This is a genomic window from Mucilaginibacter sp. AK015 (genome assembly GCF_014200785.1).
Taxonomy (GTDB): Bacteria; Bacteroidota; Bacteroidia; order Sphingobacteriales; family Sphingobacteriaceae; genus Mucilaginibacter.
The window spans coordinates 921,501-979,171 of record NZ_JACHCV010000001.1 but is presented as its reverse complement, the minus strand read 5'-3'; the positions used below and the strand labels follow the sequence as shown (position 1 = coordinate 979,171).

At 45.0% G+C, this 57,671-nt stretch carries 36 protein-coding genes and 1 tRNA gene (2 of these 37 cut by a window edge); 23 read left to right on the top strand and 14 right to left on the bottom strand.

The window, feature by feature from the left end; genetic code table 11:
• The 6 genes from HDC91_RS04205 to HDC91_RS04180 all read right to left on the bottom strand — a co-directional run.
• On the bottom strand, positions 1–409 hold the start of the coding sequence (locus tag HDC91_RS04205) for an MFS transporter (RefSeq protein ID WP_162432052.1). It extends 1,085 nt beyond the left edge of the window; only the first 409 of its 1,494 coding nucleotides appear in the window; it begins with the start codon at positions 407–409; its stop codon lies off the left edge, out of view.
• Positions 410–521: 112 nt separating this feature from the next.
• Positions 522–1,442: a hypothetical protein gene (locus tag HDC91_RS04200; RefSeq protein ID WP_183548704.1), complete on the bottom strand. Its 921-nt coding sequence runs from the start codon at positions 1,440–1,442 to the stop codon at positions 522–524.
• Positions 1,443–1,516: 74 nt separating this feature from the next.
• Positions 1,517–2,695: an acetyl-CoA C-acyltransferase gene (locus HDC91_RS04195; RefSeq protein ID WP_183548702.1), complete on the bottom strand. Its 1,179-nt coding sequence runs from the start codon at positions 2,693–2,695 to the stop codon at positions 1,517–1,519.
• 99 nt (positions 2,696–2,794) lie between these two features.
• On the bottom strand, positions 2,795–2,959 hold the full coding sequence (locus HDC91_RS04190; RefSeq protein WP_183548700.1) for an Arc family DNA binding domain-containing protein: 165 nt from the start codon (positions 2,957–2,959) through the stop codon (positions 2,795–2,797).
• 2 nt (positions 2,960–2,961) lie between these two features.
• A complete protein-coding gene (locus HDC91_RS04185) occupies positions 2,962–3,492 on the bottom strand; it encodes a hypothetical protein (RefSeq protein ID WP_183548698.1) in 531 nt (176 codons plus the stop codon).
• A gap of 4 nt (positions 3,493–3,496) precedes the next feature.
• Positions 3,497–4,354, bottom strand: a complete 858-nt coding sequence (locus HDC91_RS04180) for an SPFH domain-containing protein (RefSeq protein ID WP_162432057.1) — start codon at positions 4,352–4,354, stop codon at positions 3,497–3,499.
• A gap of 117 nt (positions 4,355–4,471) precedes the next feature.
• Here HDC91_RS04180 and HDC91_RS04175 point away from each other — a divergent pair, with 117 nt between their 5' ends.
• Together HDC91_RS04175 and HDC91_RS04170 are read left to right on the top strand one after the other, a co-directional pair.
• The gene (locus HDC91_RS04175; RefSeq protein WP_162432058.1) at positions 4,472–6,538 is read left to right on the top strand and encodes an HD family phosphohydrolase; all 2,067 of its coding nucleotides are present in this window, start codon (positions 4,472–4,474) and stop codon (positions 6,536–6,538) included.
• Between the two features lie 82 nt (positions 6,539–6,620).
• Positions 6,621–6,707: transfer RNA gene (locus HDC91_RS04170), tRNA-Ser, on the top strand.
• A gap of 350 nt (positions 6,708–7,057) precedes the next feature.
• On the opposite strand, the gene HDC91_RS20140 is transcribed toward HDC91_RS04170, so the two are convergent.
• Both HDC91_RS20140 and HDC91_RS04160 read right to left on the bottom strand, forming a co-directional pair.
• Positions 7,058–8,662 carry a M1 family metallopeptidase gene (locus HDC91_RS20140; RefSeq protein WP_183548696.1) on the bottom strand — a complete coding sequence of 535 codons (1,605 nt, stop codon included), beginning with the start codon at positions 8,660–8,662 and terminating at the stop codon, positions 7,058–7,060.
• Between the two features lie 595 nt (positions 8,663–9,257).
• Positions 9,258–10,055: an SDR family oxidoreductase gene (locus tag HDC91_RS04160; protein WP_183548694.1), complete on the bottom strand. Its 798-nt coding sequence runs from the start codon at positions 10,053–10,055 to the stop codon at positions 9,258–9,260.
• A gap of 130 nt (positions 10,056–10,185) precedes the next feature.
• Here HDC91_RS04160 and HDC91_RS04155 point away from each other — a divergent pair, with 130 nt between their 5' ends.
• Positions 10,186–10,554 (top strand): helix-turn-helix domain-containing protein, encoded by a 369-nt coding sequence (locus tag HDC91_RS04155; protein ID WP_183548692.1) that lies wholly within the window; start codon positions 10,186–10,188, stop codon positions 10,552–10,554.
• Positions 10,555–10,593: 39 nt separating this feature from the next.
• Here the strand turns inward: HDC91_RS04155 and HDC91_RS04150 are convergent, their stop codons facing one another.
• The 3 genes from HDC91_RS04150 to HDC91_RS04140 all read right to left on the bottom strand — a co-directional run bounded on the left by HDC91_RS04150 (position 10,594) and on the right by HDC91_RS04140 (position 20,437).
• Positions 10,594–10,977, bottom strand: coding sequence for an ester cyclase (locus HDC91_RS04150; protein WP_183548690.1), 384 nt, complete (start codon positions 10,975–10,977; stop codon positions 10,594–10,596).
• A gap of 190 nt (positions 10,978–11,167) precedes the next feature.
• Positions 11,168–18,520: a hypothetical protein gene (locus HDC91_RS04145; RefSeq protein ID WP_183548688.1), complete on the bottom strand. Its 7,353-nt coding sequence runs from the start codon at positions 18,518–18,520 to the stop codon at positions 11,168–11,170.
• A gap of 12 nt (positions 18,521–18,532) precedes the next feature.
• On the bottom strand, positions 18,533–20,437 hold the full coding sequence (locus HDC91_RS04140; protein ID WP_183548686.1) for a hypothetical protein: 1,905 nt from the start codon (positions 20,435–20,437) through the stop codon (positions 18,533–18,535).
• Positions 20,438–20,829: 392 nt separating this feature from the next.
• Here HDC91_RS04140 and HDC91_RS04135 point away from each other — a divergent pair, with 392 nt between their 5' ends.
• Positions 20,830–21,081, top strand: a complete 252-nt coding sequence (locus HDC91_RS04135) for a helix-turn-helix domain-containing protein (protein ID WP_183548684.1) — start codon at positions 20,830–20,832, stop codon at positions 21,079–21,081.
• A 213-nt stretch (positions 21,082–21,294) separates the two neighbouring features.
• Here the strand turns inward: HDC91_RS04135 and HDC91_RS04130 are convergent, their stop codons facing one another.
• The 3 genes from HDC91_RS04130 to HDC91_RS04120 all read right to left on the bottom strand — a co-directional run bounded on the left by HDC91_RS04130 (position 21,295) and on the right by HDC91_RS04120 (position 24,180).
• The gene (locus HDC91_RS04130) at positions 21,295–22,407 is read right to left on the bottom strand and encodes an FAD-dependent monooxygenase (RefSeq protein WP_183548683.1); all 1,113 of its coding nucleotides are present in this window, start codon (positions 22,405–22,407) and stop codon (positions 21,295–21,297) included.
• Between the two features lie 24 nt (positions 22,408–22,431).
• Positions 22,432–23,244, bottom strand: coding sequence for an AraC family transcriptional regulator (locus HDC91_RS04125; protein ID WP_183548682.1), 813 nt, complete (start codon positions 23,242–23,244; stop codon positions 22,432–22,434).
• Positions 23,245–23,340: 96 nt separating this feature from the next.
• Entirely contained in the window at positions 23,341–24,180 is an 840-nt protein-coding gene (locus tag HDC91_RS04120) for a universal stress protein (RefSeq protein ID WP_183548681.1), read from the bottom strand.
• 196 nt (positions 24,181–24,376) lie between these two features.
• Between HDC91_RS04120 and HDC91_RS19825 the strand changes: the two genes are divergently transcribed.
• From HDC91_RS19825 to HDC91_RS04030, 19 genes are all read left to right on the top strand, one after another.
• Positions 24,377–24,766, top strand: a complete 390-nt coding sequence (locus HDC91_RS19825) for a divalent metal cation transporter (protein WP_221262101.1) — start codon at positions 24,377–24,379, stop codon at positions 24,764–24,766.
• 8 nt (positions 24,767–24,774) lie between these two features.
• On the top strand, positions 24,775–25,644 hold the full coding sequence (locus HDC91_RS04115; protein ID WP_221262100.1) for a divalent metal cation transporter: 870 nt from the start codon (positions 24,775–24,777) through the stop codon (positions 25,642–25,644).
• 397 nt (positions 25,645–26,041) lie between these two features.
• A complete protein-coding gene (locus HDC91_RS04110; RefSeq protein ID WP_255476656.1) occupies positions 26,042–26,863 on the top strand; it encodes an ImuA family protein in 822 nt (273 codons plus the stop codon).
• 18 nt (positions 26,864–26,881) lie between these two features.
• Positions 26,882–28,363 (top strand): DNA polymerase Y family protein, encoded by a 1,482-nt coding sequence (locus HDC91_RS04105; protein ID WP_255476655.1) that lies wholly within the window; start codon positions 26,882–26,884, stop codon positions 28,361–28,363.
• A 13-nt stretch (positions 28,364–28,376) separates the two neighbouring features.
• On the top strand, positions 28,377–31,571 hold the full coding sequence (locus tag HDC91_RS04100) for an error-prone DNA polymerase (protein ID WP_183548680.1): 3,195 nt from the start codon (positions 28,377–28,379) through the stop codon (positions 31,569–31,571).
• Between the two features lie 342 nt (positions 31,572–31,913).
• On the top strand, positions 31,914–32,939 hold the full coding sequence (locus HDC91_RS04095; RefSeq protein ID WP_183548679.1) for a LacI family DNA-binding transcriptional regulator: 1,026 nt from the start codon (positions 31,914–31,916) through the stop codon (positions 32,937–32,939).
• Positions 32,940–33,382: 443 nt separating this feature from the next.
• Entirely contained in the window at positions 33,383–36,355 is a 2,973-nt protein-coding gene (locus tag HDC91_RS04090; RefSeq protein ID WP_183548678.1) for a TonB-dependent receptor, read from the top strand.
• An 11-nt stretch (positions 36,356–36,366) separates the two neighbouring features.
• Positions 36,367–37,956, top strand: coding sequence for a RagB/SusD family nutrient uptake outer membrane protein (locus HDC91_RS04085; RefSeq protein WP_221262099.1), 1,590 nt, complete (start codon positions 36,367–36,369; stop codon positions 37,954–37,956).
• 16 nt (positions 37,957–37,972) lie between these two features.
• A complete protein-coding gene (locus HDC91_RS04080) occupies positions 37,973–38,983 on the top strand; it encodes a SusE domain-containing protein (protein WP_183548677.1) in 1,011 nt (336 codons plus the stop codon).
• 211 nt (positions 38,984–39,194) lie between these two features.
• Positions 39,195–41,036 carry a glycoside hydrolase family 13 protein gene (locus HDC91_RS04075; RefSeq protein ID WP_183548675.1) on the top strand — a complete coding sequence of 614 codons (1,842 nt, stop codon included), beginning with the start codon at positions 39,195–39,197 and terminating at the stop codon, positions 41,034–41,036.
• A gap of 32 nt (positions 41,037–41,068) precedes the next feature.
• On the top strand, positions 41,069–41,749 hold the full coding sequence (gene pgmB, locus HDC91_RS04070) for a beta-phosphoglucomutase (RefSeq protein WP_183548673.1): 681 nt from the start codon (positions 41,069–41,071) through the stop codon (positions 41,747–41,749).
• A 100-nt stretch (positions 41,750–41,849) separates the two neighbouring features.
• On the top strand, positions 41,850–44,168 hold the full coding sequence (locus HDC91_RS04065; RefSeq protein WP_183548671.1) for a glycoside hydrolase family 65 protein: 2,319 nt from the start codon (positions 41,850–41,852) through the stop codon (positions 44,166–44,168).
• Positions 44,165–46,024, top strand: coding sequence for an alpha-amylase family protein (locus HDC91_RS04060; protein WP_255476654.1), 1,860 nt, complete (start codon positions 44,165–44,167; stop codon positions 46,022–46,024). Before HDC91_RS04065 ends, HDC91_RS04060 begins: the two co-directional genes overlap by 4 nt.
• 33 nt (positions 46,025–46,057) lie before the next feature.
• Positions 46,058–47,428, top strand: coding sequence for an MFS transporter (locus tag HDC91_RS04055; RefSeq protein WP_183548669.1), 1,371 nt, complete (start codon positions 46,058–46,060; stop codon positions 47,426–47,428).
• A gap of 53 nt (positions 47,429–47,481) precedes the next feature.
• Positions 47,482–49,371 (top strand): alpha-amylase family glycosyl hydrolase, encoded by a 1,890-nt coding sequence (locus tag HDC91_RS04050; RefSeq protein ID WP_183548667.1) that lies wholly within the window; start codon positions 47,482–47,484, stop codon positions 49,369–49,371.
• A 629-nt stretch (positions 49,372–50,000) separates the two neighbouring features.
• Positions 50,001–53,288: a TonB-dependent receptor gene (locus HDC91_RS04045; RefSeq protein ID WP_255476653.1), complete on the top strand. Its 3,288-nt coding sequence runs from the start codon at positions 50,001–50,003 to the stop codon at positions 53,286–53,288.
• A gap of 18 nt (positions 53,289–53,306) precedes the next feature.
• Positions 53,307–55,223: a RagB/SusD family nutrient uptake outer membrane protein gene (locus HDC91_RS04040; protein WP_183548665.1), complete on the top strand. Its 1,917-nt coding sequence runs from the start codon at positions 53,307–53,309 to the stop codon at positions 55,221–55,223.
• 33 nt (positions 55,224–55,256) lie between these two features.
• The gene (locus HDC91_RS04035; protein ID WP_183548663.1) at positions 55,257–56,480 is read left to right on the top strand and encodes a DUF4959 domain-containing protein; all 1,224 of its coding nucleotides are present in this window, start codon (positions 55,257–55,259) and stop codon (positions 56,478–56,480) included.
• Between the two features lie 14 nt (positions 56,481–56,494).
• Positions 56,495–57,671, top strand: the 5' portion of a protein-coding gene (locus tag HDC91_RS04030) for a DUF4998 domain-containing protein (protein ID WP_183548661.1). Its footprint extends 38 nt past the window's final position; 1,177 of the gene's 1,215 nt are visible here — the first part of the coding sequence; the start codon lies at positions 56,495–56,497; its stop codon lies off the right edge, out of view.

Genomic DNA, 57,671 nt, shown 5'->3' with positions numbered 1-57,671 from the left:
TCCCCCCCGCACCAATTGCAACCACCAGTAAACCTAACTCGAAACCGGTGAGGCCACCATCAAAGGTTGCCAGCATTAAGTGCCCGATGCAGTAAATTATAGATACATAAAGGATAAGCTTGTACTTGCCGGTAAACCAATCGGCTATCATGCCGCCTACAAATGGCAGCGCGTAAGCTACCATCACAAACAGGTGGTGCAGCTTATTGGCATGGGCGTTGGCCTGATCGGTTAAAGCCGGGTTATCTGCCGGGTTAAAAAATTGGTTTACCAAAAAAAGTGTAAGTACCGATCGCATCCCGTAAAAGCTAAAGCGCTCTGCGGCTTCGTTGCCGATAATATAGGGTACGGCTTTTGGAAATCTTGATTTTGTTTTTGCCGGAGCGGCTGCCTGTAGGTTTTCTGCCATACTTTTGAACTATTTTTGCCTAAAATACTATTATTAAATTAATCCGAAATTTTATACCGAAATTATTACAGCGTAACCTGCAATGTTTTGATTACGCTTAAATACTAAAGCTTTAATTTTTTTTGTTTAACGGAACAGAGGCCCGGTCTTTAACGGCCTGTGCTTTAGGGTCGACATATTGAGCGTCCCGTTCTTCGGGTATGTTGCGCATATCAAGGTTATCTGCAAATACCCACCTGCCATTTTTTAATTTATAGCCATCATAAGTAAGATCGGGGCCAAAGGTATCGGGCCGGTCTTTTAATTTATCATCAGGCGGGGCAAGGTGGTCAAATACGATGAGTTGCTGGTCGGGCACATAGCGCAATAGCATTGATGCCTGCCGGGTGTATTCAAATATTACGCGTTTGCGGTTTTTATTACCACCATCAAATACAGGCATGCCAAAAAGCGGCTTGTCATCCCTGTCAAACGATAGTATCTCGATTACCTTTTTTGTCGATTTTACCGTGTTGCCTTTCCATCCCAATAAAACATAATATGGTTTTGCTGCGGCTACCTTAATAATTTTGTAATACTGCGCGCCATACCACTTGCGGTTATCCGTAACGGAGTCTTCGGGGTTTTTTAACAGGGGCGAGTAATCTTCAAGCGGATACATCAGCAGGTTTCCGCCGGTGTTCATTTGCACGGTACCATAAAAACGGTAACTCCCGTCCTGGTTCATGATATGCCAGCTAATTATCCGGAACCGGTTATCGGGCGCATTAATAATGCTAATGCTCTTAAGCGAATCAAAGGGATAGTTAAACGAGTGGGGTACCTTTAAAGCGCCAACCAGCATGCGAATAAACTTGTAGTTTGCATTTTTACGCTCTATATCATCCGGGTCGTTCACAAATTTTTTGCCCAGTGCTTCAAGACTGTCCTGGTAAACGCTTAAATTCTTCAGGCTGGTGCTTTCATCGGAGTGCTGCGCGAAGGAGGTGCTGACGGTTAATAACACGAAGGCGGCTACTAAAAAACCTTTCATCAATATTTTACGATAAAAATACATTGCAGATAATAACGTATTACCCGCTGCTAAATTATTAAACTATATTGATGTTATAACAAGTTTTCGATAACCATTGCGCTTGCGCCGCCCCCACCGTTACATATCCCTGCAGCACCTATGCGGCCTTTGTTTTGCTGTAAAACATGTATCAGCGTTACCATAATGCGCGCGCCCGAGGCGCCAAGCGGGTGGCCAATGGCGACAGCTCCGCCGTTAACATTTACTTTAGCAGCATTAAGTTTTAATAATTTATTATTAGCTAACGCTACAACGGAAAAGGCCTCGTTTATCTCAAAAAAATCTACCTCATCGGCAGATAAACCTGCCTTATGTAATGCAAGCGGAAGGGCTTTGGCCGGGGCCGTGGTAAAATATTCAGGCGCCTGCTGCGCATCAGCAAAGGATACTATCCTGGCAAGCGGCTTAATGCCCATTGCTTCGGCTTTTTCTTTGCTCATTAATATTAGGGCTGCCGCACCGTCGTTTAAAGTTGATGCATTGGCAGCTGTAACTGTACCATCTTTTTTAAATACCGGCTTAAGCGTGGGTATTTTTTCAAATTTTACTGTTTTTGGTTCCTCATCGTCGGCAAACACGGTAACATCGCCTTTTTTATCTTTCAGTTCAACAGGGGTTATCTCTGTTTTAAACTTGCCATCGGCCTGTGCTTGCTGCGCCCGTTTGTACGATTCTACAGCGAAAGCATCCTGCTCTTCGCGCGTTACATTGCAGTCAACAGCGCAAAGCTCAGCTGCCGAACCCATGTGATAATCGTTATATACATCCCAAAGGCCATCTTTTACCAGGCCATCAATGATCTGCCCGTTACCAAGGCGGTAGCCGTTACGGGCCTTGTCAAGGTAATAAGGTACGTTGCTCATGCTTTCCATACCACCCGCCAATACAATTTCGTTATCGCCATTGGCGATGCTTTGCGCTGCAAGCATAATAGCTTTCATGCCCGATGCGCATACCTTATTTATAGTAGTAGCGGGCATGTGTGGCAGGCCTGCAAATATTGCCGCCTGGGTTGCGGGTGCCTGTCCCAGGTTAGCCGACAGTACATTACCCATGTACACTTCCTGAATATCTGATGGCTGCAGGCCGGCCTTTTCAACGGCCGATTTGATAACCACAGCGCCTAACTGAGTAGCTGATAATGATGCTAAACTGCCGCCAAAACTGCCGATAGGGGTACGTGTGGCCGATACGATATATACTTCTTTCATAAGAAAAGTGCTGTCTTTTATATAATGGTCAGCAAATTTATAGTTTACTTTTAATAGTAACGACAGATTTGAAAAATATTATGCATGCATAGTATTTGTCTAATTCTTTTTCTTACGCGGCAACCTTTTGCGCGCTTTAAGGGCTTCCTGCAACAGGAACTCTATCTGCCCGTTAGTGCTGCGAAACTCGTCTGCGCCCCACATTTCAATTTCTTTGAGCACATCCGGGTTTATCCTTAATATAAAAGCTTTTTTTTCGGCCATGCTTAATGTGCTGCCGCCGCGTGTTGCTGGCGTATCAGTAAAATATTTATCCCAATTAATGCCAGTAGGGGTACTTGGGGCATATTGTTTATCTGCTCCGTTTTGTCAAAGCTGACCTCAAAAGGTTTTTTTATCCCAAAGGCTGTATGTTCAATTTGTAAAATATCGCCGTATAGCGCATGTGTTAGCGTAAAACTCCGGGAGAAAACTTTTTTAAACATGTAAACTGCCTCAAAGCCGTTATCCATTTTTATAGCGATATCCCTTTTCCATGTTTCGGGTACCAGGTTGCCAATGGTTTCATCCTCGCCCTTATTCAAAAGCAGGGTGCGGTTAAACATGCCCTTACGTTTAATGGTCCAGGTCCCTTCAGCGGTTTCTATAACGGCATAGCGTTTAAAATTCGCCTTGTAGCTGAGCTTACCATAAACAAACTGGCCGTCGGTAAGTTCGTAATACGGGAAGAACCATTTATGACGGGTGATAAACAACTCGTTGGTTTTAACCAGCGCAAAATCTCTGAAATCGGTCATCGTATTAATGATATAAAGTGCCCGTATTTACTATCGGGTTAACCGCTTTATCACCACAAAGTACAACCAGCAGGTTGCTCACCATAGCTGCTTTGCGTTCTTCATCCAGCTCGATAATGTTTTTTTCCTCCATTTTTTGCAGGGCCATTTCAACCATGCCCACCGCGCCTTCAACAATAAGCCTGCGGGCAGATATAATAGCCGATGCCTGCTGGCGCTGCAACATGGCATGGGCAATTTCAGGCGCGTAGGCCAGGTGCGATATCCGGGCTTCCAATACCTCGATACCCGCGCGTTCAAGGCGCTCGTTTAGTTCCTGTACCAGCAGTATGCCTACCTGCTCAGATCCGCCACGCAGGGTAATGCTTGCGTTCTCGTCCTCGATGTGATCATAAGGGAATGAGTTGGCCAAATGCCTCACTGCGGCCTCGCTCTGTATATTTACATATTGCAGGTAATTTTCAACCGCGAAAACGGCTTTGGCGGTGTCCTGTATCTGCCATACAATTACAGCGGCAATTTCAATAGGATTGCCTACGCTGTCGTTTACCTTTAATTGCTGGCCATTCAGGTTAAATGCCTTTAGTGATACCTTCTTTTTAACGGTGAAGGGGTTTACCCAAAAGAAGCCGTCTTTTTTTACTGTTCCCTGGTATTTTCCAAAAAGGGTAAGCACTTTAGATTCGTTTGGATTTACAATAGCAAGGCCGGGTAAAATAAAAACGAAGTTTATTACACATATAATAGCGCCTATTACATGTTGCTGCCAATAGAAAGAAACGGCTGCTGCGGCAATAAGCACAAGTACTAAAACAAAGGCCAAATAGCCCGAAGGTGCTGTGGTAACTTTTTCGGTTTGCATGATCGTGATTATGATTTTAAATTGATATCATAAAGATATCAACTTTGATGTGATAAAAGCAAGAAAAATAACATATAACCGAAACTTATATTATTTTTGATTGGATAAACACAGCTAATGGCAAAACTTTCATCGTCCAGGCAAAAGGCATTATTGCGCAAATACGCGCTAAATGTTAAGTTTTTTATGATGCTTGCGAGCGTGATCGTAATTGTATACGCGCTGCCTAAGCAAGCCAAGTTTGGGTACGAATTTGAAAAAGGCAGGATATGGAATCAAAAGGATCTGGTATCGCCTTACAACTTTGCCATCCTAAAAACCGATGCCGAGATAGAGGCCGACCAAAAGGCCGCTTTGGCTGCCGTTACCCCTATATATCAGAAAAATGATGACATGGAACGGCAGCAGCAGGATGGTTTTAAAACTGATCTGGAAGTAAAGTGGCATGCCGCGGGCATAAATGATAAACAGAAGAACGCTTACCTGCAAACCGGATACAACGTTTTAAAAACATGTTATGACAAGGGTATTCTGAAACTGAACCCTAAATATCAGCAAAATGGAAAAAACTACGCGATCACGATATTGAGCGCGAACGTTGCAACTGAAAAAAATACTGCCGACCTGCTTACCCGCGAAAGGGCTATTGCCTATTGTGACGCCGAAATCAGTAAAGTACCCGGCCTGGATAAAGCCTTTCTGCTCGACCTGGTGCAAGATCGGCTACAGAACAACCTGTCATTTGATGCTAACCTGACAGCCCGGTTAGAGAAAGAGGTTACCGAAAACCTTTCTATTACCCGCGGCATGGTACAAAAGGGAGACGTTATTATCAGCAAAGGCTCGGTTATAAACGACGAGGCCTACCAAAAGCTGGCATCGTATAAAAAGGCTTTTGAGGATAACGCCCGTACCAATGGTAACCATGGCATGGTATTGTTAGGGCAGTTTTTACTGGTTGGCATCACCATAACGCTGTTAATGGTTTTTCTGTACCTGTTCAGGCGCGATATTTATGATGATAACCGTTTGGTAAGCCTGATATTGCTGGTTATAACCGCTATGCTGGCAGGCCTTTCGCTGGCCATAAAACTTGGGCTGCCCAACTTTTATTATATACCCTATTGTATCGTCCCTATCATTATTCGCATACTGTTTGATACCCGTTTAGCGCTAAACATACACTTGCTGGTTGTATTAATAGCCGGTTTTTTTGTACCTAACAGCTTTGAGTTTGCCTATTTTGAAATTACCGCCGGTATGGTATCTATCTATAGCATCAAGAACCTTATCCGCCGCGAGCAGTTCCTGATATCGGCATTGATCATCACCTTTAGCTACTTTGTATCGTTTCTGGGCATATCGCTGATCAGGGAGGGTACGCTTAATACAATTGACTGGGTCGATTTTATTCCTTTTGCTGTAAGTGTACTGCTCACGTTACTGGCATACCCGCTGATTTACCTTTTCGAAAAGATGTTCGCTATAACATCGGACATTACCCTTATTGAACTCACTAACACCAACGCTCCCTTACTGCGTGAAATGGCTTTTAGTGCCCCGGGTACCTTTCAGCACTCGTTACAGGTGGCTAACCTGGCCGAAAACGCCATATACTCGATAGGTGGTAATGCCTTATTGGTTAGGGCGGGGGCGCTGTACCACGATATTGGTAAAATGCAAAACCCGTTGTTTTTTATTGAAAACCAATTATCGGGTTTTAATCCACATGATAAATTACCTTATGAAGAGAGCGCACAGATCATCATCAGCCATGTAAGTAAGGGCATTGAGATGGCGCGCAAAGCAAACCTGCCCGAAATAGTTATCGACTTTATACGTACCCACCACGGCAATACCCGTGTAGATTATTTTTATCAGTCGTTCCTTAAAAATTTCCCCGAAAAATTCATTAACGAGAACATTTTCCGGTATCCGGGGCCTATCCCATTCTCGAAAGAAGCCGGTGTTTTAATGCTTGCCGACTCGGTTGAGGCAGCTTCGCGCTCGTTAAAAGAGCCGGACGAGGAATCTATCGGCATCTTGGTTGACCGTATTGTAAAATACAAACTCGATCAAAACCAGTTGAGTGACAGTAATATAACGCTGAAAGATCTGGAAACAATTAAACAGATATTTAAGCGGATGCTGGCGAGTATTTATCATGTGCGGATTGATTATTAAAAATCTGATTTATTTTTTTGACAGCTTAAGCGAATTACTATATTTGCAATCCCTGAAAAAAGGGAAAAACCGCAATAAATACGGTGAGGTGCCTGAGAGGCCGAAAGGATCAGTTTGCTAAACTGACGTACGGGAAACTGTACCGAGGGTTCGAATCCCTCCCTCACCGCTGAAAAGATAATCAAACCATGCAAAAGCCGCTGAATCGTATGATTTAGCGGCTTTTTTTTGCCGCTGCAGCAAAATATGTCAAAAAACGCAATATTTTCTACGCGATCCGTGTAGTCTTTGTTTTTTTGGAAAAGTGGTCTATCGCGTTGAAACAGCTAACGAACCGGACAGTTTTGTGGCCAATAAAGACTAATGACCCCGGTAACTAAAATATCTTTTAAAACTCAGGAAATTCGTCGTAAGGAATTTGGCTGAGCAACTTAAGATGTTTTCTTTTAACGGATCAGTGCGAATTTCCTCGATTATATCGGGTAATGTATGGTAAATATGCGGTGGGTAAGTTCCTGATCAATTATTACTTAACCAAACGTTGTCGGCAGGATTTACGTCTGCGTCATAAGCATTTCCAAGAACAATTCTTTTTATACTCTTTTTTGAGTGTAAATAGATCATGACTTTATCGTTATCTTTCCATACATTGACGGTTCGCAACAGATCTTTTGTTGTTGAATCTGACATGATGACCCGTACGTGAATCGGCATCGGCACGGTGCCTTTGTTAATTATACTGATTTGATAGGTCGAACCCTTGTGCGAAACCTTTTCGATCGAAAGATCTGGCACTGCTTTTTCGAAATACCACTTTTTCCAATACCAGTTGAGATCAGCGCCCGTACCATGGTTCATGCAGTTGAAAAAATCGTATGGCGTCGGATGCTTACCAGCCCAGGTTTTAATAAAGAATTGCAACGCATCGATAAATTTCTTTTCGCCCAGTGCCTCCTTCAGATAGTACAGTGCCAGTGCGGGTTTTAAATCTTTATCACCATAACGCGCTTTGCCATACAATTGAGGTGTTGGCGTCATTAAAGGCATGTCTTCCGCCAAGCCTGCGTAATCATTTACACTACTGATGTCATAGTCCATTTTAACCTGCGGTGCAATCAACGGATGGAACATAAATTCCGTCATTGTTGCCCAGCCCTCATCCATGAATGAATATTTTGTTTCATTTGTTCCGACGTAGAAAGGAAATATGGAATGGAAAACTTCGTGCGCTGTAAACTCCACAACATCCCTTTCATCCTTAAATGGCAGGTCGTTTACCATCATCGGATATTCCATAGCATCCAGACCATCCACAATGCTGATATGAGGATAAGGAAACGGAATTCGAGGTAAATGATAACTGATCTGTTCCACCGTTTTTCGCGCGTAGTCAGCAACATGGTCATACGTATTGTGGTTAGGATCATATACGGCATCTATACGGGTGCGACGGTGTGTATTACGATCTACTTCAATACTTGAAGCCTTCCACACATACTTGTCGCTTACCGCAAAAGCAAGATCAGTCACGTTATCTGCTTCAAAATTCCATGTATTGGCCTCCTTGTGTCTGGTAACATTTTTATTTTGTATTTCATCCCGATTGATAACATCGATAACGCTATCGCTTTTTTCGGCTTCTTCAATTTTTTTTAAAATGGCCGGCTGATATAATTCTTTGCCGTTCGTAAGCGTTCCGGTGGACCAAACAGAATAGTTATCCGGAACAGTTATACTTGCTTTAAAATTCCCGTAATCATTGTAAAATTCTTCTTTACCTAAATAGGCATATTCATTCCAGCCATCTATATCATCATAAACCGCAACACGAGGATAGAAGTAAGCTATAAAATAGGAGCCTTCAGCGATTTGACCTGTACGTAAGAATGAACCCTTATTGAGCGTGTAATGATACGCTATATCAATGCTAACCCTGTGATGCGGTGCTAAGCGTACTTTTTTGACGTGCATGTTTGTACCGCTGATGCTATATTCTTTATCTGATTTTGCCTGATGGTCAATTTCGATAGCGGTGATGTTTATACCGTCGCCGACGTCTTCGGAAGATACAAAGACATTTCGCATAGCGTTGCTCTTATACAGGTTGGCGTATAGCTTTAACACCAGCCTGTTTAAGGTATCAGGGCTATTATTGTAATATTGAATACTTACTTTTCCATTAATTTCCCTCGTGTCGGATTAAAACTTACGTCTAGCTTGTAATCGGCCCGGTTTTGCCAATAGTCTTTACCTGGTAGTCCCGTCTCACTACGCGTATTTGCAGCGAGTGCCTTGGCATAATTGCGATCAACCGGTAACTTTTGAGCGAATGATAGTAAACTATGAGCGACGAATGAGAACGTAATCAGAAAACGTAATTTGATCATCTTCAAAAATAATTTAATTTTCAATGCAGGCGTGTGTCATAACTTTAACGGGTTCTTACTTGATCGGCCTATAGCACATTCCATTCACTTGTCAAAGGCTTATAAATAAAAGCATCCACAGAAATCATGACAGGTTGAAGGGATATGGATCGCTATTTGGTTTCAAAATAAGCAACTATCTTTTTGATAAAAGACTCCTGGGCATATGGAGACGGGTCAATGACGATCGAATTTCCTCTTGATCCGTTTCCTACCTGATGCAATTTCCGGAGAACGGAAAAGTTATCCTAAATTTTGCACCTATAAGTTCAGAGGTGTCTATGGTTTAGGCCTTATTTCACAACCGGAAAATTACCGCCGTCAATAAAATAATTCGCCCCGCTGATATAAGAGGCTTTTGGCGACGCCAGGAAGTAGATCAGTTCTGCCGTTTCTTCCGGTTCAGCCATTCTGCCCAGCGGTATCCCTCCAACGCGGTCAAAGAGCCTCTGGGTCATCTCATCAAACGTAATGCCCTCTTTGGCTGCCAACTGGCCGAGAAAATCAGACATCGCTTCCGTTTTATTAAGGCCGGGGGAAACGGTGAGTACACGCACACCATGCGGACCCGTTTCATCAGCCAGCGATTTACTGTAGGCATTCAGCGCCGCTTTGGCCGCACTGTAGGCCATGGTCGACTCCCAGATCGGGAACTGCCCGCTTGTAGAAGAGATGTGGATGATCACACCGCTCTTCTTTTCCAGCATTTTGGGCAATAAGGCCCGGTCTAACCGTACCGAAGATAGCAGGTTGATCTCCAGCGCCTGGTACCAGTGCTCATCAGCAAGCGTACTGAAGCCGCCGCCGGGAAAGGTGTTAGCACCGATATTATTGATCAGGATATCAACACCGCCAAACCGGTCATTGATCTCCGCCGCTACTTTTTCTACATCTTCACGCTTAGCCAGATCAGCGGCAATAAAATGATACGGCTTATTATGCTCATCCGGCTCATTCCTTGCTGTAATAATAACCGTTGCACCAGCCTGCAATAATCTTGCGGTTACCGCTTTGCCAATGCCTTTTGTGCCGCCTGTTACCAGCGCTATTTTTCCTTCAAGGTCTTTGATCTGTTGCTTCTGCATTTCCATATTTTATACAATTACTTTTGTTTCAAAAAGAAACTAAAGTAAATTAACTATATTTGATGATACACCGCTATTAGTGGTTACAAGCAAGTAACTAAAGCAAAATAGCAGTAACCTATTGGTAACTAACAAAATGAGAAAAATGCTGCAAAATCCCGAAAACTGCGCTGTGGTACGAACGGTGGGTTATATCGGCAACAAATGGAAACCCATTATACTGGTGCGTTTGCTGAACGGAGGGAAGGTACGGTTTGGCAAGCTTTGTGTGCAAATGGCTGATATTTCACGCAAAATACTCAGTCAGCAATTGAAGGAGTTGGAAGAGGATGGACTGATCATCCGTCATAGCTATATGGAAAAACCGCCGCGTGTAGAATACGAGTTAAGCGAACTGGGCAAAACGCTTATTCCCGTGCTGAAAGCCATGTATGACTGGGGAAATCAGATCGCACCGCCGGAACTGCAGGGAACCTGGGATCCGACGCCCCCAGTAACAAAATAATATGGAGGCAGTGAGGGTCGGCAGCAAAAGAGATGTACGCTAATAAAGTTGCTGCTCGATCGTTGCCTTATCAATCACTGACCAAACCCGGGATATTTTATGATTACGGAATTCATAAAACACATTTTCTGAAAAGCGGATCTTACGGCCATTTACAGGCAGACCCATAAACGTCCCTACAGGTGTACAGTTAAACATTAATCTGCAAGCGAGATAAGAGGAATCGCTTACAACCAGCTCGGCCTCGAAATAAAGATCAGGAATGTCCTGATAATTCTGTTTCAGCATGGACAGGTATCCGGTCAGACCTATTTCCTGATCATTGTAACACACCTCTTCAGCAACAAAAAATTGCAGCTCATTCCACGCTTGCCTGTTCAAGCACTCCAGGTAATCGCGATAAATGTCAGGAAGGGTATTCATTATATATAATAACAATACGTTTCACTGGTTATTCTACCCCATTATGTATTACTAAAAAAGGGTACTATCACGGCGATGGTGAGGGCAATATATAATAATGCTAATCCCGAACTCACCCGGTACGTTTGTGAAAGTTCCTGAAAAAGCTAGGGCGGTAGGTCGTCATAAGTCAAAGAATTGGCGTGTACTGTCATTTTATCGATAAAGGCGGCGGATTGTCAAGGGTATCTTTCATGTTTTTTGACACTTCGGCCGGGAGCAGGGCAAAGCCTCCTATCATGCTGGCCAGATCTACGTCGCTGCTATCCTGCATGGCATTTCCGCCGGCGATCATTCTTTTTAAACAAGCTGCAATTTCCCAAATGGACTGATATTGTTCATTGAGGATTTTCATCAACTGCTGGCTCAGGTAAGCGTTTAAAGCGCGCTGCAAATGCTGCCATAATGAGCTGTCGGCACCCAGATCACTGATACCGGCCCAGCTGACCTGAACGTCACCTAAAGAAATTTTTCCGATTCCCGGGATATTTGCACAGCCTTTGCCCCTGAATACCACACGCATGATCATATTATTTGCGTTTACCGCGTCAGTCGAAAGGGTTGTTAAAGGCAGCTCATGCTTTGCAAGTTCATCACTCTTTTTGTAAGTGTTGATGAGCTTCATATCAATATGGCTTTGCAAAAGGTCGGCTTTAATGATGGGTATGGCCGCGTTGTTGAAAAGGTTGATAAATTTGACCAGTTCAGCTTCATAATGGTCAATTTTCGCAACAATGCTGTCGAAATTTCCTTTGCGCCATTGGTAGCCGGCTTCTTTCCTGGTGTCAAGGTCTACCTTCTTGATCTGTATCCATTGATCTGAGTTTTGCCTGTTACCTATCCATTTATAACAATGCTTGCCGTAATAATTTTCATGTATGTCATCAATCTCGCTATAATCAATATTTTGTAAAACATCAGCCATATAATCATAGGTATTGTCCTTATCCATCATCATGATGTATTTGCTGTTCCCGCTCCAGTCAATGCCGATATATTCTGCCCGGCTGTCGAGGGTGTCAAACCACCTTAACATAGATGCCCAGTTGCTTTCGAAATCGCGTACCTTGTAACTGGCATCGCTCAATTCCAGCCTTGCATCTTTGATCATTTGCTGGTGATTGTTATGGTTGGTGATAAACGGCTGTATATCAGCTATATTTTTTGGCAGCTTATCCTTCCATTTTATAAGCAAGCTTCGCTGCCATGTTTGAAGTTCGTTGTTCAGCATATTATCTATCTCTGCGACCGTTTGCGCGGATTCCGCAAATAAGTGGTTCAGGCCTTCGAGGGCGGTTTTCGATAGCGCATTGATCTCTGCGATGCGTTTGTCGACGGCTTCGATAGCCTTTTCTATTTCGCGCAGGTCGGGCGACACTGGGCTTGGCGTACATTCAACCGAAAATTCAAAATCACTCAGTTCAAATTGTACAAAAAAGCTTGGCGCAGCAATATCAATATGAAAAAAATTATAAAATACGGTCTTTATCGCAAGCCCCAGGTCGACGCCGAAATTTAAGGCTCCTGTCAATTTAAACAGATTGGTATTATATATCATATTAAACACCGCATCAGACTCAAATACGCCTGTATGAACAGAGGTGCGAAGTGCGGCAGAAAAAGAACCCGTAGCGTTGGCATATTGCATGGTTACGGCTGCTTGTGCCAGGCCAAAAGCGTTTACCTTTGCTTCGGTCATCAGGTATTGCATGCCAATATGATCGAAGCCCATAGCAAACACGGGCCCTGCCTGTTCATCGCTAACGCCGGAGATCAGCAACATGCCATTAAATACGCTGATGGGTTTTTGGCTGTAGGATAGAAATTTGACGGAATCGGCGGCGCTTTGGAGCGAAAACTTAAGCGTGTTTTCATCACCAAAAAGCTTGTTGATAACCAGCTCAAACTTTTTATTATTTTTATCGCTTAGTACGTCTATCGTGCCGGTAGTGGTGATGCCTGCAAGGTCAAAAGACAGTTCGCCGCCCAATTGAAAGTATTCATCCCGGATGCTGATGGCGCCCTTTATCCTGAGTATATCCAGTATTGTAAAATCCGCAGCGATACTCAATGTGTCGTCCTGGTATAGCAAAGCCGCTGAAAGGAATTTTCTGCCGAGAAAAAGGAAGTCTATTTCGCCTTGTAATTGCAGCTTCAGCGGATCGATATGCGTATGCTGTTCGTAAACTAAGCCGAAGATATTTAACACCTTCAGCTCAAAATTCACCGACGCGTCAAAGGACGAATTTTGGGTAAGCAGCGATCTGAACAAAAAGGTGCCGCTAAAAACTTCACCGGCTGATACCATTGCGGCGGCGCTGAAAGAAGAATCTGAGCTATTATTCAGGTCAAGATTCACCTGTGCATCTACATGTATAGCGAAAAATTTAAAGCGCGCGATGCCGTTAAGTTTAACAACATCGTTGTTAAACACACCTTCTATCTTACCGTAAAAGCCAATAGGGGATGTAGCAGTATCAAAGGCGCTGGCTTCTAAATACAGCATGCCCTTTGCAGCAATAAAAGTTCCCTGGAAAATATTAAAGCCAAACAGTTTCAGGTATGTGTTACCGCTCACCTGGAAATTAGTAGCTGTAATGGCTTGCTTCCCATCCAGGTGAAGCAAAAGGATGTCGTTAGGCGCGGCCACATGGATAAGCATAGACGATGCAAGGCCATCGGGCAGCCAACACAAAGCAGCGCTCAGCCTGGCCTCGGCAATTGAGCCCACCTTAAGCTTACCCTGCATAAAAAATAGCACCGCGTTGTCTGGTGCGGTAACAGCTTTGCTATCAGGCGCGGCGCCTGGCTGAAATGTTAACAGACTCAACAGGGGAACCAGTTCTTCAAGCGCGGCGTCGGGCAGCTGGTGATCTTGGTATAGCCTGGTTACTTCCTTTGGTGTGGCCATCAGCCACGCAACAGAGGCTTCCAGGTTCTCTAAAGGGAACACTGTAATATTGTTATAACGCAATGCCAGCGGCAGCGCCTGTACCAGATAAGCAGGGGTCTTTTCCTTGATAAGATGATTGATGCCGTTAAGTAAAATCCCGGCAAGGTTCATCAGGTCCAGCAAGCGATAGTTGTTTGTCCAGCCGAGTAAAAGGCCCTTTTCATCCTCGCCCCTGGCAACATACTTGGGCAGGCGCATATAGAAAGGCCCGGCATCAAATACGAGGTTAAAGCCCGGTTCACCGCCGTCTTTCTGTATGCTGAGGGGATACGTAACATCAAGGTCTTTGCCTTCCGAAAAAAGCTTTTTCAGGTCGCTCGCTATTTTCAGCACCTTCATCACGTTAACCTTTGGCTGCGGGAACGAAATTGAGGTGTGTATATCCAAACCTTCTATTCCCTTGAATTTAAACAATATGTTTTCATAAAACAGCGGGACAGGGATAGGGATGCCCGTTTCGTAAACGATCAGTATCAGCAATTCGTTTACAGCAAAGGTGTGTTGTAGTTCATCGCGGGGCGGTAGTTTCGCCGCGACCACTTCCGATTGGTAAAGGGTGGTCGATAGCAACAATTCGGCGTAGTCAAAAGTGTCCAGCTCTGCGCTGCACTCAAATTTTAGTAAAGAACCGCCCATCGCCGTGCCCAGCGAAATATGGCTTAAGCGCAGCCCAACAAAGGCCAACGGCGTTGGTACCAGGAATTGCAGCGGAGCATCTTTTGTGGTAAGCGAGAAACCGATACCGCCATCGGCAGTTATATCTACCGATGCTTCAAGCGCGCGTGGTACCGACAGGCTTAAGTACCCGCGGAAGCGCGCAGGCAGGCTGTTTTCAATTTTTTGTACCGAGAGCAGCAGATCGCCCAATGCTTTGGGAAGGGTGATGCCGCAACGGTCAAGCATGTTGATAAGCCAGGTGAGCGTATCTTCCAGCTTCATCGTTTTTACCGGGATGCTCTTCGGTAAATTTTGAGCCACTTTATTGAGTTTGAGCGCTTCGAAAAGCCTGCGCAACAAAGTCAATGGGATAGCCACAGGATTTTCCGGATCTATCTCATAACCGCCCTTGAACTGAAATGTGCCTTTTTCCACGTCAAGCTTTATAACTGGTTTTATAAAACTGATACAGCCGAGGTCTTTGTCGTTGAATACGCGGTTAAGGTCAATCCTTACCTTATTGTCCTGTTCGGTGATGCCTTCAATGGTGTAAAATGGCGAGTCGATCAGTTGACCGCTGATGCCTGCCGAGCCGATACTTACCCTAAAACGGGTGAATTGTTCACCGGGCGGCGAGGCCAGGGTCTTAAATATTTTTGTTTGCTGCATGCCCAAAACTTCGTTCAGGCGCATAGGTAATGCATAACCAAACTCCAGTTCGAGCGCAACGTCCTTACCGATATAAAACTCAGCGCCCGACAGCCTGATGGCGCTCTTACCAAATGCCGGTACCGATGTTACCCCGATCTCGGCCATCAAATCAGGAATTTCCAGTTGGAGCAGGGTGCCCGTGGCTGCAAAGAAAAGCGTGCCGTTTTTTAGCCCGGCGGCTAACAGTAGGGGTTTGCTTACCCAATGCTGTTCTTTTTCCTCCATAAATATCCTGCGTACAGGGTCCGGAAGGTCCTGCAAAATAAGGACTGCCTCGGCGGCAATGGTCCACTGCTTATCCTCTTGCTTAAATGAAAACTCGCCGGGAGTAAGTTTGGCGCACAGGCTGCGTGTGATCGTTTTAGGCTGCGTTTTTCCGTCTGCCTGTGTGGTTTCCGTACATTCCTGGTAATCAATCTTAGGGGTAACGATCTCAAAGCCGGATGGCTTGAACACAAAGCGGTTGTTAGCTTTTTCGATATGTAGGCTGAGCGCGCCGCCAACGCCCCCTGGAAACAGGTCGTCAAGCAGGTGCAGTTGTAAATGGCCCCCTGTAATAGTAAGATCGGCGCTGCTCTTTGACAGATTCAGGCTTATCCGGTCTGCGCCGATGCTGAACAAGTCATCAACGGCTAACCTGTTTCGTGCAGGGACTGTGGTGATTGTCATATTAACGGTGCCTTCAGCGGTGCTGAATGCAAGTCCGGCCTCACTGATATCCGGCCAGCTAACACCTTCGGGCAATGCCAGTTCCTCATCAAATATAGCGCTCAACAAAGGCATTAAGCCTATATCGGCGACAACCTTACCGCTGAACGACAGGTCTTTCGCCCCCGAAGCAAACCCGGCCTGCAGGTCGATGTTAACTGATCTTTCGCCCGCCATGAGGTCCATATGGCCCTTAACCAGTACCACTACCTGTTCCCGCTTTTCAACAGACACATAAAATTGCTTAAGGTTTCCGCGGAGCTTCCCTATTTGCGGTGTCGCGATATTATTCGCCTCTGCCGCTATAAAAAGGCCTTTTTTAACGGTAAGAAGCTTACCGCCATCCAATGGGCTGCCTTTGCCTGTAAGGTCCGGCACACGCGGCAGGCTAAAATCCTGCAGATCGGTACCGGCGTAAAGTAAGTGCAGTTGTGTAAGCCCTGCAGCTTTAGCCGCCTGGCTTAGTTCGCCGATGTCGTCGGTAGGTGCCGGTGAGGCAATATCATAATCAAGGCCTATCACATAGTGCCATTTGTCTCCGGCTGTTTTACGGGCTATAAAAAAGTAAGTAGTGTTATTGGTGGTATATGCGCTAAGGGCAAAAGTGCCGTCGGCTTGGGTATAACTGAATGCTATTTCGCAGAACTGAGGGTTTAAAAGTGCCGGGAGGGAAGTCAGGTCCAGTTCTATGCCTATTGCCCGGGCTATTTTTGCCAGGCTAAGCGTCCCTTCTCCCTCAACGGCTTTCCACCCGCCGGCGTATGACCGCGCCCCTTCGTCTTTACTGATGGCTACTGCCAAAACCGCCAGCCCTACCTGCAGGCTGGCCGAAAAATTATACGACAGATCGTATTGCTCACCGGTCCTTTTTAACTGCACATCGATATAGCTGCCTAAAACGAGGCTTTGATCGGTAAGAAAGGGCAGGGGTAGCGGCACCTCCAGGCTTGATGTGAACGACAACGAACCGTTTCCGGTTTGATATTCCAGCTCGGTAAAGCCAACCTTTATATCGGGTATAAGTTCAACGGGTAGCTCTGCATGGGTTATTTCGTTCAGGCCGGCTACAAACTGGCGCAGTAAAAACGGTTCGGTCAACCCGGTGCCCGCGGTTAGTGTCCAGTCGCGGCCGGATTTAGCCACTTCTCCGTAAAAGCTTGTTTTACCTATCAGCAGTTCTCCCTTGAACGATCCACTCATCGCATCGTACGTGCTTTCTCCCGGCAGGTAGCTGAGGTTGAACCGGGGGTTTGCCAGCCAGATTCCCCTGATCAATTGCAGTTCGCACTCGGCGGACAGATCCAACTCTATTTGGCTGATCTTTTTTTGTGCCAGGTTAGCAATTACGTCGAAGCGCCTCAGGGTTACCGAGTGTACCTGGGCAATATCCCCCGGGAAGTTAAGCCCGGACAGGTCGATGCCAAAAGGCAGTTCTTCCAGCAGCTTTATATTTTCCAGATCGATCATGCCGTCGATGTGGAAATTCCAGGGTAGCGCCGGGTTAGTGCTCAGGAATGCGCTTAAGCCAAGCTTTATATTTTCCCTAATAGCAAATACGCCTTTAAAAGCAACGGACAACTTCATTTCACCGCCGATATACCCGGCATCAAGCACCAGCCGCGGAAAGGCAAGCGTTATGCCCGGCAATAAGGATACATGACGGAAAGAAGATAATGTAACCGAAAAGGTGAGGGCGCTGCTGCGTGTATAGGAGCAGCTAAAACGAAGGGCAGTTATAGAAATGTTTGACAGTTGATCGGTGACCAGGTCCGGGATGCTTAAAAAAAGATCTTGTCGCCCGGTATGGATCTCCACCTGTTTAACTGCATCGGCAAGTTTGATATCATGGTCCGTCTCATCCAGCAATTCTATCTCCCAGTTCCCGCCTGTGGTAAACGGGATACTGAAACGAAAATCCCGCTCGCGGCCCAGGAAATCTGCAGCGACAGTAATTGAGACCGAACGGCACTGCCCCTTGCTGATCACCGCGGTTAGCAGGGGTTTGCGAAAATGAAGGTGGTAGTCCTTAAAGATGTCTATTTCGATATCAGCGAAAATGACGTGAAAGCGGAATTCTTCTTCATCAGACAGGTATTCGACGATCACTTTTTCAATCCCGGCATTGGAGAGGCTGGCCAGTTCGCCGGGTAGTTCGGGCAGGCCCTTTTGCCGCAGCCAGTCGAAATTTATGGCATCTATCTCAAAACGGAGGGAGGTGAAGATCATTTCTTCAAAATCAACCCACACCTGGAAAGAACGCACTTTTAAGTTTCCCCCGGCGAGACCGCCCTTTAGCAGGATGCCGTCAGGCCCGGTTTGCGTCAGTACCGGCCCACGAACCGTGACTTCGGCAGCCGACAAAAGACTTAAAGGTGCTTCCAGCGCCAATTGGGGGTACGCAGCCGCGCTTAATTTCAAATCGTTACCCTGTTCGATCTTTTCTTGCCAGTCTTTATAGAGTTCATTTTTATCCATCACGCTCGTGTGCTATTTTTTTGTCCGTCTTCTTTTTTTTACAGGCTCTTCAGTATCAAGCTCTTCCTCCCGGTGTGGCCGCACGCCCAGGGTTTTGCCGATGGCCAGGGCAAACTGCTCTTTTTCCTCATTCGTTTTTTTGCCCCACATTTCCAGCGGCAGTAAGCTGATAAATGTTTGTCTTTCCAAGTTATAATTGCTTTCCTTGTAGTTATACTGATACTGATAGGGGTTATAATACAGCAAATTGGCCATTGTAATGAAATCCTCGTTTGGAATGTCGGGGTTTCTGGCCCACCAGAAATCGAAGGTATAGCAATTTTTAAAAACGCGGATCATTTGCTCCACCAGCCTCTGCGGTAAATTGTCTGTTATATAATGTTTGATGGATTTCTCGGTAACGTCTTCCTTTTCCGTGCTTCGGAAACAATTCAGCAAAGCAGGAAACTTTCGTTTCAAAACCAGGATCTTATCATTTGATAAATTGATCGATAGCTCCCTCATTATTTCATTCGCCTGCCCCAGAAAGCCGGCCCGTATCATGACCTTACCTTCAAGGTTCTCATTTACTTCAAAGTCATAAAATCTGTCAGCCAGCCTGGGTGCGGCGACACGGAAAGTCAGCGCTGTAGCCTCTATTTCCTCCTTGTTTATAAAAACCGTATAACAATTTGTAGATACTGTTTCACTCAGCTTGCTCATATTTTGCGGAGTCACAAGATCTGCCGGCCCATTAGAATTTGAGACGACAACCACCGAACCTATACCTTCTGTGTAAAACCAGTTGTCGACCTCATTTAAAATGACATTTGTGCGGTCGGGCGCCGCAGCACGTAAGGCTTTGATCGCATCGGACATTTCCTGATCATCCCCGCGGTCCCGGTTAGGGTAGTGAAATTCGTTCAGAAAATAGGCATATCTTTTTTCCACGCCCTCCAGGTGGGGCGCCAGCCTTTCCTTAATAAAAACAGGCCCTGGCACCTGGAGGTCCTTGTTACAAGGAACTATCACTAACTCGGGCTTCAGTGTTTCTAAAAAGCCCGGTGCGCTGTTAAATTTGTTGTCCGCATAATCCGCGTCTCTTTTATGGTTATTAAAATTGCTGCCGTGATGGGTAGCCTTCAGGACCTTAATTTCAAATTTATAGTCCATTTTGTCCTCATTCCATTTTTTAAAAGTTTTGGCTAACAGGTCAACGGTTGGCCCTTCAACGTTATGATAGGCAGTCAGATTAGGGTCCCCACTCAGGTCCCCGCCCGAAAAATAGGAGAAACCAGTATCCGGGTTATGAATAGTGAAACTTATGGAAAGATCGTTGGGGTTGACCTTACTCGGTTTTGACTGTTGCTTTATAATGTTCGTCCCATCTGCCAGCACACCCTTACCGCTCCAGAAGGTCAGGTAAAACCCCGTATTGGTTGATAGTGCCGTATCCTTTAGGCTTATCGAATTGATGCTTCCCGTGAACTTGTCTTCGTTATACAGTTCAAGGTCCAGGAAAGGTGGGATCAAACGTTTTGTTTTCTCTTTATACTTGAAAGAGAAGGTACGATAAGTAGAAACGTAGGGAAGAAGTTTATCATAGGCAGGGGTGGTTGCAGGGTAATAATCCTTTTGATCATAACCCACATCACAGAGTTTTTCAGGTTCGAAAACACAATTACCGTCTGTACTGGCTACGCTGATACCGCTCACGTGGTCATCGTGGCAATGAGAAGTGATCATCAGATCGATCTTAACGTCGGGGAAATATTTCTTTAAGTAGCCGGCCAGTTTATCGGGGCCATTGCCGATCCCGCCGGTATCTATCAGGATGCTGTAAACGACAGGGTAAGGCGCTGTGCCATAGCGGATGACGATAAAGGTTGCGTCACCGCCCGTTACATCCACATGGTGGATCTCTAATTGGTAGCTCATGAGGTTTAAGTTGGAAGCAACCGAAGCCGCTCAGAATTAACGCTTTTAAATTAAAGAAAATAAATTAATCTTTCCGGATAATTATTCCTCATTTGAAAAAACAATATTTGTTCCTGAACAATGTCGATTGAAAAAACATTTGTAATATCATAACATCGTGATGTCAGATGCCGCTAAGGAATTGATCAGTCGTTTTGCCTCTGCGGGGACTATCATGGGGCATCGCGGCTGGGCAGTAACCTGGTTTAAGCAGTTTCTGCCACGGCATTGGAATCGCTTGTCGTATGTTTTATTGAACTGTCCTTTTTCAGGGAAATTTTAGAATCGAACAGTCACCTTTGCTACAGGCTCATGATCCTGCTGGCGGAAGAACTGGATGCCGCGGATAAAAAATGTGTGACCTAGGCTGTATAGCCCAGGCGCTTTTGCGACTGGAGAAACAGTTCGGCAATGATGCCGACGGTGCGATCAATTTTCGTTTTGCCTGGACGGACCTGGCCGATTTAACTGCAGCTACCTACGAAACTGTATTCCGTACTGTTAAATCAATGGTTAACGAAGAATTGCTGAGCATCAGCCATAATCGGATCACTATAAAAAATCATCCAGGGTTAGCGGCGCTAATGCAAAGCCCTCAAGCATAAAGCCAGCTTTGCAGGGTCTGTATATCACGGTCAGTGAGAAAGCTAACAGGCGCTATCTCTTTTTTAGTGAAAGTTTAGAATAACTTTTTTCCAGTATCATTAATAAATAGCCCATTTACCACCATGCAGGTCGTCCTGTCAAAATAAGAGCTTATTTTCCGAAGTAATGAAGCCCATTTAAGACATCGTGCGCAACGGGTTGGCAGCAAATTATTAAAAGAGTTTTGCTTGGGTATTACGTTTGTATATCTCTTCTTCGGTTTTTAATACAAAATGCGTTTTAACGTTGTGCTCGGCCATCAACTGCAGTTCTTCAATATGCGGCCGTAGCTTGCGTTCATATTCGGCAAAAGCTTTTTGATGGTCGCCCTGGTGCTTTAGTAAAGCATCTGCCACAGCAGCCGCGCCCTGCATCGCCAGTGAGCCGCCCTGACCTGAAGCCGGCGAAGGGCAATAGGCTGCGTCGCCAATCAACGTTACGCGACCCTTTGACCAGGAAGGCATTTTGATCTGGCAGAATTTATCGAAATAGAACCCCGGGGATCGCTGCACTTCTTCAAGCAATTCAGGGATTCGCCAACCATCGCCGGAAAAATGCTCGTTAATGATACTTCGTTGTTGAGTCAGGTCACGGTAGTCATAAGGAATCTCGTTTTCAGCCAGAAAAATGAAAATGATATCTGTTTTGCCATTATAGGCGTTGAGCATTACCGATTTATAGGGAACGCTAAAGGTTTGCATGGTGCGCTCCTTAACCAGCAGCGCCGGTACGATGCTGATAGAGAAATAAGCACCCATAAAATGAGCGAAATCCTGCTCGGGCCCAAACCAAACCTTGCGGGTGCCCGAATGTGAACCGTCACAGCCAAAAACCAGGTCAAAAGCGCGCGGAGCTGCATTTTTAAAAGTAACAAGCATATTGTCTTTGGTCTCCTTTAGCGCCATAATGCGGTCACTAAATAAGAACTCCACTTTACCGCTAAGCGCGGCCATCAGCACCTCCACAAACTTGTCGCGCTCTATCTCTATCTCATCTGCCGGGGCTTCTGATCCATGATTGATCACGATCGTGCCTTCGGTGATGTCTTCCGCATTTTTATATTCGATCTGGTCAACACCCAATTGATGTGCTTTAAGCGCTTCATATAATCCCATGCGGCGGGCAATGGCAACGGTGGGGGCATTTAGATCTACAGCTACGCCGTTAGTGCGTGGAGCGGCCGCCAGCTCAACCACACTTACCTGGTAACCGATGTGATTTAGCCACCAAGCGGTGGTAAGGCCTGCGATACTCGCACCGGCCACTAGTACTTTTTGTTTTTCCATGGTGCAAAAATCTGTACCATGTAGTCAGGAGGATAGAACAATTGCGACAAAGTTATCGCCCAGCTCTTTTTTTCTGGCCTGTGTTTGCCTTACAAAAGCGGCCGCTGTATTACCGCTGTAGCGCTTAAACTCCCGGTTCATATGCGACTGGTCTGCATAACCCAGTTCATGTGCAAGGGCCGATATACTTATCTCTGGGTTGTCCCATAACCTTTCACAAGCCTGTTCAAACCGTATCAGTCCAGATACGTCTTTCGGGGTGTGCCCCGATGAAGCTTTGAATTTGCGCTCCAATGTTCTTACCGTTGTGTGCGCCGTCTCGGCAATGGAATTAACCGGTAAAGAGCCATTAGATGCCAGCATAGCCTTACCCGCTTTCTTTAACTCCGGGGCAATCCCTGTCCGGCGTTTCAAACACCAGTCCCTGACCAAGCCCAACGCGGCATCTATTTCACCGCTGCTGATGCGATGTTGAAGCTCGGGTTGTAACGATGCGATGGGATGCGAAAAGCTTTGTACGCCGCCTGTCAGGAGAGGTAGGTCGAGCAGATCATAAACCGCCCAGGGCAAACACTTGATACCGATGACTTGTACACGTCCCTTTGTCTGGAAATAAATGGGCGTATAAAGCAGCCCGACCATAAAAGGAGAGGGCAAGGGTATGGGCTGCCCCTCCAGCATCAAATCGCAGCCGAAATGGAAGATGATCTCCGCATGGCCGTCGGGCAAAACTTCAAAAGACGCCGGCATAGGTCCAAGGTCTATTTCACGATACCAAAAGCCGTGTATGCTGTGAGTAATTTCATCCAAAACGTTTATCTCTGTATGTTGCACCATCAAAGATAAGACGATTGGCGGCATTTTAAATTTCGTATGCGGTGCGTTAATTACTCACCGGGATGTCGATAGAGAGATCTTAAGTACTCCTCAGCACTAATCAGCCACTTTTGGGAAAGTTAATAAAGGTATCTTGCTTTCAAAGGAAGAATTTTTAGCATTCGACGAAGAAATCAATTTATCTGTAAGGGACCTGTGCTGGTGTGTAAATAAAACAAGTATATCTGGCTTAACTTTTTTCAACACAGTGCCTATATCGTCTAAAAGGGTGTTCGAGACTTCCCTTTCCGTGGTCAAGATATCAATATCGTAATTGAGCCGCTTTTTCAGAGATGGTGATACGATGTCCGGGTCCAGCGTAAACTCATAAGATTGCCTGATATGCAAAAGCCGGATCATTGCACCGATAGGCCGGGCAAATGCCACTACCTGTGTTAGTTCGCGTTCGTAGTCGGTAATATCACTTGCATACAGAATTGTTTGAAGCGGCCGGAGGCGGTAATTGCTGGGTACCGAAAGCACTGGTACCGGCGAATTACCGATAAGCTTACTGGTATGTGTGCCAAACAATTTTTTGATATTCCCTGCTCCCCGCGTGGCAATGCAAATGAATGAACAATTGTTTTCCACAGCATAACTGATAATTCCTTCCGTAGTGTTGATATCGCTCACAAGGACCAATTTATAGGATACGGACGGGTCTCCGGCCTCATGCAAAATGCGTTTAAAAAACGAGGATAATTCTTTGAGGGTTTTCTTTTTATACTCAGCACTATATACATCAAATGCCAGCGGGGTCCAGTTAAAGGGCTTTATCAAATAATACACGTATAAAATGTCCAGCTCGGCGCCTCTGGCTACAGCCTGCTTAATGGCTAACCGTACAGCAGACTTCGAGTTTGAAGACATGTCAGTTGTTACAAGTATCTTTTCCATGCCTCTAAGTTCCTTTTTCCCAGGTTCACATACCGTGACACCAATCAGAATGTAAAATGACAAAGATCATCCTTGTATCACGCTTAATGCCGGTTCTTTAAGTGCACGGTAGTTGTGAATACACCATGCCCTTTTTTATCAACCAAATGTATTTGTTTACAATCAAGCCTTCCCTTATCTTTAAATGCCCACGCAAATGAATAAATCGAATAAGTATGTACGAAAACTGACCGCCGGGTTAAAAACCTTAGGACCCGGATTGGTGACGGGGGCAAGTGACGACGATCCTTCGGGGATTGCCACCTATTCCCAGGTTGGCGCTCAGTTTGGATTTACTGCTCTCTGGACGGCATTGGTCACGTTTCCGCTCATGGCCGCTATTCAGGAAATGTGCGCGCGAATTGGGTTGGTAACTACTAAAGGGTTGACCTCGACACTCCGGAATCATTACCCTAAATGGATACTCTGGGTTATGATCCTGTTTTCATTCCCGGCGATCATTTTAAATATCGGCGCAGATATTGCCGGTATGGGTGCGGCCGCTAACCTGATTGTGCCGGCGTACCGGCATTTGCTTTCAGTATAGTTTTTACGGTGCTCATTCTGGTATCTATTATCATCTTTCCTTATCAAAAGGTTGCAGGCATACTCAAATGGTTTTGCATCAGCCTGCTGGTTTATATAGCCGTACCGTTTTTTACCGATGTGAACTGGCCGCTCGTGTTCAGGTCGACCATTATCCCTCATGTTAACTGGAGTAAAGATTATATTAATGCACTTGTAGCTATACTGGGTACCACCATTTCGCCCTACCTGTTTTTTTGGCAGGCCACCATGGAAGCCGAAGATGTGCAACAGCGTGGCGCTACGTTAATAGTTGATAAACGGATGATCACTAAAATGCGAAAAGACGTTGATTTGGGTATGCTTTTTTCAAACGTGGTTATGTTTTTCATCATCCTTACCTGTGGCAGCGTGCTTTATCCTCACGGTATTCACCAGATAGAAACGGTAGAACAAGCGGCCACTGCACTACGGCCCATTGCCGGCGATAAAGCTTACTGGCTGTTTGCAACGGGTATTATTGGTACAGGTTTCCTTGCCATCCCGGTACTTAGCGGGTCGTTATCTTATATGTTTGCGGAAACCTTTAACTGGAAACAAGGCCTTGACAAGAAATTTTTCCAGGCAAAGCCATTTTATGGGGTCATTATTGTTTCGTTGCTTATTGGCGTGCTGCTTAATCTTATCGGCATCAATCCTGTTCAAGGCCTGCTTTATGCTGCTATACTTTATGGTCTTACAGCGCCGGTCATCATTCTGGTTGTCCTGCATATCAGTAACAACAGATCGGTAATGGGGCCGCATGTTAACGGGCGTTGGTCTAACATGCTGGGCGGACTAACCTTTATATTAATGGCTGCCGCAGCGGTGGCAATGTTGTACCTGCAGTTTACTTCATGAGCCATTTGTTCCCTGCTGCCGGAAAAGGCGTATGGTTTAAGCTATCTGTCACTGACTCCCTCATTTAATGTATCACGGATCACCGTAACACTTTCCGTCTTAAGTTATGAGTTGCTAAAAGCGGTTTTTGTTCATGTTTTAATCCGCTAAGTATGCCGTACTGCTGCTGTCTTAAATCCCTTTCTATACCTCAATGCAAAAAATTATAAACATTTTATTATTTGCTAATATTTTTAGCATTATGTTTGTAGTGATTTTGCTATGCGGAGATTTAATATTGATATTGAACTGCCCCGGTACCGTGCCCGGATACAGATGGACGATATATCGTCCGTAGGCTGGTCCATGCTCAAAACGCTGCAATTCGATATTGATCTTTTAACCCTAAATAGACCTGTTGAAGGCAGGTGTTATGGTTATCATAAACCCGAACCAGGTACCCCGGTCTGTCCGCTGCGCAGATCCGCGCATCAACGTTAAACTAAAAAAGATGGCACCGGCAAACCAACATATCATTCAGCGCCTGCAGCGGCAGATTTTGCAGTGGGAAGGCTATAAGCCCCCTGAGATAGGCAGAAAGGATACCCTTGGTTTGGGCCCGCTCGAAAGTGCCTTTCCTAATGGTGTGTTCCCAAAATGCAGCGTACACGAATTGATTTGCGCTAATACAGAACAGGCTGCTGCCACCGGCGGGCTGGTTACCGGTATTATTTCGCTGCTAATGCAGCAGGGGGGCGTATGTATATGGATTGCCCGTTCCCGTCGCTTATTTCCCCCCGCCCTGAAAACATTTGGTGTCGCTCCGCACCAGGTCATCTTTATCAGCCTGCAAAACGATGCTGATACCCTTTGGGTAACCGAAGAAGCCCTGAAATGCCCCGGCCTTACCGCTGTTGTTTGCGAACTGCAGAATATGGATTTCAAACAATCGCAGCGTTTTCAGCGTGCTGTAGAGCATAGCAGGGTTACCGGCTTTGTACTGCGCAACGCTAAAGGCAACCTTAGTTCTACGGCATGCGCAGCACGCTGGCAGATCAGGCCACTACCCAGCGCCCTTCCGCAAGGCTTGCCGGGCCTTGGCTTTTTACGGTGGCAGGCAGACTTGCTTAAAGTGCGTAACGGGCATACCGGCAGCTGGACACTGCAATGGATGGACGGTGGCTTTATTAATGTACCATCGCAGGCCCCGCAAATCAGAGAAGAAAGGCAGGTAGGTTGAATGATGCAAAAGCGCTTTATGGCGATTTGGTTCCGGCATTTGATGACGGACGGTATGGCGCGGCGGCGTCCCGATCTTAAAGAACTGCCTTTTGTTATTGCCTCACCCCAAAAAAATCGCATCATCATTACCGCCGCAAGCCAAAATGCTGAAAGGGAAGGCGTTTTTACCGGTATGGCCGTTGCCGATGCCCGCGCGGCAACCGCTGATCTGGTGGTCATGGATGAACTGCCCGGGCAAACCGCTAAGCTCCTGCACCTGCTTGGCCTCGGCTGTATACGATATACGCCTATAGTAAGCCTCGACTTTCCAAATGGCCTGCTCCTTGATATTTCCGGTTGCACTTACCTTTGGGGCGGCGAGCGCAATTACCTCAAAGAAATCGTCCTGAAGCTCCGGGAAAACGGTTTTGATGCAAGGGCCGCAATTGCCGATACCATAGGTGCTGCCTGGGCGGTGGCCCGGTTTGCAAAAATCAACCCCATTGTGCCCTGCCGGGAGCAAGCCAATGCTATTGCCAACCTGCCCCCTGCGGCCCTGCGCCTCGAACCCGAAGTTCTTGACCGCCTTCAAAAACTAGGGTTCCGCACTATCGCGCCTTTACTGCAATTACAAAATTCCGTACTGCGCCGCCGCTTTGGGCAGGGGTTGCTTAACCGTATGGGGCAAGCCCTTGGGCATGTAGAGGAATTTCTTAAACCTTTGCAACCACCGGTACCTTATACCGAACGGCTTCCCTGCCTTGACCCCATTTGTACCGCCCAGGGCATAGAAATAGCTGTTGAAAGGCTGCTCGAAGCGCTCTGCACACGCTTGAAAGCCGAAGGTAAAGGCGTTCGGAAGGCCATTCTTAAATGCTACCGCATCGATGGTAAAAAAGTACAGGCCGCTATAAGTACTACCAGGGGTTCGCACAGTATATCGCACCTTAAAAAGCTATTTCAGTTACAGATCAGCAAGATAGAGCCCGCATTAGGCATAGAGTTATTTATACTTGAAGCTACGCGTACCGAGGATATGGAAGCACTGCAGGAACAATTATGGGCCGAAGCCAAAGGCCTAGAGGATATTGCGCTGGCCGAACTTCTTGACCGGATTGCCGGCAAGGTAGGGGCTGATGTTATACAGCGATTCCTGCCTTCAGAAAACCACTGGCCCGAACGTTCGGTAAAGCTCGCCAAATGCTTAACCGAGCAGCCCCAAAACCACTGGCCCGAACTGCCCAGGCCGATACGCCTGTTGCACACACCCGAACCTATTGAAGTTATGGCGCTCGTACCAGACCACCCGCCCAAAGTATTTACTTACAAAAATAAACGACACATCATCGCCAAAGCCGATGGCCCCGAACGCATTGGGCGCGAGTGGTGGCACGACCAGGGCCTGCATCGCGATTATTACAGCATAGAAGACAGTGAAGGCAACCGCTATTGGGTATTCCGTTCGGGGCACTATGACGGCAGCGACGCCCGATGGTACCTGCATGGCTATTTTGCATGAAAAAAGATAACCTATGGATTACGCGGAATTACAAACGACGTCTAATTTCAGCTTCCTGCGCGGGGGGGCACATCCTCATGAGCTTGTCGCTCAGGCAGTAGCGCTCGGTTACTCAGCCATTGCCATTACCGACCGTAATTCAATGGCTGGCATTGTACGCGCCCATATGGAAGCAAAACAACTTAAATTAAAGTTTATACCCGCCTGCCGCCTTGACCTTACCGACGGAACGAGCCTGCTGGCTTATCCTACCGACCATCAGGCTTACGCACGTTTATCAGCTTTGCTTACCCTCGGTAACCTTAGAACCGAAAAGGGGCAATGTGAACTTAGAAAAGCAGATGTTTACAGCCACAAACAAGGGATGATTTTTGCGGCTGTACCCCCTGAACGCCTTAATTGCCAGTTTCAGTTCGAAGACTCGTTTCTGAGCGATCTGGCCGAATACAAACAGCAATTTGGCCGATCACTTTACCTGGCAGCTTCTTTTCATTACCAGGGCCAGGATGCAAAGCGACTGTTTCGCCTGCAGGAAACAGGTGTTCCTTTAATTGCTACCTGCGACGCATATTACCATATACCCGAGCGCCGCGAATTGCAGGATGTGTTAACCTGCATCCGCGAAAAATGCACTATCAATACCGCCGGCTATCGCTTGCATGCTAATGCCGAGCGCTGCCTTAAGTCTAAAGAAGAAATTTACCGCCTTTTCAGGCAATATCCCCAAGCGATAGCCAACGCCAATTTCATAGCCAAAAATTGTAGCTTTTCTCTTGACGAGCTCAAATACCTTGAACCCGAAGAAAAACATGAGGGGGGTATGAGTTCGCAGCAGCGCCTGGCCAGTTTAACCTGGGAGGGTGCAAAAGAACGTTTTGGAGACCCCGTACCCGAAAAGCATAAAAAGCAGATAGAGTTCGAGCTCGATTTTATTGAAAGGCGCAAACTTGCATGGTATTTTTTACGCGTATACCGTTATACGCAGCAGGCCGAAGACTGGGGCATATTGCACCAGGGCCGGGGTTCTGCCGCAAATTCTACCGTTTGCTTTTGCCTGGGTATTACCGCCGTTAACCCTGCCAAATCGCGCCTGCTGTTTTCGCGCTTCATGTCTGATGCCCGTGACGAATGGCCTGATATTGATGTGGATTTTGAACACGAGCGCAGGGAAGAGATCATCCAGTTCATCTATAACGATTATGGCCGCCACCGTGCTGCTATCGTTGCCACTGTTACTCAGGAAAGACATAAAGGGGCTATCCGCGACATAGGCAAGGCTATGGGCCTTTCAGAAGATACCATCAAAAGAATAGGGGCCACCATCTGGGATTTTTATGAAGAAGGGTTTGATGAAAAACGCTTAAGGGAACAAGGTCTTAATCCGCACGATCCGCTAATCCACAAAGTACTTGAACTAACCTGCCAGCTTATTGGTTTTCCCCGCCAGCTTGGCCAGCATACCGGCGGCTTCGTGATCACGGAAGGTAACTTATCCGACCTTTGCCCCGTGCTTAACGCCCGCATGGAGAACCGCACACAAGTAGAATGGAATAAAGACGACCTGGAAGATCTGGGTATCCTGAAAGTAGACGTACTCGGCCTTGGCATGCTCACCATGATCCGCAAAGCGTTTGATATGGTGCTTAAATATTACGGCAAACAGCTTACCCTGGCTAACGTCCCGCAGGATGATAGCGAAGTGTATGAAATGATCTGCCGGGCCGATACCATCGGCGTTTTCCAGATCGAAAGCCGTGCGCAAATGTCTATGCTGCCCCGCCTAAAGCCTAAAGAGTTTTACGACCTGGTGATAGAGGTAGCCATTGTACGCCCCGGCCCCATACAGGGCGACATGGTGCACCCATACCTTAGAAGAAGAAACAACGAAGAATTGCCTGAATATCCCAAACCCGAGCTGGAAGAAATACTGAAACGTACGCTCGGCGTACCGCTTTTTCAAGAACAGGCCATGGAAATAGCCATAGTTGCTGCCGGGTTTACACCTGCTGAAGCCGACCAGCTAAGAAGGAGTATGGCATCCTTTAAAGCCAACGGCAAACTGCATATTTATGAAAAGAAGCTGGTAGATGGTATGACCAAAAGAGGGTACGAAGAAGAGTTTGCAAAACGTATCTTTAAACAGCTCCAGGGTTTTGAAGGCTATGGCTTTCCCGAAAGTCATGCTGCCAGTTTTGCCTTGCTTGTTTACATCTCGTCCTGGTTAAAATATCATTATCCGGATGTATTTTGCGCTGCCCTGTTAAACAGCCAGCCTATGGGCTTTTATCAGCCCGCACAGATTGTTCAGGATGCCAGGAACCATGGGGTACAGGTATTGCCCATAGATGTTAACTATTCTGAATGGGATAACACCCTGGAACTAAAAGGGGATCGCAAATATGCGGTTCGCCTCGGTTTTCGCCAATCCAAAGGGCTCAGGGAAGAGGATATGCTTACCCTCACCGCCATGCGTAACCAGGGCTATGTACATATCGATCAGTTGCGTGCCGCAGGTGTTCCGGAGGCCGCCCTCGAAAAGCTGGCAGCAGCCGATGCCTTCCGCTCTATGGGTGCTGACCGGCGTACAGCCCTTTGGGAAGTATCGGCGCTTGCCGACCGGCCCATCGGCCTCTTTGATGGCCAGTTATCCGAAACCACTCTGGAAGAAAACATACCGCTGCCGCTGATGACAAAAGGCGAGCATGTTGTGCAGGATTACATCACCACCGGCCTGTCACTTAAAGATCATCCTGTTGGTTTGATCAGAAACCAACTAACCAGGTTCCAAAACATCCGGATAAGCGATATCCAACGCTATAAAGATGGCGATTTTGTTCGCCTTGCCGGCCTTATTACCGTTCGCCAGCGCCCGGGCACAGCAAAAGGCGTACTATTTATGACCATGGAGGACGAGACCGGCTCGGCCAACCTTGTGGTATGGCAGCAGCTTTTTGACCGATACCGTAAAGAGATCGTCCAGTCTAAACTTCTTATGGTTTTTGGCAAATTGCAGATCGCTAACGGTGTTACCCATCTCGTTGTCCGCCAGTGTTTCAACCTCACCCCATTGCTCAATACTTTAAACCAGGCCGGCGGCGATCCCTTACCACAAACACTCGCTAAAGGGGATGAAACCACTAAACCCTATGATTATGATAAACGTTCGACCCCGGAGGGCGCATTTCACAAAGGCAGGAATTTTCATTAACCACGTTTATAAATAAGCCCAACAGCCTCTTTAAGAAGAAAGATTAAGGCTTTTTGCCCAAAACGATATTCATTTTACTACCTTTAAGTCAGCGTACGGCCAACCGGTTAACGCTGAAATAGTTTGCACATAATGTATCAATGCTGCCTTAATTTGCGTAAAAGCCACGGTTGATAATATATCTGAACTTTTTAATAAAGAAATGGCGGCCCTTTTTTAATATTGCAGATATGATACAACAGGCGCTTCCGGGATATAATAACGCCAGGATGGGGCAGTTAAGGCGCAATCACAGCGCTATATAATAATATTATTATAAGATAGATAGGGTTTTCAAACTAAATGGATAGCATAAACATTAAGAAATTAGCCGAGGCCTTAAATTTATCTACATCTACAATTTCCAGAGCGTTCCGAGACAACAAGGAGATTAGTGTAAGTACAAAGGAACGCATCCTATTAAAAGCTAAGGAGCTAAATTACCAGCCTAATCACTACGCCAGTAACTTACGTGAGCAAAAAAGTAAAACCATCGCGGTTATTGTTCCCGAATTGGCTAATAACTACTTTTCGCAGGCCATTCATGGTATCGAAAGGATTGCCCGGGCAAACGGGTATCATATTTTGATCTACGTGACTGATGACGATTATAAAAAGGAAGTCAATTTTATCCGCCACCTGCATAATGGCCGGGCCGATGGCATTATTATGTCGGTTTCCGGAGAGGCGAATGACCACAATTACCTGAACGATTTTGGCGATAAAAGACTGCCATTGGTGTTTTTCGACAGGATATATGAAGATATTGAAACGCCACGTGTAATTACCAATGATTACGACAGCAGCTTTTCGGCAACCGAGCATTTAATACAGCAGGGATGTAAGCGTATTGCCTATTTAGTGGTAAACAAAAGTTTATCTATTGGTAAAACGCGTATGCAGGGCTATATTAATGCGCTGCAAAAACACCACATAGCGTTTAACGAAGACCTTGTAATTGATTGCAGTAACGATTATGAAGAAAATAGCCGCATTATTAAAAATGCTTTAATCCAGTTTAAGCCCGATGGTATATTCGCCTCCGTGGAGCGTCTTGCATTTGCCACTTATTATGCCTGCCAGGACCTGAACATTAAGATCCCTGATGACGTAAAGGTGATCAGCTTCTCGAGCCTTGAGATAGCCCCCCTGCTTAATCCTTCGTTAACAACTATTACCCAACCCGCAAGTGAGATAGGGATGGAGGCCGCTCAAATGTTGTTCAGGATATTGAACGCCGAAACCGGGAAAAATAGCACCCGCGAACTGGTTCTTCAGTCAAAAATTATCGAGCGCAGATCCACCGCGTTGTCGTCAAAAACAACCTGAAAAAAGCGGTAAATTCTTCCAATTTTTTTGAGTTTTTTCAAATTTTCCCAGGAGTCTTTTTCGTGAATTTTTTTGACCACTTAGTGTAAAACACGCAGAATTTAGCCAAAATTTCGGGAACGTTCCCGAAAAAAGGCTCAGAATTTCAGTCCAATTTCGGGAACGTTCCCGAAAAATGTGTTTGAAATGTACTTAGTGTAAATTATACGTTAATATAACAGTAATATAATTTATATATAACTGATAATAAGTTATTTAAATGATAAAACTTGATAACTCAGGCCTCTTTTTTATATCGCTTTTTACCAGCAAACCCTTAAAGGTGGTGGCTTGAAAAAATTATTTTTTAAATAAATTTTGAAATATAATTTACCGCCGTAAATTAAGCCTTCGTGTAAATCACAAAATTTCAAACCAATTTTTATACTTAACCAAGTAACCACATGAAAGTATTTTACCTGCTAAAACAGGGGCTTTTAATGCTACTTATTTTTGCGGCATTAACAGTACAAGCACAAACCGGATCCGTGTCTGGAAAAGTGCTTGATGAAACCGGTCAGCCCTTACCCGGGGCCACCATTTTAATAAAAGGAACAACCAGGAGCATCGCAACCGATGTGAACGGTAATTTCACCTTTACCAACGTTTCGGGAGGTTCTGTTACCTTATCCGCAAGCTTTGTTGGTTTTACAACTTTAGATAAAACCGTGAGTGTTGCCGGTAACACTACCGTTAATTTTCAGTTGGTGCCTGATGCCCAAAAACTAAACGAAGTTGTAGTAATTGGTTACGGTAGTGCCGAAAAGAAAAACCTTACGGGCTCTATCACTACGGTATCTTCAAAAGATTTCCAGAAAGGTACCATCACCACCCCTGAGCAATTGATACAGGGTAAGGTAGCCGGCGTAAACATTGTATCAAACAGTGGCGCGCCTGGGTCGGGTAGTGTTATCCGTATCCGCGGTGGGGCGTCTTTAAACGCCAGTAACGACCCACTGATCGTTGTTGATGGTGTGCCATTTAGCGGTAATTCAATTGGCAACGCGCCAAGCCCGCTATCATTAATTAATCCGAACGATATCGAAACCTTTACTGTTCTAAAGGATGCCAATGCCACTGCTATTTACGGTTCAAGAGCGTCAAACGGGGTAGTGCTTATTACTACTAAAAAAGCCGGTTCGGGTGCCGCAGTTATTAATTTCAGCACAAATAATTCTATTGCTACCGTTGCCCGAAAAGTAAATGTGCTTTCGGCGGGGCAAATCAGGGATTATGTAAATAATCAGCCAAACGCCACTTATAACGATGGTAAAAAATACAGCGACCTGTTGGGTTCATCTAATACCGATTGGCAAGACGAAATTTACCAGCCGGCATTTTCAACAGATAACAACTTAAGTGTGGCAGGTTCTGTTAAAGGCATACCATACCGTGTATCTTTTGGGTATTTGAACCAGGAAGGTGTGCTGATAACCAGCAAACTGAGAAGGGGAACAGGTGCTATTACATTGTCTCCTAAATTTTTTACTAATCACTTAAAGGTTGACCTGAGTGTGAAAGGGTCGCTAAGCAGTTCGCAATATCCTAATGATAATGCGATAGGTAACGCTATCCAGTTTGACCCAACCCAGCCTGTGAATGCCGATAACGCATTTGGTAATTACTACGAATGGATTGCAGGAGCTGTACCTAACCCTAACGCGCCGCGTAACCCTGTTGGTTTAATAAAACTGCAAAACAACCATGGTAATGCGCAAAGGAGCTTTGGCAATGCCAGGTTAGATTATTCTTTCCATTTCCTGCCAGAATTGCATGCTAACTTAAACGTGGGTTACGATATTTCTAAAGGATACGGCGGAACATTTATTCCGGAATATGCTGCCCAAAGCTATTCAACAAAAGGATCATCAACAAAAAGGAAAAATACCGAGACCAATAAATTTTCGGAGTTTTACCTGAACTATGCGCATGATGTTGCCAGCATAAAAAGCCGTTTTGACGTAACCGCCGGTTACGGGTATTATGATGATGCAACCACCGATTTTTATTATAGCTCTTACAATGCCTTAGGTGATGTTTTAACCACACCGGTTTTCCCGTTTGCTGTACAGCAGAATAAATTATTATCGTACTACGGCAGGTTTACCTATACGTATAACGATAAGTATATATTACAGGGTACCATGCGTGCTGATGCTTCGTCAAAATTCTCGGCTGATAACCGTTGGGGTTACTTCCCATCGGTTGGTTTCACCTGGAGGGCCATCAGCGAGGATTTTCTGAAAGATAGTAAAGTTCTCTCTGATCTTAAATTAAGGTTAAGCTACGGTGAAACCGGTAACAAGGACGGTATAGGCAACTATGATTACCTGTCAAAATACTATGCTAACACTAACCAGGGCCAGTACCAAATAGGCGATGAGTTTTATAACTATTACAGCCCTGCCGCTTACGACCCTGATTTGCGTTGGGAAACTACCACCACCTACAATGCCGGTTTAGATTACGGTATTTTAGACGGAAAACTGTACGGAAGTGTTGATGTGTATTATAAAAAAACCAAAGATCTTTTAAGCACTATTAACATACCGGTGGGTATAAACTTCAGCAACCTGTTAACAACAAACGTTGGTAATATGGAGGTAAGGGGTGTAGAAGGAAGTTTGAACTATGTAGCTATCCGAAACAAGGATATTACCTGGAACTTAGGATTTAACATTGCTTATAATAAACGAAAAGTAACCAACCTTACGTTGAACCCCGATCCGGGATCAAAAGTAGGAGCGGGCGATATTGCCGGTGGTACAGGTGTTACGCTTAAATACAACGCTGTTAACCAGGTACCGGGTTCATTCTTTGTGTACCAACAAGTTTACGACGACAATGGCAAGCCGCTTGAAGGCGTTTATGTCGACCGCGATAACAATGGTGTGATCAACACCGCCGATCAGTATTTTTATAAAGCACCAGACCCCAATATTACCATGGGCTTTAATACAGCCTTTACCTATAAAAAATGGACAGTTAGCACCGTGCTGAGGGCCAATTTAGGTAATTACGTTTATGATAACGTTTCGTCGAACTTTGGTATCCGCTCAAATATTTTAAGCCCAAGCGGTTTAATAAATAACGCAGGCACAGATATCCTGTTCACTAACTTCCAAAACAACCAGTACATGAGCGATTATTATGTAAAAAACGCGTCGTTCTTAAAAATGGATAATTTTGGTGTATCGTACGATTTTGGAAGGATCATTAAATCGAGCAAAACAAACTTTAGAGTATCGGCCAATTGCCAGAACGTTTTTGTGGTGAGCAATTATAAAGGGCTTGATCCTGAACTGGTATCTGGTATCGATTACAATTTATACCCAAGGCCGCGTACATTCACTTTAGGTTTAAATGTTAGTTTTTAATAACAATAACAATGAGAAATTTATATAAAACAATGTTGGCATCGGTTATTTTACTGCTGTCGATAAATTCATGTAAAAAGGGCGATCTTGACCTGAAGCCCACTAATGACGTAACCGCATCAACGGTATACGCCACTCCGGCCGGCTATAAACAAGCCCTGGTTAAATTATACGCTACTTACGGTTTAACAGGCCCTTCGGGAGCCGACGGAAGTGATGTGGGCGGATTAAACTCAGGCTTCGCCGATTTTTTAAGGTTATTCTGGATGCTGCAGGAATTAACTACCGATGAGGCTGTTTGTTCATGGGGCGATACAGGTATCCCTGAGCTTGATAATTCTACCTGGTCGCTTGATAACCAGTTTATCCGCGGTTTGTATTCGCGCAGTATCCTGCAGATCACTTTCTGCAACGAGTTCCTTCGCGAAAGCACTCCTGAAAAACTGACAAGCCGCAATATAACCGGCGCTGATGCTGCAGATGTTCAGCGCTACCGTGCCGAAGCGCGTTTTTTACGCGCTTACCAGTACTGGGTGCTTTTAGATGCTTTTGGCAACCCGCCGTTTGTAACAGAAAAAGACGAGATCGGTAAAAATCCGCCAAAGCAAACTACAAGAGCAGAGTTATTTAAATACGTTGAATCGGAACTGACCGCCATTGAAGGTGACCTTGCCGAGCCACGCGCAAATGAATATGGCCGCGCTGATAAAGGTGCTGACTGGGCATTGCTGGCACGATTATATCTGAATGCTGAAGTATATACCGGCACGGCAAAATATACCGAAGCTATCAAATATGCAAGTAAGGTGATAAACAGCGGATATGAACTGAAGCAAAACTACAAAGACCTGTTTTTAACAGATAATAACGTAAATAATAAAGAAAACATCCTGACCATTAATTACGATGGAGTTAAGGGCACAAACAACGGCGGTACTACTTACCTTATTAACGCCGCTATTAACGCAGATATGAACCCAGCATCGTTTGGTGTACCTTCTGGCGGCTGGGGCGGTAACAGAACGCGCCAGAACCTCCCTGCGTTATTCCCTGACCCTAATGGCAACAAGGATAAACGCGGCTCATTCTTCGGCGCTAAAGCCGAAGTTGATGACATCGCTACATTTACCGATGGCTTACGCGTTACCAAATTCAAAAACATTTCTTCAACCGGTGTTACTGCTCCTTCATTAGGCGGCACCTACGCCTCGCTTGATTTTGCCATATTCCGTTTGGCTGAGCAATATCTTATTTACGGAGAGGCTGTTGCACGCGGTGGCAGCGGCGGTACCGCAGCGCAAGCGTTGATCTACGTAAACCAATTACGCCAACGCGCCTATGGCGATGCATCGGGCAACGTTTCCTTGTCGGCCTTGACAAAAGATTTCTACCTGGATGAGCGCGGACGCGAATTGTACTGGGAAGGCCACCGCCGTACCGACCTGGTAAGATATGGCAAGTTTACAGGTTCAAGCTACCTGTGGCCATATAAAGGCGGCACCAAATCGGGCACCAGTGTTCCGGAATATAGGAATTTATATCCGATCCCAGCTGCCGACCTGATCGCCAATCCAAATCTGGTTCAAAACAAAGGCTATTAATCTTAACATAAAAAAGATGAAATCAATATTTTTTAAATCGTTCCTGATTGGGTTAATGACCATTTCGCTTTGGTCATGCAAAAAGGAAGAAACACGTGTTGTAGCCGGGGTGAGTCCGGCAGGCGCACTTACCGCATCAACCACTGATGTGGCATTAAACCAGGCTAACGGAGCTAAAGAAGCATTTACCATATCTTTCCCTAAGCCAACAGTTACAGGGTACCAGGTGCCGGTAACATCTACTTTACAAATTGATATTAAAGGCAACAATTTTGCCAAAGCTAAAGAGATGGTTGTTACTACGGGCACCTATTCGCCAACAGTTAACCAGTTTAACGCCATGCTGCTGGCGCTGGGTGCCCAGATAGGCAGCCCGACCGAAGTTGAAGTAAGGCTTAAATCTGGCGCTGCCGCAAATGCCATAACGTATTCAAACGTCATTACTTTGCATGCTACCCCTTTCCAGGCAACCTCGTGGATATACGTTCCGGGAGCGTACCAGGGATGGGACCCGAAAACAGCTGACAGCTTAGTTTCGGCCACAAGTAACGGAATTTATACAGGCGTTATTGCTTATACCGCAGGTAATCTGGAGTTTAAAGTTACCCCTGCGAAAGCATGGGATGTAGCCTACGGCGATGCCGGCGGCGGCACCATCAGCACTTCGGGCGGTAATTTCAATGCAGGTACCGAAGGCTTAAAGCAGTTAACGGTTGATGTAAATGCTAAAACATGGACGATTGCCGATGTTAAAAGTTGGGGCATTATTGGTGATGCCACCCCGGGAGGCTGGGATAATGATACCGACATGAAGTTTGTGAATGACGGAAAAGGTACATGGAAAATCACCCTCGACTTAAAAGCAGGCGCAATAAAATTCAGACAGGACAATAAGTGGGATGTTAACCTTGGCGGCAGTAATGGCACATTAACGCCGGGTGGCGATAATATAGCAGTTTCAACTGCCGGTAATTATACGGTTACTTTAAACGTTACCGAGAACACCTACACAATTGTTAAAAATTAATTTGAACATTACAGTCCTGCTAAACTCGTCTTTGGCAGGACTGTGATTTTTAACTTAGCTGCCTATAAACCTGCAGCTGTTAAAACCCCACGGGTTGGGTACATAAATTACCTGAAATGATTGAAATTGAGTAATTTGTACCAGCATTTATTAATTAAATAGACCCGGTATAATTGTATAAGTTAGCTGTCGTTAGCTAAAAATATCTATCATGAAAAAACTTTTCCTCCTGTTAACCGCCCTTATTACCAGTTTAAATATTTTCGCCCAAAAGCTGGAACGTATCGAGCCAATGTTTTGGTTTACCGGGATGCATAACCCTAAGCTGCAATTATTGGTGCATGGCCAAAACATTGCCTCCAACGCAGTGTCGTTAAATTACCCCGGTGTTAAGTTGGTTAAGGTAAACAAGGTCGAAAATCCCAACTACCTGTTTTTAGATCTGGCAATATCGCCGTCGGCTAAGGCAGGAAAGTTTCCTATAAACTTTGTAGCGGCCGGTAAAAAGCAAACCTACATCTACGAGTTAAGGAACCGTGATAAAAGCCCTAACCGGATACAAGGCGTAACTAATAAAGATTTTATTTACCTGTTGATGCCTGATCGGTTTTCAAACGGAGATAAAAACAATGATGTGGTGGCCGGTTTAACTGAGACGGGGTTACACCGCGATAGCATGTACTCGCGCCATGGCGGCGATATACAAGGTGTAATGAATCATCTTGATTACTTGAAAGACCTGGGTGTAACAACCATTTGGATGACACCGGAGGTGGAGAACGATATGCCAATGGCATCGTATCATGGCTATGCTGTAACCGATCACTACAAGATAGATCCGCGTTACGGCACCAACGAGCTTTATAAAAAATATGTTGAAGCGTGCCATGCAAAAGGGTTGAAGGTGATAAAGGACGTTGTGCACAACCATATAGGCACCGGGCATTGGTTTTATAAAGATATGCCCATGAAATCGTGGGTAAACCAGTGGCCAAAGTTCACAAACTCCAGCTACCGCGACCAAACCGTAATGGACCCGCACGCATCAGCTGCCGATCGTAAGCAAATGATCGACGGTTGGTTTGTTCCGTCTATGCCGGATATGAACCAAAGGAACCCGTATGTTCAGAACTACCTTACACAAAACCACATCTGGTGGATTGAATACGCAGGTATTGATGGGCTTCGCCTGGATACATACCCATATAATGACCCCGTTTACATGGCCGACTGGGCTATTAAGCTAAAAGCCGAGTTCCCGCACCTTTCTGTATTTGGCGAAACTTTAGTTACCGCTGCGGCTAACCAGGCCTTTTTTACTGGCGGCAACACGGTTAACAGGGGCTTCGATACCCATTTACAGGGCGTAACAGACGCGGTTTTAAAAGACGCGATATACGAAGGATTGAATGGAAAGAGCGGTTGGATAGACGGTGTAAACCGTATATACGCTACTCTTGCCCACGACTTTTTATATAAAGATCCAAACACCAATTGCATTTTTTTGGATAACCATGATATGAGCCGTTTTTACTCGATGGTGAACGAAGATTTTAGCAAGTATAAAGAGGGGATGACGCTTTTACTAACTATGCGTGGTGTACCCGAGATGTATTATGGTACCGAGATTTTAATGAAAAACTATTCGAACCCCGATGGTTTGGTACGGTCGGATTTCCCGGGCGGCTGGGAAGGTGACAAGAAAAATAAATTTGTTGCAGATGGCCGTACAGATAAAGAGAACGAGGCCTTTAACTTTGTAAAGAAACTGGCAAACTATCGTAAAACCAGTCCTGCGCTGCAAACAGGTAAACTGATGCAATACGTACCGCAGAACGATCTGTACGTATATTTCCGCTATAATACAGCCGCCAAAGGAACGGTTATGGTGATCTTAAATGCAACAGATGATGACAAGAATTTAGCCACCGACAGATTTAGCGAGCGCATAAAGGAATGTACATCGGCCAAAAATATCGTTACTAACGAGACCATAGCATTAAAAGAAATAAAAGTGCCTGCGAAAACGGCGATGGTACTTGAATTGAATTAAAGATTTTCGCGGACTGAGGAACCAAATATAAAATGCAGCATACAGTTAACCCAACAAACACAGCAGCCGGTATTAAAGCTTGTCTTTTTGATCTGGATGGTGTGTTGGTAGATACCGCAGTTTATCATTACAAAGCATGGAAACGCCTGGCGAACTCCCTCGGTTTTGATTTTACTGAAGAACAAAATGAACACCTTAAGGGCATCAGCAGGGCAGAGAGCCTTAATAGGATATTAGCATGGGGGAATGTAAAAAAATCGGAAGCCGAGAAACTGGAACTGGCCACCCTGAAAAATAACTGGTACGTAGATATGATCAGCCATATGACACCTGCTGAGGTATTGGCCGGCACAGTGGATTTTTTAACATCTGTACGCAAAGACGGCTACCTGGTGGCTTTAGGATCTGCCAGTAAAAACTCTGGGATCATACTCGAGAAGACTAACCTTGCCCATTTTTTTGACGCCATAGTTGACGGTAACCTGGTATCTGCCTCAAAACCTGATCCTGAAGTGTTTTTAAAGGGTGCAGAACTGTTAGGTGTGGCGCCAAATCAGTGTGTTGTTTTTGAAGATGCGGTTGCAGGTATCGAAGCTGCGAAGAGGGGCGGCATGAAAGCTATTGGTATTGGAAATAAAAACGTGCTCACCGGTGCTGATATGGTGGTGAGCGGCTTGGACAAATTAACATCACAAGATTTAAAGCGATTGTAGCCAAAAAAAGAAGGCAATCATCAACTAATTGATATACTTGTGTGAAAAAGGTAAACGCATTAGCCGATACCTCTATCAATCAACACAGTACGAATACAACATGAAGAACTATATTAAGCCACACGAGTGGAATATAATTGAAGAGGGCTTTGATCCGCATCTGAACAAAATATCAGAAAGTATTTTCAGTTTGGGTAATGGCCGTATGGGCCAGCGCGCCAATTTTGAGGAAACTTATACGGGTGAAACGCTCCCCGGAAATTACGTGGCAGGTATTTACTATCCCGATAAAACGCGTGTCGGCTGGTGGAAAAACGGGTACCCTGAATATTTTGCAAAGGTGCTTAACGCGGCAAACTGGGTAGGCATCGAGGTAAAGATAGACGATGAAATACTTGACCTGGCCACTTGCAGCGTTACAGATTTTAAACGTGTTTTAAATATGCATGCGGGCTATTTGGAACGCTCCTTTACTGCTACGCTAAAAAGCGGGAAAACACTAAAGGTAACATCAACGCGCTTTTGCAGCATTGTTGACGATGAGGTGGGCGCCATCCGGTATTCCATTACCCCGCTGAATTTTGATGGTAAATTAACCTTACTGCCCTTTATTGACGGTGATGTAAAGAATCAAGATAGCAACTACGATGAAAAGTTTTGGGAAGCTGTAAATGATAAAATCAGCGGCACCGAAGCGTTTTTAACACTACGCACCAAAAAAACCGGATTCGAAGTTTGCACAGGAAGCAGCATCGAAGTTTACCGTAACGGCACAAGTCAGGATATTGCGCCAGAGCATATAATTAAAGAAAAATACGTAGGGCATCAATTTACGTTAAATGTAAGCGCCGGGGAAGAGATAACGCTGGTGAAGATCGCCGCCAATCTTTCATCAGAAAACCATACCAAAGCAGATATTTTACAGCAAACGCAGTCTGTGGTTAAAGCGGCGGCCCAAAAAGGCTTTGATGTGCTTTTGCAGCAGCAGGCAGAAGCATGGGCGGTTAAATGGGAGGAAAGCGATATTGTTATTGAGGGCGACGTTGCAGCGCAGCAGGCCATCCGTTTTAATATTTTCCAGCTTTTTCAAACGTACACGGGTAAGGATAGCCGGCTGAATATAGGTCCAAAAGGCTTTACCGGCGAAAAATACGGCGGCTCTACCTACTGGGATACCGAGGCATACTGCGTGCCATTTTACCTGGCTACTGCGCCTCAGCAGGTGAGCAAAAACCTTTTAATATATCGGTATAAACAATTGGATAAAGCGATTGAGAACGCTGCCAAACTTGGTTTTGATAAGGGCGCTGCCCTATACCCGATGGTTACCATTAATGGCGAAGAGTGCCACAACGAATGGGAAATTACATTTGAAGAGATACACCGCAACGGGGCAATAGCTTACGCTATTTTTAACTACATACGTTACACCGGCGACGACAGCTATTTATACGATTACGGCCTGGAAGTATTGGTTGGCATAGCCCGTTTTTGGCAGCAACGTGTAAACTGGAGCGATGCTAAACAGCAGTATGTGATTTTAGGTGTGACCGGGCCTAACGAGTACGAAAACAATGTAAACAATAACTGGTACACTAATTTGTTGGCCGCCTGGTGCATGAAATATGCTACTGAAGCCGCCGGAATTGTTGAAGCAGCGCAACCGGAAAAATATCAGGCGCTGATAAATAAATTAAGCCTGGGCGAAAACGAATTTAACGACTGGACTCAAATTATTGATAAAATGTATTACCCTGTTGACACTGAAAAAGGAATATTCCTGCAGCAGGACGGGTATTTGGATAAGGAACAAATACTGGTGAAGGATTTGCCTGTCAGCCAGCGGCCTATCAATCAAAAGTGGAGTTGGGATAGGATCCTGAGGTCGTGCTATATTAAGCAGGCGGATGTATTGCAGGGGCTGTATTTTTTTGAGGATGATTACGACACCGAAACTATCAAGCGCAATTTTGATTTTTATGAACCGCGTACCGTTCATGAAAGCTCACTATCTCCCTGTGTGCACAGTATACTGGCGGCCCGCTTAAATGATGAAGCACGTGCATATGAGTTTTATTTACGCACCGCCCGCCTTGATTTGGATGATTATAACAACGATACCGAAGACGGCCTGCATATAACCTCAATGGCCGGAACCTGGATGAGTGTGGTAGAAGGTTTTGCCGGGATGCGCGTACGTGATGGCAAGCTGCAGTTTAATCCGTTTTTACCCGGGAAGTGGCAGTCGTTCTCGTTTACTATAGGTTTCAGGGGTACTGTATTAAATGTTAAAATAACCGAAAGTGAGATCAGCATAAAAAACAACACTGCTATCAACCTTGAAATAACGGTAAAGAACCAGCAATTTACATTGGCCGGCCACAGCCTGTTAGAAGCAACTTACAAGGAATTGGCATGATAAACAAGTATGAAAACAATTACGGAATGAATAAACGCCAAAGCTTAATAGCGGAGGCGGCATTCTGCAAAGTAACCCGCGGGATTACTACCACCGTGCGGCGCTTAGATTGTTTTTTAGTTATCATATTGCTGGTGTCGTTTTCAGCCATCGGCCGGTCACAAACTACGGCACCGCCTAAACAAAAGGTGGTAATATACCAGTTGTTGCCACGGTTGTTTGGCAATAAAAAAACGGCGAATGTTCCATACGGTACCATTAGTCAAAATGGTTGTGGGAAGTTTAACGACATTACCGGCCGCGCGCTGGACGGTTTAAAAGAACTTCGTGTTAACTACGTATGGTATACTGGTGTACTGGCTCATGCAAGCCTCACCGATTACAGTGCATACGGTATCAAGGTAAACGATGCAGATGTGGTTAAAGGCCGCGCTGGATCGCCATATGCCATTCGCGATTATTACGACGTTGACCCTGACCTGGCGGTTAATGTGAAAAACCGGATGAAGGAGTTTGAAGCGCTGATAAAACGCACACACGCCAAAAACTTAAAAGTATTGATTGATTTTGTCCCTAATCACGTTGCGCGCGAATATCATTCATACGCAAAACCGGCTTCCGTGACAGATTTTGGTGCAGGGGATGACCTCACTAAGAGTTTTAGTGCAAAAAACGATTTTTACTATTTGCCCGGCCAGGCCTTCACAGTGCCTTACGGCAATCGCCACCAAAATCCTATCTCAAGCTTGCAAGATGGCAAGTTCAACGAAAGTCCCGCCAAAGTAACCGGCAATAATGTTTTTAATGCGCAGCCTAAGATTGATGACTGGTACGAAACCATAAAACTGAATTACGGGGTTGATTATCAAAATGGAGAGAAAAAATATTTCGACCCCATTCCGCAGGTATGGCTGAAAATGCGTGATATTCTAAATTATTGGGCAAACAAAGGCGTTGATGGTTTCCGTTGTGACGTAGCCGAAATGGTACCGGTTGAGTTTTGGAGCTGGGTTATCCCGCACGTGAAAAAAACGCACCCTTCTTTAATATTTATAGGTGAAGCTTACAACCCCGCAGCCTACCAGCAATATTTAACAACAGGTAAGTTTGACTATTTATATGATAAAGTGGGCCTTTACGATGGCCTTAAACGGTTGATCAAAAACGAGCCAACGGCAGATGTTAAAGATATCAGGCAGTCGTTACAGGATCAAACCGACCATCTGGGCAACCATATGCTCCGCTTTCTCGAGAATCATGATGAAGAACGTATTGCATCGGCAGGGTTTGCCGGCCTGGCCGAACTGGCTTTACCGGCAATGGTAGTTTCGGCAACGTTGAGCGGCGGCCCCGTGATGCTGTATTTTGGCCAGGAAGTAGGGGAGCCTGGTAAAGGAATTGAAGGGTTTGGCGGCGAAGATAACCGTACTACAATATTTGATTATTGGGGTGTGCCTAATCATCAGCAATGGATGAATAATGGCGCTTTTGACGGTAAACACTTGAGCGCGGCCGGGCGAACCCTCAGGGCTTATTATAAACGGCTGCTCAAAATTGCCACACAAAGCAACGCAATTGTTAGAGGTAAAGTTTGCGAAGTGCCTATAAACTCCGGCGCAGATAACCGCATGTTCGCCTTTATCCGTTATACGGCAAAACAGCGTTTGCTTATCGTGGCCAATTTTGACCGCGCGCATACACTTGATACAGCTATTGAAATCCCGGCGGATATATTGAAACTGAAACCAACCGCAGCAGCTGTTGATCTGTTAACAGGTAAACAATTAAATCCTGTAAAAGGCGCGGGCATTGCAATCAAAGTGAAACCGGTATCGGCACAGATCATAGCATTTTAAACGCCGAAGGCGACAAGAAATAAACCAGAGAAGATGACCCTAAAGAGTGTATTTGAAAACCCCAAATTAACCATTACGCAGATCATTAATATGAGTGTGGGTTTCTTTGGCATCCAGTTTGGCTGGGATTTGCAGCGTGCTAATATGGCACGTATCTATGAAAATCTGGGTGCCAACCCGGACCAGGTTCCCCTGCTTTTTTTGGCAGCGCCGTTAACAGGTCTGCTGGTACAGCCTGTCATCGGTTACTTAAGCGACCGTACCTGGCACCCTACATGGGGCCGCAGAAGGCCTTACTTTTTTGTAGGAGCGCTTGTGAGCAGCATCGCCCTGATATTTATGCCGCATAGCAGCGCTTTGTGGATGGCAGCCGGTTTGCTTTGGGTACTTGATGTTTTCGGCAATATAACTATGGAACCTTTCCGTGCTTTTGTTACCGATAAGCTGCCCGATAGCCAGGTTAATCGCGGTTTTATTATGCAAAGCATGATGATTGGTTTGGGGGGCAGCATAGCGTCGTCGTTACCATGGTTAATGAACAATGTTTTCCATTTAACAAACACAGCCGAAAAAGGGAACATTCCTGAAAATGTAAAGCTATCTTTTTACATCGGAGCGTTTTTCTTTTTAGCATCGGTTTTATGGACCATTTTTACAAGTAAGGAATACCCGCCACAAGACGCGGATATAAACAAAGCAAAAAACAAAGCTGGCTTGGGCGGGGGTATAAAAGAAATTTTTGGCGCGCTGACTAATATGCCCCGCCGGATGAAAATAGTATCGCTTATTCAGTTTTTTACCTGGCCGGGCTTGTTTTTATTGTGGTTTTATTACACCACAGCAGTAGCAGTTAACGTTTTCGGCGGTAAGGATGCAAGCGACCCGGTGTATGCTGCCGGTGCCGATTTTGGCAGTTTAACTCTTGCTTATTACAGTGTGGTAACATTTTTATTTGCCCTTATTTTGCCCAAAATAGCCGATTTGCTGGGCCGCAAGGCAACACATGCCTTATGCCTTGCTTGCGGCGCTTTGGGTATCATTAGCGTAGCATGGGTTCATGATAAGAACATGCTTTTTTTATGCATGACGGGCGTTGGCATTGCCTGGGCCAGTATACTTTCTATGCCGTATGCCATGTTAAGCGGATCGTTACCTAAAGATAAAATAGGTGTTTATATGGGCATTTTTAATTTTTTTATTGTTTTACCCGAGATAATTGCTTCGTTAGGGTTTGGGTGGCTCATGAAAAACATTTTAAATAACGACAGGATCCTTGCGGTTCAACTTGGCGGGGTATTAATGATACTGGCAGCAGTATTATGTTATATACTGATAAAGGAGCCGAAAAACACCGACACGGTGCTCACTTCAAAACTTGAGATCGAAGAAAACAGATCGCTTTAACACATAATTGATTATTTACAAGCCTGTTGAAACAGCGCTATGATTATAAAAACATGAAAAAAGTAATTTACATATTGCTGTTTATAACTGCTTTAGGTTCTGCCTGCAAAAAGTCGGGTATTGAAAAAGGACCGGATCCTATTGTAGATCCGCCTTCAACCAATCTTCCGGCGGGGGCAAAGGATGGAGTCGCCTTTATAAATAACGGTACTTCGGCAATAGTGACCCTGTATGCGCCCGGTAAAAAGTCGGTATCGTTGATCGGCGAATTCAATAACTGGTCTGCAACGGCAGACGCGATGGAAAAAACCAGCGACGGCAATACCTGGTGGGTACAGGTAAATAATCTGGATCCGAAAAAAGAGTATGCCTATCAGTTTTTAGTTGATGGTAAACTAAAAGTTGCCGACCCTTACTGCGAAAAAGTTCTGGACCCGGCAAACGATCCCTATATAACAGCGACTGTGTACCCAAACCTAAAAGCTTACCCAACTGGTAAAACAACCGGTATAGTAAGCGTAATGCAGGCCGACCAGGCAACCTATACCTGGAAAAACACATCGTTTAAGCGCCCGGAGAAGAATAACCTGGTGATTTACGAATTACTTATTCGCGACTTTACCAGCGAGCATACTTACGCTTCTACGCTGCAAAAGCTTGATTACCTTAGCGCCCTGGGCATAAATGCCATAGAGCTAATGCCGGTAACTGAATTTGAAGGCAACCTAAGCTGGGGATATAACCCGTCGTTTTATTTTGCACCGGATAAATATTATGGTACTAAAGTGGCGCTGCAAAATTTTATTGATGAGTGCCACGGTAAAGGCATAGCAGTAATAATGGATATGGTTTTGAACCACTCGTTTGGCCAGTCGCCCATGGTACAGCTGTATTTTGACGGCGCTAAGCCCACCGCGGAAAGCCCGTGGTTTAACGTTGACCCCAAACATCCGTTTAATGTTGGATATGATTTTAATCACGAAAGTGCGGCTACAAAATATTTCGCGAAGAACGTGATGAAATTTTGGATGCAGCAGTATCACATAGATGGGTACAGGTTCGACCTGTCGAAAGGTTTCACACAAACCGCATCAGTAGATGACGGAGGCTTTAGAAAATATGATGCCGGCAGGATAGCGATATGGAAGGATTACAACAATTATATTAAAAGCATCGATCCCAATAATTTTTACGTGATTTTGGAGCATTTTGCAGAAGAATCAGAAGAGCAGGTGTTGGCCAGCGAAGGCATGATGCTTTGGAATAATGTAAATTACAACCTGAACGAGGCTACCATGGGCTGGTTAGGCAATTCTGATTTTTCGTGGGCATTTTATGGCAGGCATGGATTTTCGGGCTCAGAGAACCTGGTAACCTACGGTGAAAGCCACGACGAAGAGCGGTTGAACTTCAAAAATATATCCTATGGTAATGCGTCGGGAAGCTACGTTATCAAAAATGATCTGGCTACATCGCTTAAACGCGAGGAACTTGCCGCAGCGTTTTTATTTAGCGTGCCCGGGCCCAAAATGGTTTGGCAGTTTGGTGAACTGGGATATGATACCAGCATCGATTTTAACGGCCGTACGGGTGATAAGCCTATTAAGTGGGAATACTATGCCGACCCCCAGCGAAAAGCGCTTTACGACGCTTACGCTAAGTTTATTAAGCTAAAAAGGAATAACGCCATATTCAGTACCACAAACTCCACTTATAACTTAGCCAATGCTGTAAAATATATTAAGCTAACTGATGCCGGTAACACCGTTGTGGTAGTGGGAAACTTTGACGTTGTGGGCCAAACCGCAAACATTGATTTTGGAAGTTCAGGTTCATGGATAGATGCTTCGGGCAACGGCAGCGTTACCTTATCGTCAAACAATTATATTGCAACACTGGCACCCGGTGAATATCATATATTCACAAAAGTGGCGCTAAAATAATATCGAGAAGGGTAGTGTAACCTCTACTGATAAGCGGGGTTACACTATCATTATTTTTTACTGTATTAACCCTTACTTAACAACCGTTCAAGTAACTCTGTAATGGCCGTTCACTTCGCTAACGGATACTGTTACACAAATGTATTTCCAATTCCGCGGTTAACACTTTATTGGCATGAGTGTAATGTACTGTCTATGTATGTTAATTATCTCCTGAATATATTTAATAGGTATTTATCTTATTGATAATATTATCCATCTTTTTATAGGTTTTATCCATTTTTAATTTTGGCACTGCCCTATACATTTACAATACCAATTGTAAAGTTTAAACCCTAATAAGCATGAACGAAAATTACGCTGCATTACAAGCCAATAAGTACTGTATTCTTACGGGCAATATACTTAGGTTATGATTGCCTGAACATCTATCATACCTGCAATGATAATGATAATATAGGCTATCATTTTAAAAAGCAGGGAAACATAACTGATATTCGGGGTGAATGATTTAGTAGTTAACAAAAATAACTGCAGGGACATACGTATGCTTATACAGCATCCCCAAAATGCTTATGCGGCGACCAATACGAACCAATTAACACGATAATATATATGAACCTAATTTTATGAAGCTAAACTTTACATACAGTGAAATACCTGCAAAAAGCAATAATCGTTATGCCGTTATGCCGGTAACGAGGCTGGCAATGCTGCTGTTGCTGATGTTGGTATTTAGTAATGCCTGGTCTCAATCAAAAATTACCGTAACGGGTAAGGTTACTGATACCCTTGGTATTAAATTACCTGGTGCCAGTATTGTTGCAGAAGGTATAAAAAATGTTGCGACATCCGCCGATGAGAACGGCCGTTTCGTTTTAGATGTAACGCCTGGAACAGTGCTCCGTATTTCTTTTGTCGGCTTCGTTTCGCAGCAGATAACCGTAACGTCCGAAACCAGATCGCTTACGATTGTTCTTAAGGAGCAGAAACTAATTACCGACGAGGTAGTTATTACAGCATTTGGTAAAAAAGAACGAAAGGAGGCTATTGTAGGCTCGGTTACTTCTGTTAAGCCTGCCGAACTTAAAATACCGGCGAGTAACCTCACCAGCGCATTAGCTGGCCAGGCTGCAGGCGTTATTGCGTACCAGCCCAGCGGGCAACCAGGACAGGACAACGCGCAGTTTTTCATAAGGGGGGTAACGACCTTTGGTTATAAACGCGACCCACTTATATTGATTGATAACGTAGAACTGTCGGCCAATGACCTTGCACGACTTAATGTTGATGATATAGCAAGTTTTTCCATCCTGAAAGATGCCAGCGCAACAGCTTTATATGGTGCGCGCGGCGCAAACGGTGTTATTTTGGTAAGCACAAAAGAGGGGAAAGAGGGGCCTGTAAATGTCAGCTTTAGATCTGAATATTCCACCTCGCAGTCAACCCAAACACTTAATTTGGTTGATCCAATACAATACATGACCTTGTATAACGAGGCATCGTTAACCCGAGACCCGCGGTTGCCGCTGCCTTTTACCCAAACTGATATTAACGGGGTTAAAGCTACGCTTGACAAAGCTCCGGGATATAACCCGTATTTGTACCCGGCGGTAGACTGGCTGGGCCTGCTGTTTAAAAAACGGGCCAGCACACAACGTAATAATCTTAATATAAGCGGCGGTGGTAAGGCCGCGCGCTATTATATAGCCGGTGCTTATAATTTGGACAACGGTGTTTTAAACGAAGATATCCGCAACAACAATAATAACAATGTTAAATTCAGGAACTATCAGTTACGCGCCAATGTTAATGTTAACGTAACGCCTACTACCGAAGTGGTTGTCAGGTTGTCCGGGCTGTTTAACGAGTATAATGGCCCCGTTACAACCGATGGTTCTTTCGCTTCTGATTTATACAATGTAGCGATACACACCAGCCCTGTACTATTTCCGGCTTATTTTGAGCCCGATGCGGCTAATGCCAACGCCCAGCATATTTTGTTTGGTAACGTAGCTACTGCAACATCAAACAATGATAACAGCGTGCTTTATAACAATCCTTATGCTAATTTATTACGGGGACATAAAAATTCGTCAGAATCGAGGATGTCTGCTCAATTTGAACTCAATCAGGACCTAAGGTTCATTACCGACGGATTGAAGTTTAAAAGCATCTTCAGCACAAACCGCTATTCGTATTTTCAGTCGCAACTTGCTTACAACCCTTTCTATTATTCAATTGATAAAACAAGCGAGGAGTATAAACTTAACTGGATAAATAATCAACCGGCAGCATCAGGCCGTTCAGGAGCAACTGAATATCTTCAGTATAACCGCAGTGAGCCTAACGCCAACACATTTATGTATCTGCAAACCGCTTTAGAATATAATAAGGCATTTGGCGACCATAACATCAGTTCAACACTTATTGGTACCGCGCAACAAACGGTATATTCAAGCGCCATTGACCCACGTACCAATACTACCACGTTACAATATTCGCTTCCTTATCGTAACCTGGGGTTGGCCGGCCGTTTAACATATTCGTATAAGAGCAAGTATTTTACCGAATTAAATTTTGGGCTAAACGGTTCCGAAAGGTTTAACGTTCAGCACAGGTATGGTTTTTTCCCAACTATCGGTGCCTCCTGGGTGGCATCAAACGAATCGTTTTGGAATGTTAGCTTTATCGACAGGCTTAAAATACGTGCCAGCTACGGTTTAGTGGGTAACGACGCTATAGGCTCACAAAGGTTTTTCTACCAATCGGACGTGTTGCTGAACGATGGTGGAAACTATGCCCAGTTTGGTATAAACAATCAATACGAACGTAAGGGGGTAGTAATACGGAATTACGAAAATCCAAACGTTACCTGGGAAACTTCACGGCAAACCAATATTGCAATAGAAGCAACGCTGTTTAGGAACTTTAATTTTATTGCAGAGTTTTACAAAAACCACCGCTATGATATTTTGCAAAGCCTTGATGGCACACGTATTCCGTCATCAGAAGGTTTAGAGGCAGGTATTAGTTCTAACCTGGGTAAAGTTAATTCGAAAGGGGTGGATCTATCGCTTGACTATAAGCAGATATTCAGCAAAGACCTGTCGGCATCAATCAGGGGCAACTTTACTTACTCAACAAATAAGTATGAATATTTGCTTGAGCCTAACTACGCTGAATCATGGAGGCATTTTATCGGCCAGCCGATAAGTCGCGGATATGGTTACATTGCCGAGCGTCTATTTGTTGACGATCAGGAAGCGCGCAATTCACCAACACAGATATTTGATGCCAGCAGCAGTTCGGCCAATTTACCACGCGGCGGTGATATTAAGTACCGGGATTTAAACAACGACGGTAAAATAGATTACCTTGACCAGGCGTTTATCGGTTACCCAACTACGCCCGAAATTGTTTATGGTTTCGGTTTCTCAACTGTTTATAAAGGGTTTGATATATCCGCCTTCTTTCAGGGGCAAGCCAGGGTATCATTCTTTATCAACCCAAATAAGGTGAGCCCTTTCATACCAAGCGACGAGGCTTACATATACGGTAATACCCAGGTGCTTTCTGATTTTGCAAACGACCACTGGTCTGAAGAAAACCAGAATCTTTACGCGCTTTACCCCAGGTTGGGTACCACGCGCAACTCGGTAACCAACAACCTGCAGCCAAGTACATGGTGGCTTAGGGATGGTAGCTTTATGAGACTTAAACAGGCCGAGATTGGCTACACACTGCCATCTCGATTATCAAAATCAATGAAGCTTAAAAGTTTGCGCATCTATTTTAATGGCTTAAACCTGTTAACCTGGAGCCCTTTCAAGATGTGGGATCCGGAACTTGGAGGGAATGGGTTTGCGTATCCGATACAAAAAGTATTTAACCTGGGTATTTTAGCCAATTTATAACGATTAAAGGTAACCGATATGAGATCATATATTAAAATAATTGTACTGACCATGGTGTGTTTACTGGGTCAGTCGTGCAAAAAGTATCTGGACATAGTGCCCGATAATGTAGCTACACTTGATTACACTTTCAGGAACCGTAACGAAACAGAGGATTATCTTTTTACCTGCTACTCAACTATGCAGCACCTGAACGAGGTAGTAAAAAGCCCGGGGTTTGTTTACTCTACAGAAATTGTTTACACTAACCCCACAGATTTTCATTTTTTTGAAGAATCGGGCTTTAACCTGCCCAAGGGTTTACAAACAGCCTCGGGCCCAAGCCTTAACTATTGGGATGGTGACGGCGGCCATGGCATACCTGCTATTTATCAGGCCATCAGGCGGTGCAATATAATGCTCGAAAATATCAATAAACCCATTGACCTTAGCGAAAGCGAAAAGAAGAGATGGATTGCCGAAACAAAATTCCTGAAAGCATTTTACCATTATTATCTGATAAGGATGTACGGGCCTATCGTATTGATAAAGGATAATAATCCCATTGATGCGTCAGCCGACGCCATAAAACGTAAAAGATCATCGGTAGATGAGGGATTCAGTTATGTACTGTCCTTAATGGATGAAGCGATACCAGATTTACCGGCGGCTATTGAAAACCAGACGCTTGAGTACGGGCGCGTAACAAAATTTATAGCTATGGCCTTTAAAGCCGAGATTATGGCTACCCAGGCAAGCCCGTTGTTTAACGGCAATCCCGACTATGCTGGATTTAAAGATAAAGATGGGAAAAATCTGTTCTCGACAACATACGATGAGACCTTGTGGAAAAAAGCGGCGAACGCCTGTAAAGAAGCCATAATGGAATGTGAAGCGCAAGACCTGCAATTATATAACAAAGTACCCGCGGCAAGCGTGGGTAACGTATCTGATAAAATGAAGGAGGTGCTTAAATTACAAGGCCTTATTACGGATAGATGGGAACAGAATCCCGAACTGATATGGGCATTAAACTATGGTTTCCCTTATCAAAACTTTACGGTGCCGAGATTTACGAGCGCGGCCACCGGCCTGGCGTCGTCTGCGCCTTCAAACTTTTCCGTTCCGATCGGTACAACTGACCTGTATTATACGGATAACGGCGTGCCAATTAATGAAGATAAAACCTGGGATTATAGTAACAGGTATAACCTGCAGGTAGCCGGCGATGCCGATGCATCTTACATCAAATCGGGTTACACTACTGTTAAGTTGCATTTTCGTCGCGAGAGGAGGTTTTATGCTAATATAGGATTTGATGGTGGCGTGTGGTTTGGCAATGGAAAAATAAACGAAAGCGACGCTTATTACATCCAGGCGCGCGGCCCCGAAGCACTTGCGGGACCTAAAAGTTTATATGCTACCAATGCTACGGCCTACTGGCCAAAAAAGCTGGCCAACTACCTTACTGTTTATGACAATGTATTCACTACGGCTGATTATAAATTACCGCTGATACGACTGGCGGGGCTGTACCTGCTGTATGCCGAAACCTTAAACGAGGCCGAAGGGCCTTCGGCCGAGGTTTATACTTATATTGATAAAGTACGCGCAAGGGCGGGGTTGAAAGGAGTGCAGGAAGCTTGGTCGTTGTATGCAAAAAACGCGGGAAAGCCTAATAGCAAGGACGGACTGCGTCAAATAATTCATCAGGAACGCAGGATTGAGCTTTGCTTTGAAGGCCAGAGTGGATGGGATTTACGGAGATGGAAAGAGTTGCAGGATGTTCTAAGCAAACCTGTACAGGGCTGGAATATTTATGAATCAAACCCGGTTAATTTTTATCGACCGCAAACGGTTTATCAACCCGTTTTTAGCATACGCGATTACTTATGGCCTATAAGTACCAACAGTATTATTATAAACGATAATCTTACACAAAACCCTTACTGGTAGGATAACATATCCGGTAAAACAAAATTGAATTATATGAAGAATATAAATAAACTAAGGGGCATAGCTTTCATAATAGCAGGGATGCTTATCATGCTTGGCCTCTCGTGTAAAAAAAGCGAGACTAACATTGGTGTGATATCCGACGATAAAACCAAACCGGGCATTGTTACCGATGTACATGTAGATAACCTGAATGGTAGTGCCCGTATTACTTATAAGCTGCCGAATTCAAAGAACCTGTTGTACGTTTTGGCAAGCTATAAAATAAATGATACACGTACCCGCGAAACAAAGGCCAGTTATTATGTAGATACAATTGTAGCAGATGGTTTTGCCCGTGCCAAGGAGTATGAGGTTACCCTGTATGCAGTTAGTCGTGCCAACGTTAAGTCAGATCCTGTAGTGGTAAAGGTTAACCCGCTAACGCCAAATTATCAACGCATAAATACAAGCATTGATATCACCGCTGATTTTGGCGGCGCTAATTTTTATACACTTAATCCCGATAAGGCGCCCATAGCTGTACACGTTATAGCTTATGACGAAGCAGCAAAAAAATACATAGAAGAGAAGCCGCAATACATAAGTACCGATACGGTTAACTTTTCGGTGCGTGGATATAATGCCACAGAAAGAAAGTTTGGAGTGTATACAACCGACAGGTTTGGAAACATGTCCGATACTATATATAAAACCCTTACGCCGCTTTTCGAGACCATGCTCGACAAAAGCAAGTTTTCGGTACACCGCCAGCCAAGTGACAGCCCTATTGGTTATGGCTGGGAACTGCAGTATTTTTTTGACGGCAATACCGGCGAACCCGGGTGGCACACGTTATCGGCTCCGCGTATGCAGTGTACATTTAAATTGGGTGTAAATGCTAAGCTTAGCCGCTTTGTGCTTTGGGAAAGGATAAATGGCGGCGTGTACGCTTATCAAAATATCAAGAAAATGACCTTATGGGGCACGGATAAAGATAATCCGGCCGATGCGGAACTGCCCAAAAATTCGGCACCAGGCACAGTGGTAGGCGATTGGGTAAATATGGGTAATTTCGTATTCCCTAACCCGCCCTCAGGTTTACCGCCTAATCAGGCAAACGCTGCCGACCAAAAGTTCGTGTCTGAAGGGGTTAATTTTAAGATACCAATATCGGCACCGGCTACCAAATACATCAGGTTTATGTGTACCGAAACCTGGGGCGGGCTTGATTATGTAAATGCACTCGAAATATCCTTATACGGTAACCCATTGTAGTAACAAGTATCAAAATGAAACAACCAAATAATATTATCATAGTTCTATTCATGGGCCTCGCTTTGGTGGGCTGTAAAAGGTACGATCAGGATTATAAATCCGATTTTCTTAAAAATAAAGAGAATGTGTATCCCGGGCTGGCGTCAAACCTGCATTATTATCCCGGTAATTTGCGCGTAAAACTGGTGTGGCACCCAAGCCCTGATCCTACCATATCCAATTACGTGGTAAAATGGAATAACGGTATGGATTCAACAATGGTGCCGGCAACTACCCAAAACCCTGCTGACAGTATCAGTGTGGTCATCCCCAACTTAAAGGAATATGTATACAGCTTTAAGCTGATAGCTAAGGATAAGGATGGAAATTCGTCAATAGGTCAATCTATTGATAATGTGAGGGTGTATGGTAATGCCTTTGCCGCAAACCTTTCAAACAGGCCGCCTGATCCTGCTAAACCCTACGTTTACAACAATGATGGGTCGGTATCAATCAACTTTATTAAAGCCGATAGCAATAATGTTAGCACTGTTATAAAATATACCGATAATACGGGCGCCGCCCGGCAGAAAACGGTTGCCGCAAAAGACAATTCCGTAATGATCAGCGACCTTAAATTCGGTACGCCCATAACATATCAGTCTACTTACGTTCCTGTAAAAAACGCCATCGATGATTTTTTTGTGCCCGATGCGGATAGTTTCCCCATCATTTATGAAATTGTTGAAGTTAACAAAAGTAAAATGACAGCTGTCCATCTGCCATCAGATGTAAGCTCGGCCTATGGCTGGGAACTGCCATATCTATGGGATAAAAGTACCAACGAGCCCGGCTTTCATACCCCGGGGCAAGATTTCCCGATTTGGTTTACCATCGATCTTGGTAACCCCACTGAACTGGCAAGGTTAAAACTTTGGCAAAGAACTTCGGGTTTGTACAACTACGGCAACCCAAAAGTTTTTGAAATATGGGGCACAAACAATCCGAACAGTAACGGCGACTACACCGGATGGACAAAGCTTGCCAGTTTCACTTCTGTAAAGCCGTCGGGGTTGCCAACCGGGCAAAATTCGACTGAAGATGCGAGTTTTGCGGCACAGGGCGAATCGTTTACTTTTCCGCCGGGAGGTGCGCCGGTGAGGTATATAAGGTTTAAAATACTCCAAACCTGGGGTAATACAAATTACTTTC

Coding starts and splice junctions, on each gene's coding strand:
- HDC91_RS04195 (WP_183548702.1), bottom strand. CDS start 2,695: ATGAAAGAAGTATATATCGTATCGGCCACACGTACCCCTATCGGCAGT.
- HDC91_RS04160 (WP_183548694.1), bottom strand. CDS start 10,055: ATGGAAATGCAGAAGCAACAGATCAAAGACCTTGAAGGAAAAATAGCG.
- HDC91_RS04145 (WP_183548688.1), bottom strand. CDS start 18,520: ATGGATAAAAATGAACTCTATAAAGACTGGCAAGAAAAGATCGAACAG.
- HDC91_RS04120 (WP_183548681.1), bottom strand. CDS start 24,180: ATGGAAAAGATACTTGTAACAACTGACATGTCTTCAAACTCGAAGTCT.
- HDC91_RS04200 (WP_183548704.1), bottom strand. CDS start 1,442: ATGAAAGGTTTTTTAGTAGCCGCCTTCGTGTTATTAACCGTCAGCACC.
- HDC91_RS04185 (WP_183548698.1), bottom strand. CDS start 3,492: ATGACCGATTTCAGAGATTTTGCGCTGGTTAAAACCAACGAGTTGTTT.
- HDC91_RS04180 (WP_162432057.1), bottom strand. CDS start 4,354: ATGCAAACCGAAAAAGTTACCACAGCACCTTCGGGCTATTTGGCCTTT.
- HDC91_RS04100 (WP_183548680.1), top strand. CDS start 28,377: ATGGATTACGCGGAATTACAAACGACGTCTAATTTCAGCTTCCTGCGC.
- HDC91_RS04055 (WP_183548669.1), top strand. CDS start 46,058: ATGACCCTAAAGAGTGTATTTGAAAACCCCAAATTAACCATTACGCAG.
- HDC91_RS19825 (WP_221262101.1), top strand. CDS start 24,377: ATGAATAAATCGAATAAGTATGTACGAAAACTGACCGCCGGGTTAAAA.
- HDC91_RS04045 (WP_255476653.1), top strand. CDS start 50,001: ATGAAGCTAAACTTTACATACAGTGAAATACCTGCAAAAAGCAATAAT.
- HDC91_RS04190 (WP_183548700.1), bottom strand. CDS start 2,959: ATGGCCGAAAAAAAAGCTTTTATATTAAGGATAAACCCGGATGTGCTC.
- HDC91_RS04140 (WP_183548686.1), bottom strand. CDS start 20,437: ATGAGCTACCAATTAGAGATCCACCATGTGGATGTAACGGGCGGTGAC.
- HDC91_RS04150 (WP_183548690.1), bottom strand. CDS start 10,977: ATGAATACCCTTCCTGACATTTATCGCGATTACCTGGAGTGCTTGAAC.
- HDC91_RS04075 (WP_183548675.1), top strand. CDS start 39,195: ATGAAAAAACTTTTCCTCCTGTTAACCGCCCTTATTACCAGTTTAAAT.
- HDC91_RS04080 (WP_183548677.1), top strand. CDS start 37,973: ATGAAATCAATATTTTTTAAATCGTTCCTGATTGGGTTAATGACCATT.
- pgmB (WP_183548673.1), top strand. CDS start 41,069: ATGCAGCATACAGTTAACCCAACAAACACAGCAGCCGGTATTAAAGCT.
- HDC91_RS04085 (WP_221262099.1), top strand. CDS start 36,367: ATGAGAAATTTATATAAAACAATGTTGGCATCGGTTATTTTACTGCTG.
- HDC91_RS04050 (WP_183548667.1), top strand. CDS start 47,482: ATGAAAAAAGTAATTTACATATTGCTGTTTATAACTGCTTTAGGTTCT.
- HDC91_RS04175 (WP_162432058.1), top strand. CDS start 4,472: ATGGCAAAACTTTCATCGTCCAGGCAAAAGGCATTATTGCGCAAATAC.
- HDC91_RS04130 (WP_183548683.1), bottom strand. CDS start 22,407: ATGGAAAAACAAAAAGTACTAGTGGCCGGTGCGAGTATCGCAGGCCTT.
- HDC91_RS04105 (WP_255476655.1), top strand. CDS start 26,882: ATGGCGATTTGGTTCCGGCATTTGATGACGGACGGTATGGCGCGGCGG.
- HDC91_RS04095 (WP_183548679.1), top strand. CDS start 31,914: ATGGATAGCATAAACATTAAGAAATTAGCCGAGGCCTTAAATTTATCT.
- HDC91_RS04065 (WP_183548671.1), top strand. CDS start 41,850: ATGAAGAACTATATTAAGCCACACGAGTGGAATATAATTGAAGAGGGC.
- HDC91_RS04155 (WP_183548692.1), top strand. CDS start 10,186: ATGAGAAAAATGCTGCAAAATCCCGAAAACTGCGCTGTGGTACGAACG.
- HDC91_RS04035 (WP_183548663.1), top strand. CDS start 55,257: ATGAAGAATATAAATAAACTAAGGGGCATAGCTTTCATAATAGCAGGG.
- HDC91_RS04060 (WP_255476654.1), top strand. CDS start 44,165: ATGATAAACAAGTATGAAAACAATTACGGAATGAATAAACGCCAAAGC.
- HDC91_RS04040 (WP_183548665.1), top strand. CDS start 53,307: ATGAGATCATATATTAAAATAATTGTACTGACCATGGTGTGTTTACTG.
- HDC91_RS04135 (WP_183548684.1), top strand. CDS start 20,830: ATGTGTGACCTAGGCTGTATAGCCCAGGCGCTTTTGCGACTGGAGAAA.
- HDC91_RS04125 (WP_183548682.1), bottom strand. CDS start 23,244: ATGGTGCAACATACAGAGATAAACGTTTTGGATGAAATTACTCACAGC.
- HDC91_RS04090 (WP_183548678.1), top strand. CDS start 33,383: ATGAAAGTATTTTACCTGCTAAAACAGGGGCTTTTAATGCTACTTATT.